Genomic DNA, 44,759 nt, shown 5'->3' with positions numbered 1-44,759 from the left:
GAGGAGTACCTGATCACCGACGGCACCGGCCTCGCCGACGCCGGCGCCCACGCCTACTCCGTCAATGCGAGCGAGACGTAAGGCGCAACCGCCGGCAGACCAGGCGGTGTTCCGGACGGGACCGGCCGGCCCCGTCCGGAACACGCCCTGCCAAGCCGACCTCCTGCCTCAACCGCCATCGAGGGAGACACACATGCTGAGCAAGCAGGAAGCCGCCGAAGCCGTACGTCAGGCCAAGGTGAAGACGGGTGTCACATGGGAGCAACTGGCCGAAGCCGTCGGCAAACCGCTCGCCTGGACCACGGCTGCGCTGCTCGGCCAGCACCCGATGGGCAAGGACGAGGCGGCCACAGCGGCGGCACTCCTCGAACTCGGCGACGACGCGGCCCTCGCCTTCCAGCTCCAGCCGACCCGGGGCGCCCTCGACGCGGCCGTCCCCGTCGACCCCACGATCTACCGGCTCTACGAGGTCGTCCAGGTCTACGGGCCGACCGTCAAGGAGCTGATCCACGAGCAGTGCGGCGACGGCATCATGAGCGCGATCAACTTCCGGCTCGACGTGCAGCGCGTCCCCGACCCCGCGGGCGACCGGGTCGTGATCACCCTCGACGGCAAATACCTTCCGTACCAGTGGGATTGAGCGCCTCCGGGGGATTGAGCGCCTCCGGTTCTACGGGGAGCTGCCCGGCCCGCGCTGCTCCGTCCTGGACCGGTCCGTCACGCCCACGCCCGCTTCGCGGAGGGCCAGCCATACCCGGTCACGGGTCAGGGGGAGCCGGGTGAAGCGGACGCCGGTCGCGTCCCGCAGCGCGTTCGCGAAGGCCGGGGCGACGGGATTGAACGGGCTCTCGCTCATCGATTTGGCGCCGAGCGGACCGATCGCGTCCGCCGTTTCCATGAAGTGGACCTCGGTGCGCGGGACATCGGCGTACTGGGGGAGCCGGTAGCGGCGGAACGCCGCCGTTTCCACCGCGCCGTGCGCATCGATGCGTACGTTCTCGAAGAGGGTCGCGCCCAGGCCCTGGGCGATGCCGCCCTCGATCTGGCCCCGGCACTGCATGGGGTTCATGACCGTGCCCGCGTCGGCGGCGTGCACGCTGCGCAGTATCCGGATCTCACCGGTGCCGGGGTCGACGGCGAGCCGGAACCACTGCGCGTTGAAGGCGACCGAGCGGGGAGTGCCGCCGAAGTGCCCGTCGGAGGCGAAGGAGACGCCGACGGCGCGGGCGGCGTCGTACATCTCCTTGAGGGGAAGCCGGCCGCCGGGATGGAGCACCGCTTCCTCGGTGAGCCGGCAGCCGGAGCGGTCGGTACGCAGATGGGCGGCGGCGAAGTCGAGGAGCAGGTCGGCCAGGGCGCGGGAGGCGCGCAGGGTGGCCTTGCCCGCGACCACGACGCCGGTGGAGGCGAAGGCGCCGGTGTCGTGCCGGACGATGTCGGTGTCGGACTGGCGGACGGTGATCCGGTCGACGGTGGTGCCGAGTTCGCCGGCCGCGATCTGCCGGTGGACGGTCGTCGTCCCGTTGCCGAACTCGGCGGTGCCGACGGCCAGATCGAAGGTGCCGTCGGGCAGCAGGGCGGCCTTGACGTCGGCGATGTGACCGCCGGGCGGACCGGTCGCGATCATCGCCAGTGCGGCGCCCTCGCCCACCAGCCAGCCGTCCGGGGCGGGTTCGCCCACCGCGTCCGCGGGCTGCGCCTCCGCGCGGCGGACGATGCCCAGGCACTGGTCGAGGCCGTAGCTGGCGATGTGCAGATCCTCTTCCTCGCCGTCGGCGGTGACCATCGGCTCATCCGGGCCGATGACGTTCCTCGCCTTGAACTCCAGGGAGTCCATGCCGAGTCGACGGGCGAGTTCGTCCAGGGCCGACTCGGTGGCGAACATGACCTGGCCGAGTCCGTAGCCGCGGAAGGCCCCGGCCGGGACGGTGTGGGTGTAGACGGAGAAGGCGTCGACCTTCTTGTGCGGGGCGCGGTACACCGCCATGGACTCGCCGACGCTGTGGAACATGACCGCCGGCCCGTGGTTGCCGTACGCGCCGGTGTCGGAGACGACCCGCAACTGGAGCGCGGTCAGCCTGCCGTCGAGGCGGGCGCCGGCCTTCACCCGGATCGTGAACGGATGCCGGGTGGTCGCCCCGTGGAACTGCTCCGCGCGCGTGTACTCCAGCTTCACCGGGCGGCGCAGCCGCAGGACCGCGAGGGCGACGACGTCCTCGACGAGCATCTCCTGCTTGCCGCCGAAACCGCCGCCGACCCGTCCCGCAACGACGCGTACCCGGTCGTGCGGAAGGTCGTACAGCGCGCACAGGGCACGGCGGGTCAGGAACGGGGTCTGGGTGCTGGAGCGGACGTGGAGGCGGTCGCCGTCCTCGAGCCAGGCCACCGCGCCGTGCGTCTCCAGACTGGCGTGCTGGACGCGCTGGGTGCGGTAGACGCCCTCGTACACCTCGTCGGCCTCGGCGAATCCCGCCTCGACGTCGCCGATCTCGCCGTGCGCCTCACCGACGACGTTGTCGTACGGGCGTGAGATCCGGGCCGTGGCCGCGTCCTTGTCGTGGACGACGGGCGCCCCCGGCCGCATCGCCTCCTCCGGGTCGAGAACGGCGGGCAGCACCTCGTAGGTCACCTCGACGCGGCGGCAGCCCTCCTCGGCGGCGGCTTCGCTGTCCGCGACGACGGCCGCGACCCGCTGTCCGATGTAGCGGACGGTGTCGTCCAGGACGCGGGTGTCGTCGGGGTCCTCCGTGGCGCGCTCGTGGCGGGCGGTGGAGAAGTGCCGCTCAGGCGCGTCGTGGTGGGTGAGGACCGCGTGCACGCCCGGAACGCGGAGAGCGGCGGAGGTGTCGACGGCGGTGATGCGGGCGTGGGCGTGCGGGGAGCGCAGCAACTTCATGTGCAGCAGGCCGGGGACGTCGATGTCGAAGGTGTAGCGGGCGGTGCCGGTCACGACCTGCGGCCCCGCGGGCGCGGGGAGGTTGCGGCCCACGGACTCGCCGGAGTCCGGCGCCTCGGCATGACGGACGCCGCGCACCGCGTCCTCGATCGCACGGTAGCCCGTACAGCGGCACAGGTTGCCCTTGAACGCACGGGGCAGATCCGCGAGTTGGCCGTCGTCGAGCGCCGCGGTCGTCATCATGAAGCCGGCTGTGCAGAAACCGCACTGGAAGCCCTGGGCGTCCAGGAACTTCCGTTGTACGGGGTGGAGTTCGCCGTCCGGCGTGGCCAGGCCCTCGACGGTGGTGACCGAGCGGCCGTCGGCGCGGAAGGCGGGATAGAGGCAACTGTGCACCGGTTCGCCGTCCACATGCACCGTGCACGCGCCGCAGTCCCCCGCGTCGCAGCCCTTCTTCACCCCGAACCAGCCGCGCTCCCGCAGATAGGTGCGCAGACACTGGCCCGGCCGCGGCTCCTCCTCGAAGGGCCGTCCGTTGACGTCGACCCTCATCGTGCCGTCCCTTCCAGTTCCTGCCGGATCTCCTCCGCGAACCGCAAGGTCATGTGACGGCGCCACTGCGGCAGTCCGTGGATGTCGTCGTACCACTCGTCATCGGCGACGGCCGCGTCGACGGCGGCGCGCAGGGCCCCGGCCGCGGGCGGCAGCGGGAACCACAGCCGGACCGGCCGGACCGTGGCGGCGGTGACGGTGACCGCGAAGGAACCGTCGACCGGGTCCCGTGTTCCGATGACCAGCGCCCCCGAGCGGCCCAGCCCGTACAGGGACGCCTGCCGGAACGCCGTACGACGGGCGAGCGCGCCGGACGGCAGTGTGACGGAGCGCAGCAACTCTCCCTCGGCCAGCACCTTTCGGCCCGCGCCGGTCACGAAGTCCGCGACGCGTACCCGGCGGCGTGCGCCGTCCTGGGCCAGCAGCAGGCACTCGCCGTCCAGGGACGCCGTGAGCGAGATCATCGGCCCCGCGGGGAGGGCGTTGCAGAGATTCCCGCCGACCGTGGCCATGTTCCAGATCTTGAACGAGGCGAGGAACGCCCGGCAGCACTGCTCGAACAGGGGCGCCGCCGCGGCCGTGAGCCCCTTCGCGAAGCGCGAGAGCTGAGCGACGGTACAGGTGGCGGCGATCTCCGTCGAGCCGTCGGCGAGGAGCCGCACCGGAGTCCAGCCGGTCCGGCTCAGATCCACCAACCGCCGCAGGTGCGGCTGCGGTTCGGAGAACAGGTACGTGCCGCCGCCCAGCCAGGCGTCGCCAGGCCGCCAGGGCGAGGGATGCCTGGCGTCACGTATCTCCAGCACCGTGTTCTGGTCCATGACAGTCAGTCAAGCAAGCTGGTCATGGCCAGGACGAGTGGCTCACACCACAGAAACGACGACCTTTTCCGGCACCCTGGTTGGAGGATCAGACAAGAGGAACACCGATCATTTCGCCTTGCACCTACGGTGTGGCCACTCGCACTCGCCTGGCACATGCAAGGTGCCGAGTATGCGCTCTCGCGGCCCCGCCGCGCCCCGCCCGCCGCCTCGCCCCTCACCGGGCGTGACCGGTGCGGCGTCGTGCCCGGCGTCGCACACGTATGGCCGCGAGCGCGGGGGCGGTGTTCCGCGAGGCCGAATGGACGAGGTGTGCGTGTGCCCCGCGGGCGCCCCGTCGCCGCGTACGCCGAGGACGTGGACCGCTCGCCCCCGCCGGGTCCGGGAGACCCCGGGGGGACTGGACATGCGGAGCACGGTCCTCGCTCATAGGGTCCGAGGCATCGGGTCACGGGCGGAGACACAGCCTCTGCCTGCCGGCCGTACCGCTACGGCGTCGGAGGTAGGACATCGTGAGAACCGCGAAGAAGCACTCATCGTTCTCGTCCAACGGAAGCTCGTCCAACGGAAGTCAGCCCTGGCTGCATCAACACGGGGTCGAGGTCCAGGAGTTCGGGAGCGTACGGAACTTCCCGGTGGGTCTCTCGTACGAGACCCGCATGTACTCGTGCGAGCGGCTCAACAGGATTTTGGCCAACATGCAGATCCTCTACAGCCACTACAAGAAGCACCACTGGCTGATGCGCGGAGCGACCTTCTACCAACTGCATCTGCTGCTGGACAAGCACGCCGGCGAGCAGGTGGAGCTGGTGGACAGCGTGGCGGAGCGGGTGCAGACGCTCGGCGGCGTCGCCGTCGGCGACCCCCGTCATGTCGCGGAGATCACGACCATTCCGCGTCCCCCCAACGGTGCCGAGGAAGTACCGGCGATGCTCTCCCGTCTGCTGGAGTCGCACGAGACGATCCTCACGGACTGCCACGACGCCGCCGCACGCACCGCGGACCTGGGCGACGACGGCACCAACGACCTGCTGGTCTCCGAGGTGATCCGCACCAACGAACTCCAAGCCTGGTTCGTGGCCGAGCACTTGGTGGACACACCTCTCGTACGGGCCTGAGCCCCGCGGCCGCCGTCACGGGGCCGGCGGAGCGGCGGCATCGGTCAGCGCGGCCGTCACCGCGGCGATCGCCGGGTCGCGCGCCGCCCCCGCCCGTACGGCCACGGATATCGTCCGCGTCAGCCGCAGACCGGCGACCTCGCACAGCCGTACATCGGTGGAGAGCGGTCCGGCGACGAGCCGGGGGATCAGGGAGACGCCCAGGCCCGCCTCGACCAGCGACAGGATGACGGTGTAGTCGTCGCTGGTGTAGTCGAGCCGGGGCTCGAACCCGGCCTGCTGGCAGGCGCGTTCGAGCACCGTCCGCAGGGCGTTGTCGCTGTGCGGCGCGATCCACGGCTTCTCGCGCAGATCCGCCAGCGCGAGCGGTGCGCCCTCCGGTGCCGGAGACTCGTCCGGCGGCAGCGCGGTCACCAGCGGTTCCCGAAGCAGCGTCCGCAGACGCACCCCGTCGTCGGGCAGCCGCGGCAGCAGGTTGTACTCGTAGACCAGCGCCACATCGCACGCGTGCTGGCGCAGACCGCGTACGGACTCCTCCGGTTCGCGCTCGTCCAGCAGTACGCGCAGATCCGGATGTGCCGCGCGGCAGGCGGCGATCGCCGGTGCGGCCAGCGCGACGGCGGCGCTGGGGAAGCTGCTGAGCCGCACCGTGCCGCGCACGGTGCTGGTGAGCGCGGAGACGTCGGCGCGCGCCCGTTCGAGCTCCGCCAGTACACGTTCGGTGGACGCGACCAGGACGCGGGCCGCCTCGGTGAGGATCACGCCCCGCCCCTCGCGTACCAGCAGCGCGGTGCCCACCTCCCGTTCCAGCAGCGACAGTTGCTGCGAGACCGCGGACGGGGTCAGGGAGCACGCCTCGGCCGTGGCGGCGATCGTGCCGTGTGAGGCCAGTTCCCTCAGCAGCCGCAGCCGCCGCACCTCGTAGACCATGTAGTCACGCTAACGGCCGGCATCGGAAATCGTCGCTGGTCGTGCGGGGGACGGGCCGCCCACACTGGCGCCATGACAGCCGACCTCCTGGCCCGTTCGGCCGGTGACTCCCCGCCCGGCGCCACCGGTGCCGAAGCGCCCGTGCCCCCGGTCCCCGCCGCCGAGTACGCGGAGCGCACGGCCGCCCTGCGCAGGGCCATGCGCCGCCGCGGTCTGACGGCCCTGGCGCTCACCAGCCCGGAGAACATCCACTATCTGCTGGGACTCGACCACCTCGGGCACTTCGCCTTCACGCTGCTCGTGCTTCCGCGCAGCGGTGCGCCGGTCCTCGTCGCGCGCAGCATGGAGCGGCACACGCTGCGCGAGCAGGTGCCGCACGCACGCCATGCGCCGTACGGGGACGGGCGCGACCCGGCGCGCGTCGTGGCCCGCGAGCTGCGGCGCGCCTGCCCCGACGGGGGAACGGTCGGCGTGGAAGAGCAGTCGATGGCCTTCCCGCCCGCCGTGCTCGCCCGGATCCGCAGCCTCCGTCCCGAACTGGAGTGGGCGGACTGCTCGGCGCTCCCCGCGCGGCTGCGCAGGGTCAAGTCGCCCGCGGAGACGGCTCTTGTACGGCGGGCAGCCGCGATCTCGGGCGTCGCGATGCGGGCCGCGCTGGCCGCCGCGGACGTCGGGGTCAGCGAACGCACCGTCGCCGCACAGGCCCAGCGCGCGATGACCGAGGCCGGAGGAGCACAGCCCGGCTTCGTACCGCTCATCCGCTCCACCCGCAGGCTGGGACAGGAACACGTCACGTGGGGCGACCACCGGATCGTTACGGGGGAGGGGCTGTTCGTCGAACTCTCCGGCTGCGTACGGCGATACCACGCGCCGATGAGCCGCACGCTCTACTGCGCCGAGCCGCCGCCGGGAGCGCGGGAGGCGGCCGAGGGCGCGTACGCCGGGCTCGCGGCCGCGCGTGAGGCGCTCGTTCCCGGTGCGCGGACCGGCGAGGTGTTCGCGGCATGGGCGGGCGCCGTCGCGGAGGTCACCGGGCGTCGGCCGCGCCGTCACCACTGCGGCTATCTCACCGGCGCCGGATTCCCGCCGAGCTGGGTGGGCGGCGGACCGGTGCTGGGGATCCGCGCCGGAGGCGGCACCCGCGTACGGCCCGGGATGGTCTTCCACCTCATGTCGTGGGTCGAACTGCCCACCGGATACGTCGTGTCGGACACCGCGCTCGTCGGCGCGAACGGATGCGAACTGCTCACCCGCGCACCGGACGCGTCCCCGTGCCCGCCGGTCAGCGGCGAGGCCGCGTACGAACTCCCGTAAGGCTGACGGCACTTCCGTACGACGGAGCACCAAACGCCGGTCGTGGCCGCGCAGTTCAGCACCGCGCCCGGTCCCTCCGCCCCGGTCGGTGCATCGACGTGGCGACGCACCGACATGTCGACGTGCCGACGCACCGAACCGCCCCGCCGCACAACCGCCCCACCGCCACTCCGCCAAGTCATCGAAGAGGAGGCCGTCTTGCGCATCACACGTGTACGCGCCACGCCCGTCGCCGTTCCCTACCGTACGGACGAGACCTGGGCGTTCGGGCGCCGCCGCGGGCTCGTCGCGCTGCTCGTCGAGGTCGACACCGACGAGGGGCTGACCGGGCTCGGCGAGGCGGCGGCCTACCCGTCGGCCGACGCCGTCCTCGGTGCCCTGCGCGCCATGGAACCCCTGGTCGTCGGATCGGACCCGCTGCGTATCGAGCAGCTCGTCCAGCGCATCGACGTCGTCGGCACCTACCACCACACCGGCTGCTCCAGCCCGGCGGCCGCCGCGCTGGAGACGGCCTGCTGGGACCTGCTGGGCAAGTCCTGCGGAACGCCGGTGGTGAATCTGCTCGGCGGGCGGTTCCGCGACCGCGTCGAGTTCTTCCACTACGTCGCCGCAGCCGGCCCCGACGAGGTGCGCGCGGAGGGCGCGCGTGCCGCCCGCGCCGGTGCGCGCACCTGCTATCTGAAGGTCGGCTCCGACGACCTGGACACCGATCTGGAACGGCTCGCGGCGCTGCGCGAGGGAGCCGGCCGGAAGATGGGCATCCGCGTCGACGCCAACGAAGCCTGGTCGGCGGGCGCGGCGGTACAGGCCGTCGCGGCGATGGAGGAGTTCGGACTGGAGCTGGTCGAGCAGCCGGTCTCGGGCCGCAATCTGCCGGAGATGGCGTACGTGCGCTCCCGCATCGGCACCCCGCTGCTGGCCAACGAGGCGTCCTGGACGCGCTCCGACCAGTTCGCGGTGCTGCGCGAGGGCGCCGCCGACGTCGTCTCCGCCGACCAGCAGATGGACGGCGGTCTGCTCAACCTCAAGCGCTCGGCGGGGCTGTGCGCAGCCGCCGGGGTGCCGGTGGTCAAGCACTCGCTCGGCGAGCTGGGAGTCGCCGTCGCGGCGGCGGTGCACGTCATCGCCTCCACCCCCAACTTCCGCTGCGCGAACCAGGGTTACGGCGCGCTGCTGACCGACGACATCGTCGAGGGGCGCTTCGCCGGGCCGCTGGAGAACTACACGGACGGCTGCCTCGAGGTCCCCCCGGAACCCGGGCTCGGTGTGCGGCTGGACGCCGAAAAGGTCGGCCGTTACGCCGAGTTGTACCGGGAGGAGGGCGCCGGGTTCGCCTTCCACGACCCGGCGGCGCTCAGCCGTGCCCCGGCACTCCCCAAGCGGTGAGGGCCGAGCGGGCCCCGCAGCCGTGGCGGCCCGTACATCCCCGTACGTACGGGCCGCCCGGCCGCCAACAGGCCCTCCGGAACGGCCGGTTCGCCGTCCGGTGCTCGGCCGCCGTTTCTCAGTCCGCCCCGGGAGCCTCCGTTCCGCCCGCCGCGTACCACTCCAGGATCTGTCCGCCCGTCCAGAAGACGACGTCCTCCCGTGCGCGCATGTGCTGAAGCGCCTCGGCGAAGTACCGGGCCCGGTGGGGGACGCCCATGATGTACGGGTGCACGACCAGGGCCATCACACGGGCGGACCCGGCGCCGTCGGCGTAGAGCTGCTCGAACTGGTCGACCGCCCGCTGGTAGTACTCACGCGCCGGATGGTGCTGGATGAGCATCATGGCGACGTCGTTGCACTCCTGTGTGTAAGGGATGTTGGTGATCGGGCCGTGCTCCGTGCGCAGTCGGACCGGCTGGTCGTCGAGCACCCAGTCGCAGACGTAGCGGTAGCCGGCCTGTACGAGCAGCTCCGGGGTCTGCCAGGTCTCGGTGAGGCCGGGGCCCAGCCAGCCGAGCGGGCGCCGGCCCCAGGCGTCGTCGACGGCCTTGGTCGTACGGTCGATGTCGAGAGCCTCGTCGGCGATCTTCTGCATGTTCTTCTGGGTGAAGCCGTGGCCGATCGGCTCCCAGTCGCGGGCGACCGCGGCCTCGGTGATCTCCGGATATGCCGTGATCGCACCGCCGTTGACGGCCAGGCACGCGGGCACGTCCGCGGCGTCGATCGCCTCCAGCAGCCGCCAGAACCCGACCCGGTTCCCGTACTCGTGCCAGGCCCAGTTGGGGATGTCGGGGACGGGCTGTCCGCCGGCGGGCGGGGTCAGCACCGTGCGCGGCATGGGCTCGGTGGCCGACCACTCCTCGACGTTGACGATGATCCACACCGCGAGACGGGCACCGCCGGGCAGCCGCATCGGCGGCCGGTGTGCGATGGAGCTGAAGTCGATGCGTTCGGTGGGCAGCATGGAGACTCCTCACACTACGGAGACGGTCAGGTCGTCGAGGCCGGTGATGTGCACCCGCACGGTGTCGCCGGGCTCAAGTGAGCCGACTCCGGCGGGAGTTCCGGTGTAGATCAGGTCGCCCGGTTCGAGCCGGTACTGCGTGGAGAGGTTGGCGACGATCTCGGGCACGTTCCAGATCATCTGTGTGAACCGGCACCGCTGCCGCAGCTCGCCGTTGACCCACACGGACAACTCACCGTCCGCCAGCAGCGAGCCGGGCACCTCGGCGACGGGCGTGACGGTCCCCAGCGGCGCGGACTGGTCGAAGGACTTGCCCGCCTCCCAGGGCCGTCCCGAGGACGCCGCCTCGCGTTGTCTGTCGCGCCGGGTGAGGTCAAGGCCGGCGGCGAACCCCGAGACATGGGCGAGGGCGGAGTCCACCGGGATGTTCTCGCCGGACACCCCTACGGCCGCGACCAGTTCGCCCTCGTACTGGAAGTCCTCGGTGGCCGCGGGATAGCGGACCGTGCCGCCGTCGGGCACGACGGCGTCCGTCGGCTTCTGGAAGAAGAAGGGCGCGTCCCGCTCGTCCCCCTCCTTCATCTCGCGGATGTGCTCGACGTAGTTGCGGCCGACGCAGTAGATGCGGCGCACCGGATGTCCGGCCGGGCCGCGGCGACCGCCCGCGGCGGACGCGACGGGCACAGGACCGGGAACGGGGCCGGTGTCGGTGACGGTGCTGGTGACGGGGCCGGAGTCGGCGGGCGGAGTCATGATCCGGTCTCCAGATGCTCGGTGACGGGGGCGGACGGCGGCACGGGACGGCTGAAGTCCTGCGGCCGCAACAGCAGGGTGAGCGCGGCACCGATCAGCGAGAGCGCACCGAGCTGGATCAGGCCCGCGGCCTGCCAGTTGGAGAGGGTGGCCAGCAGGCTGAAGAGATAGCCGGCGAATCCCGCCGGGACGTAGATGGCGGTGACGAACAGCCCGGCCGCGCGCCCGGCGTTGCGCAGATCCACGGACTTCACCAGACAGCCGGCCAGCGCGACGTAGCTGCCCGCGCTCGCGAACAGACCGAAGAGGAACGACCAGACGCTCTGCCACCACAGGGCGTCCGAGCCGACGAACAGCGCGACGGCCGCCAGCGCTCCCAGGATCTGGAAGCCCGCGACGGCGGTCCGCGGATTGATGCGGTCCACCAGGTGCCCGCCCACGATGGAGGCGAACGCGGCCAGTCCGGACAGTCCCACGACCAGGCCGGCCTGCCCCGAGCTGTAGCCGAGCTGCTCGCGCAGATAGCTGGCGTACATGCCGATGAAGCCGAAGTCGGCCAGGCCGAACAGGACGGTGACGGCGGCCAGCACCATCGGGTTCCTGCTCAACAGACGGCTGGCGCCGCCCACTTGGGTCACCTGCTCCCCGACCGGGGACGCCGCCTCGGTGAACCAGCGGCGTACGGCGACCACCACGACGACCGCGAGCACGAGTCCCAGGACCCCGAACGCGACCATGGGGGCACGCCACGTCCCGTACTGGGAGAGCAGATAGCCGCCGAGCGCCGGCCCGATCACCGACCCCGCGGCGAAGGCCATGTTGACGCTGCCGACGGCCGCTCCGCGGTGCCGCGCGAAGGCGCTGGCGGCGATCGCGATGATCGCGGTCAGTTGCAGGGCCTCGCCCACACCCGACAGCAGCCGCCAGACCAGCATGTCGGCGAACCCGGCCGAGACCACCGTGAGCAGGGTCGCCGCCGAGAAGAGCACGGTGCCCAGGACCACCACGTCCCGGCGCCGCATCCGCGCCACGAGCAGTCCGGCGGGGATTCCCGTGACGCCCATCCCGAGGGCGAACATCGTCGACTGGAGACCGGCTGCGCCCAGGCCGAAGCCGTACTCGGCGCGTACGTCCGGGAGCAGCACGGGGAAGACCATGCGGTCCATCGCGTTCACGGCGTAGGCGGCCAGCAGCACCCCGAACATCGCGACGCCCAGGCGGGCGCGTGCGCGGGCGGCGTTCTCCGCCGGTACGCCGGCGGCCGGCTGTGGTCTCTCTTCGGCCTGCGGCCGTTCCTCACCCGAGGACAGCATGGGCACTCATCTCGATCTTCAGTCCGGGACCGACGAGACGGTCCACGCCGATGTGCGTCCGGCACGGCCGATGGCCGCCGAAAAACTCCGTGTAGACCTCGTTGACCTCGTCCTGGGCGTCGAGGTCGGTGTTGTAGATCGTCACCTCGACGATGTCCTCGACGGCGCCGCCGGCCGCGTCGAGCGCGACGCGCAGGTTCTCCAGACAGGCGCGGGTCTGCTCGGCGATCCCCTCGGGGACGGCCAGCTCTTCGGGGTCGTGGGGGTGCTTGTGCACCAGGGGATATGCGGTGGCTCCCGACAGCCAGACGTGCGTTCCTCCGCGGGTCACGATCGCGGGGGTGAAGGGCATCTCGTCGGGATCTGCGCCTGCGGTGATCAATTCCATCGTGCTTCCGGCCTCCCGCAGAGTGATGCAAACGATTGCAGCGCAAGCTATGCCTCGGCATACGTCAAGTCAAGGGGTTCGCCGGTAAGGAAGTGCGCACCGTGATAGGAAGGACGGGCAATCGACTGCACGGGCCGTCGGGGGATTCTCCGCCGGAGGATTCGGCGTTCACGCCGTTCAGGACGTTCACGAGAGGACGCGGCATGGCGAACCTGACACTGCGCGACGTGGCACGCGCCGCCGGTGTCCATTCGGGCACGGTCTCCCGCGCGCTCAACCCCGCGACGCGGGACCGGGTCAGCCCCGAGACGGTACGCCGCATCGACAAGGCGGTACGGGAGCTGGGCTACACCCCGAATCCGATCGCCCGGAGCCTGCGGACCTCGAAGTCGCACACGGTCGGCGTGGTCATCCCCGACCTCACCAACCCGCTGTTCCCGCCGATGGTGCGCGGCATCGAGTCCGTCCTCGACGAGTACGGCTACAGCCCGCTCATAGTCAGCACCGACGACGACCCGGAACGCGAAGCCACCCATATCTCCGCGCTGCTGGCCCGCCAGGTCGACGGACTCATCGTCGGCACGGCCCGCCTCGGCGATACGACCTTCGACGAACTGGCCGCCCGCGGCACCCGGATCGCGCTGATCAACCGGCGGGCGGCGGACAGCGGACTGGACTCGGTGACCGCCGACGACGACACCGGGATGTCCCTGCTCATCCACCACCTGGCGACCCTCGGGCACCGCCGGCTGCTGTGCCTCGCGGGACCGCGCAACACCTCGACCGCCGTCGCCCGCCTCCGCGGATTCCACTCCGCCGTACGGGCCGAGGGGCTGGACGACGACGCCCAGCTCGTCGTGGAGTGCGCGTCCTGGACGGCGGCGGAGGGCGCCGCCCGGTTCGCCGAGGCGCTCGACGGCGGAACGCCGTTCACGGCCGTCGTCGCCGCCACCGACCTTGTGGCGATGGGCTGTTACGACGTCATGGCCGAGCGCGGCCTGTCCTGTCCGGACGACATGAGCATCGCCGGGTTCAACGACATGCCCTTCGTGAACCGGCTCGCTCCGCCGCTGACCACCGTCGCCGTCCCGCAGTACGAGATCGGCCGGGAAGGGGCGCAGATGCTCATGGCCGCCCTGGGACAGCAGGAGCATATGCCGCGTACGGTCCTGCTGCCCGTGACGCTGACCGTCCGGGGCTCGACCGGGGCGCCGGGCGGGCACCGCGAGCGCTGAGCGGGCGTCATGTCCGGTGCGGCGTACGGCATGACGGCACGTGCGTGACGCGGCAGTTCATCGCGACTCATCGCGACGTACGCAACGCCTCCGCGATCTCCTCGTCGGCCACGGCGATGACGGCGTCGGCCCGCGTGTACCAGACCTCCCGCCGGGCCGGGCTCAGGGACGCCCAGGGGTGGCGTTCGGCGCTGAATCCCAACGTGGCGTACAGCGCGGTCGCATAGCGCTCGCGGCGGTCGTCATCGGCGGCGTCGGGGCCGGTCTCGCTGTCGGCGGTCACTGGTCCTCCTCGTACGGGCGGGCAACGGGCAGGCTACGGGCAACGCACCGGGGGAGGCACCGAGGAGCACGGCCGGTACCGCCGTCACGGCGGACGTCCCCGGCCGCCCGCACACGAAGCGCGTACGGCTCAACGGCGCCACCTGCGCTCATAGTTGATCACTATCCGTGCATAGAAGACCTCCCTTTGACGGCCGCCCCGCATCCCCGCGACGGTGAGATGGCGCACCCCTCTCTCCGCCTGGGAATTCGGAGGTTCGTCCCCATGTACTCAGTGACCGACCCGGCCACCGGAGAACTGATCGAGGAGATCCCGAACGCGACCGACGACGACGTCCTCGCGGCGGTCGGGCGCGTGGACCGCGCCTACACCTCCTGGCGGCGCCGGCCGGTCGCCGAACGCGCCGCCATCGCCCTGCGGGCCGCGGAGCTGTTCGCCGAGCGTGCCGACGAACTCGCCGCGATCATGACGCTGGAGATGGGCAAGCGGATCAACGAGGGGCGCGGAGAGGTCGGCATCGTCCGCGACATCTTCGAGTACTACGGCACCCACGGCCCGGAGTTGCTGGCGGACGAACCGCTGACCCTCAAGACCGGCGAGGCGGCCGTCGCCAAGGAGCCCATCGGGGCGCTGCTCGGCATCATGCCGTGGAACTTCCCCTGCTACCAGGTCGCCCGGTTCGTGGCGCCCAACCTCGTGCTCGGCAACACGATCCTGCTCAAGCACGCCTCCATCTGTCCCCGGTCGGCACTGGCCATCGAGCGGATCCTGCACGAGGCCGGGGTGCCCGAGGACGCGTACGTCAACGTCTTCGCCTCCAGCAGGCAGGTCCCGTGGATGCTCGCGGACCCGCGCATCAAGGGGGTGTCGCTGACCGGCAGCGAGCAGGCGGGCATCTCCGTGGCGGCCGAGGCGGGACGCAACCTCAAGCGCGCCGTCCTCGAACTGGGCGGCTCCGACCCGCTGATCGTGCTGGACACCGACGACATGGACGAGACCGTGAAGGCCACGGCCACCGCCCGGATGCGCAACTGCGGACAGTCCTGCAACGCCCCGAAGCGGATGATCGTGATGGGCGACATCTACGAGGACTTCGTCGAGGGGATCACCAAGCGCGTCGCCGACTACTACCAGCCGGGCGACCCGGCGGATCCCGCGACCAAGCTGCCCCCGCTCGCCTCCGTCGCCGCCGCCGACGAGGTGGCCGCCCAGGTACGGACGGCCGTCGACCAGGGCGCGACGCTGCGCACCGGCGGCAACCGGAACGGTCCCGGCGCCTACCTCGAAGCGACCGTACTGACCGATGTCACACCGGAGATGGACGCCTACTACGAGGAGATCTTCGGCCCCGTCGTGCTGGTCTTCCGGGCGGAGACCGAGGAGGAGGCGATCGAGATCGCCAACGACTCGCCCTTCGGCCTGGGCGCCGCCGTCTTCGGGACCGACCCCGCGCGCAACCGCAGGGTCGCCGACCGGATCGAGGCGGGCATGGTCTACCTCAACAAGTCCGGTGGCTCCGTGGCGGATCTGCCGTTCGGCGGCATCAAGCGCTCCGGCATGGGCCGCGAACTCGGCGCGCTCGGCATCGAGGAGTTCATGAACAAGAAGTCGATCCGGCTGTAGGCGTCACGGGCGGGGTGCCGTCCGCCGACGTACCACCGCCAGAGGGCCAAGTGCCCTGCGTACGGGGTCAGTTCGCCCCGGCACCGGCGCGGCGGCTGAGGGCCGTCGCGGCCCTGGAGGCGTTGGGGCGGCGCAGCCGGTCCGAGATCCATGTGCTCGTACGGACGAGGGCGGTCAGGTCGACTCCGGTGTCGTAGCCGAGTCCGTGGAGCATCCACACCAGGTCCTCGGTGGCGAGGTTGCCGGTGGCCGACGCGGCGTACGGGCAGCCGCCCAGCCCGCCCACCGAGCTGTCGAACTCCGCGACGCCCGCCTGAAGCGCCGCGTGCACATTGGCGAGCGCCTGTCCGTAGGTGTCGTGGAAGTGCCCGGCCAGCGACGAGGGTTCCACGCCCGCCGCGCCCAGGGCGTCGATCAGCCCCCGGACATGGCCCGGAGTGCCGGTCCCGATGGTGTCGCCGAGTGAGACGCGGCCGCAGCCGTGGTCCAGCAGCCAGGTCACGGTCTCGACGACGCGGGCGAAGGGCACCTCGCCCTCCCAGGGGTCGCCGAAGCACATGGAGACATAGCCGCGTACGGCGACGCCCGTCCTGCCCGCTTCGGCGAGCACGGGCGCGAGTTGAGCGAGCACGTCCCGCGCGCCGCGGTTGAGGTTGTTGCGGGCGAACGTCTCGGTGGCGCTGGCGAACACGGCGATCTCCCGGGCTCCGGCGGCCACGGCCCGTTCCAGTCCGCGCAGATTGGGCACCAGCACCGGGTAGCGGATGCCGGCGGCCGGGTCGAGCCGCGCGAACACCTCGGCGGCGTCCGCGAGTTGGGGGATCCACTTCGGGGAGACGAAAGCGGTGGCCTCGATCACGGTGAGTCCCGCGGCACCCAGCCGCCCGATCAGCGCGGCCTTGGTCGCGGCGTCGAGGATCCCCTGCTCGGCCTGGAGGCCGTCCCTGGGCCCGACTTCGTAGACCGTGACCGAGAAGGGCAGACCGCGCTCGGGTACGACGGCGGGCAGGGCGTCCATGGCGCTCCTCATCTCGGATCCAGCCTCAGTGCCCGGTCTCGTCCGTCGCGGTGCGGCGCGAGGGGAAGTCCGGACGGCGGCGCACGGCGAAGGCCGCCAGACCCTCGCGGGCGTCGGGTGAGGCGAACGCCCGCTGCCCGTACAGGGCTTCGCTGTGGAACGCCTCCTCCGGCGGCAGACCGCCCAGCCGCAGCACGGCCTCCTTGACGGTGGCGACGGCCGTCCCGCTCAGCGCCGCGAGGCGTCCGCCCCACTCCACCGCCGTGGGCAGCACGTCCTCCGCGGGCACCACCGCGTTCAACAGGCCGTATTCCAGGGCCTCCTGAGCGGTGAGGCGTTCGGCGAGCAGCATCAGCCGCATCGCCCACGCGTACGGGATCTGACGGGTCAGCCGGACGAGCGTGCCACCCGCCGGTACGAGTCCGACGCCCGGCTCGGGAAGCTGGAACTCGGCCTGCTCGGCGGCGATCCGCAGATCCGTGGAGAGCATGATCTCGAAACCCCCGCCTAGACAGAGGCCGTTGACGGCGCTGATCACGGGCTTGAAGAGGTCGGTGTGCTTCTGGTGGGCGCCGTCCCAGCGGGAGATGTCGAACCGCCCCTCCGCCAGGGCCGGGATGGACTCCTGAAGATCCGCTCCCACGCAGAAGGCGCGGTCGCCGCTGCCGGTGAGCACGGCCGCGGCGATCGCGTCGTCGTCGCGGACCTCGGCGAAGGCCGCCGCCAACTCGTCGTACATGGCGAGCGTCAGGGCGTTGAGCTTGTCGGGACGGTCGAACCGTACGACGGCCACGGGCCCTTCGTGTTCCAGGGTGATGCCGCTCATTCACACCACTCCGGACGCGCGCAGGGCGGTGATCTCGTCGTCGGACAGTCCGGCCAGACCCCGCAGCAGCACGTCGGTGTGCTCGCCGGCCCGTGGCGCGAGGCCCCGCGGCCGTGCGGGCGTGACGTCGAGGTGTATCGGCTGCCCGAACATCTCCAGCCGGCCGAAGTCCGGGTACTCGACGTCGACGATCATGTCGCGCTCCTTGATGTGCGGGTCGCTCACGACCTCGCCGATGTCCTTGATCGCGGTCAACGGGATCGTGTCGCCGGCCAGTTCCTCCAGTTCGGCCCGCGTACGGTCGGCCATCCACCGGTGCAGCAGCGGCCGGACGCGGCGTTCGTAGACGTCCGGGTCGAAGCGCTTGGCCATCGTGTCGGTCTCGGGGTCGTCGGCGAGGCCGGGCTCGCCGAACAGGGCGCAGGTCAGGCGCCAGAACTTGTCGGTGTAGCCGCCGAAGAAGACATAGCCGTCCTTGCAGGGATACAGCTCGTAGGGCCGCACGAAGGGGTGGGCGTTGCCGAGCGGTCCGGCCGTCTTTCCGTCCACGGTGTAGGAGACGACGGCGTTCTCGGTGAGGGACAGCACGGAGTCCTGCTGGGCGACGTCGACGAGCTGGCCCTCGCCGGTGTGTTCGGCGTGCCGGAGCGCGGCCAGGGTCCCGATCACCGCGTACATGGTGGCGGCCAGATCGCCGATGATCGTGCCGACCCGCGCCGGCGGCCGGTCCGGGTAGCCGTTCATCGACCACAGTCCGCCCGCGGCCTGCGCGCTGTTGTCGAACGCGGGACGCCGCCGGTAGGGCCCGGTCTGCCCGAAGCCGGAGATCGCCGTGTAGACGAGCCGCGGGTTGGCCTTGCGCAACTCCGCGTGCCCCAGGCCGAGTCTGTCCATCGTGCCCGGTCGGAAGTTCTCCACGAGCACGTCCGCACGCGCGGCGAGCCGCTTGAGCACGTCCTTCCCCTCGGGCGCGGCCAGATCGAGGGTGAGTCCGAGCTTGTTGCGGTTGTACTGGGCGAAGAAGGCGCTGAACCGCTCGCCGTCGGACGCCTCCAGGAACGGCGGGAAGTCCCGTGCGTAGTCGGGCTCCGAGGGCCGCTCGACCTTGACGACGGTCGCGCCCAGGTCGGCCAGGATCATCGAGCAGAACGGTCCCGCCACGACGCGTGTGATGTCGAGGACGACCACTCCGGCGAGCGGGCCCCGCGGGGCGCCTTCGTCGGGTGCGGACTCGGGGAGTGCGGTCATGGCGTGGCGTCCTCCCCTCCGCGCGGTGCGACCCGGATGCGGGTCTCCAGCAGGGTGCCGCAGGCCGGGCTGATCAACTCCTCCAGGAGGACGGCCGGTTCGCTCTCCCGTGGCCGTACCCGGACGCCGAGGCCGGCGAGGCGCTCCGCGGCGGCGCCGGTACGGGTGAGTACGTCCGCCCGCCAGTCCTCGCCGGTGCTCAGCCGGGCGCCGCTCGCCGGGCAGTACCAGCCGTCGCCGTCGCGGCGGGGTGCGGAGCTGTCCGGGGCGGCGTCCGGTGCTACGGGGTGTGCGGGCGGCGGTCCGCCGAGGCGTTCCGCGCGTATCTCCGTACGCCGGCGCAGCGTCGCCTCCGCGTCGGCACCGCCGGCCCCGTCGCCGTCGCCGTTCAGCACCACTCCGTAGACGTGCGCGGCGACCTCCGCGGTGACGTAGCCGTCGGCCACGTCCCGTGCGACCAGTTCCGGATCGCGCAGCAGCGGGTCCCCGTAGCCGCCGCCTCCGGCGACCCACTGCACGAACACGTCGTCCGAACCGACCGTCACATCCTGCTGGTTGATCTCCAGCAGCTCCCGTCGGGCCGCCGTCAGCGTGGCGTCGGTCGGCACGGTCCCGCGGGCGAACAGTTCGGCGGCGTCGGTGCCGCGCCATACGGCGTGCCCGCTGCCGCCGCCGGGGTAACCGCCGCCGAAGCCGTCGGCGACCACCTGCGCGGTCGGCGCGAAGACGGTCTGGGTGACCTCCGGGGCGCCGTAGAGCCGCCATGCGAACTCGTGGCCCTGGCCGCCGCGATGGGCGCCGTGGCCCGCGCTGGCGGTGTTCAGCCGCTTCCACAGATAGAGCACCGGGTAGAGCATCTCGTTCATCTCGACGTCCGGCAGGGCGTTGTTGACCTGGGTCATCATGCCGCCGCAGTCCAGGCCGTCGGCGACGGGCTGCGCGCCGGTGCCCATGCCGCCGCCGTCCATGTTGAACAGCACGAAGTACTCGCCGTCGTCGCGGGTGCCCGCGGAGATGCCCCCGGTCCAGGAGTCGGCCCACACGCCCTGCGAGCGTGCGCGGATGACCGCGTCGCGGCTGGCACGCGCCGCCTCGTTGAGCAGCTTGGTCACCAGCCGGCTGACCCGGGCGCCGGTGGTGAGATGCCCGTTGCTGATGGGCGCGGGCGGTACGGGGTTGACGAGGGAGCCGCTCTCGGCGATCACGTCGCAGGCCGCCATCACGCCCTCGTTGAACGGCACGTCCCACGCCAGAATGGGCACCAGCGCGCTGGCCACGCTGCCCACGAGCGTGCCGTAGCTGAGGTTCACGAAGCCGTCGGTCTGCGGGCTGGACCCGGTGAAGTCCAGCGTGATCTGCTCGCCGGCCTTCGTCATCGTGCAGTGCACGCGGTACAGCTCGTTGACGTGCCCGTTGTGCTCCGTCCACTCGTCCGCCTCGTAGACGCCGTCGGCGAGGAGGGCGATCCGCTCGCGGACCACGCGTTCCGCGATCTCGAAGTTGACCCTCGTGTAGTCGCGGAAGGCGTCGAGGCCGAACTCCTCGACGGTGGCGCACAGCCGGCGGATGCCCGTGTTGTTGCTCGCCACCAGGCTGCGCACGTCGTTCCAGAACAGCGTGGGGACTCGGACGTTGTTCAGCAGGACGCGCCGCACCCACTCCACGGGCCGGCCCCGCTCGAAGACCTTCACGCCCGGGGGCAGCCGCAGCGCCTCGCTGAAGCAGTCGTACGCGCCCGGGGCGAAGCCTCCCGGCGTCATGCCGCCGACGTCCACGAGATGTGCCTGCGACTGGGCCCAGCCGAGGAGTTCGTCGCCGTGGAAGACCGGCGAGATGACGTTGGTGTCCGGCGGGTGCGCCGAGCCGGCGGTGTGCGGGTCGTTGCAGATGAACGCGTCCCCGGGGTGCAGCGGTTCGCCCTCGATCTCCGCGACGAGGTTCTGCACCGCGACGCTTCCGGAGCCGATGTGGAACTGGACGAAGTCCGAGTAGGAGTAGATCTTCCCCACGGGGTCGAACAGCGCCGTGTTGAAGTCGCCGGACTCGGTGATCACCGGTGACCCGGAGGACCGGATCATCGCGCTGCCCATCTCCTCGACGATCGAGTCCAGGCGCATCCGGATCACTTCGAGGGTGACCGCGTCATAGCCTTCCGGAACGTAGGTGGAGTTCGTGCTCATCGGTGTCTCCGCTCGGGGAACGGGCGGACCCGCGATCCGGGACCGCATCGGCTCACGCACCGTTCAGACGGATCGCGAAGTGGCCTCCGTCGGCCAGCTCCACGACCGCACCGTCCGGTACGTACACGGTGGTGTCGGGCTCTTCCAGCAGACAGGGACCCTGGGCCCGGCCCAGGGCGCCGAATCCGCGGTGCACCTCGACGGTGCGGCGCCGCCCGGTGACGGGGTCGACGCACTCCCGGGAGCCGGCGGCGTACTGCTCGCCGTCGCCCGGGTCGCCGGTGATCTGCTGTGCGTCGGTACGGCCGATCGCCTTGACGCGGGAGTTGACCAGCAGGACCTCGGCCTCGGTCCAGGCGGTGCCGCTGCCGAACTCCGCCTCGTAGTCCTCGATGAAGCGCTGCCGCAGCAGGTCCTTGTCCTCCTCGCCGAAGCTCTTGCCGGGCAGCCGCGTGGTGACCTCGAAGATCTGGCCCATGAACTTCATGTCCGCCTCGCGGTACAGCTCGCGCCGCTCCTCCGGGATGCCCTCGGACGCGAACCACTCCTGGGCGCGGGCCTGGAGGGCCGAGAACTCCTTCTCCAGATCCGCGGCGGGCTCCCCGAACGTCCACGGCGTGGTCTGCACGGCGGAGAAGACCGAGTCGGCGTGCATCAGGCCGTACGCGGAGAAGACGGCCGCGTTGCGCGGGACGACGACCTCGCCGACGCCGATCTCCGCGGCGATGGCCGCCGCGAACAGCCCGCACGCGCCGCCGAACCCCACGAGGGTGAACTCCCGTGGATCATGGCCCCTGTTGACGGTGATCTTCCGTACGGCGTTCGCCATCTGCGACACGGCGAGCCGGTAGACGCCGTGCGCGGCGGCGTCCGCCGACAGGCCCAGCGGCTCGGCGAGATGCCGCCGTACCGCGTCCCGCGCCGCGTCCTCGTACAGATCCACGGTGCCGCCCAGGTAGTAGCCGGGGTTGAGCAGGCCCATCACCAGGGCGGCGTCGGTGACGGCGGGACGCTCGCCGCCCTTGCCGTAGCAGGCCGGCCCCGGCACCGAACCGGCGCTCTGCGGGCCGACGCGCATCACGCCGCGGCCGTCGATCCAGGCCAGGCTGCCGCCGCCCGCCCCGATCGTCTCGATGTCCACGGCGGTCAGGCTCGTCGGCAGACCGCCGATCTCGGCCCGCGGCAGCACGCGGAACTCGTCGTCGACGATCGCCGCCGCGTCCAGGCTCGTACCGCCCATGTCGGCGGTGAGCACCCGGTGCCGCCCCAGGCGCTGACCGAGCAGCCGCGCACCCGTCACACCGCCCACGGGGCCGGAGTTGAACATCGCGATGGGCGCCTTGCCGGTCTCCTCCGCGGAGAGGAAGCCGCCGTGCACCTGCATGATCTGCACCCGCGTACGCAGGCCCCGTCCGGCCAGCTCCGCGGCGAGATGGCCGAAGTGCTGCGCCACGATCGGCTTGACGGCGGCGTCCAGGGTCGTGGTGACCATCCGCTCGTACTCGCGGTAGACCGGCGTCAGCGAACTCGACAGCGTGTACGGCAGATCCGGGTGGTGCGTCTCCAGATACTTGCCGATCTCCTGCTCGTGCTGGGGGTTGCGGAAGGACCACAGCAGACACACCGCGAGCGACTCCGCCCCCTCGGCGAGGACCTTCTCGACGGCGCCGGCCAGGGCCTGCGGGTCCAGCGGCAGCAGGATCTCGCCGTGCGCGTCGATGCGTTCGGGCACCTCGACGATGCGGCTGCGGCGGACGATCTCCGGCGGCGGAGCCATCTTGTGCGGGTCGCGTTCGTCGTCGCGCGCCGAGCGTGCGATGCGCAGCGTGTCCCGGAAGCCCTGCGTGGTCAGCAGGCCGACGGCCGAGTACTTCTGCTCGTCGACGGCGTTGGTGACGATGGTGTTGCCCAGCACGAAGCGGTCGATCTGCGGGTAGAAGCCGCCGTCGGGCGTGCCGAGCCGCTCCTCCAGCACGGCGAGCGCGTCGAGGATGCCCGTCGTGACGTCCGGGGTGGAGAAGGCCTTGCCGCGCAGGGCGCGCCCGTCGTGCACGGCGACGGCGTCGGTGAACGTGCCCCCCACGTCGATGCCCACGTGAAGTGTCATGGTCCGCGTCTCCTTTGACGTGTGGTGCGGTGGTTCCGTGGCGCCGGTGCGGCCCGTGCGGCCCGTGCCGTTCAGGCGTGCTGTGCGCGGAGTTCGGCGAGTACGTGCGCGGCGTGGTCGGCTCGTACCGCTCCGTCGCCGATCAGGCGCTCGACCACGCCGGGGATCTCCTCGGGGGTGGCGCCGGCGGCGACCGCGACGTTGCGGGCGTGCAGCGACATGTGGCCGCGCTGGATCCCCTCGGTCGCCAGGGCCCGCAGCGCGGCGAGGTTCTGGGCCAGGCCGACCGCCGTGACGGTCTCGGCCAGTTCGCGTGCGGTGGTCACGCCGAGCAGCCGTACGGCCGCCGCTGCCGCCGGGTGCACCTTCGTCGCGCCGCCTACCAGGCCCACGGGCATGGGGAGTTCGAGCGTGCCGACGAGGTCGCCGTCCCCGTCGGCCTCGAAGTGCGAGAGGGCCGTGTACCGTCCGTCGGCGCCGACCGCGTGGGAGTGCGCGCCCGCCTCGACGGCCCGGGTGTCGTTGCCCGTCGCCAGCACGACGGCCGTGATCCCGTTCATGATCCCCTTGTTGTGCGTGGCCGCACGGTAGGGGTCGGCCTCGGCCAGCGCGGCCGCGTGCACGATGTCGCGGACGACGCCGGCGCCGCCCAGCGTGCCGGCGGGGAAGACCGCCCGTGCCCGCGCCAGCCTCAGATCGGCCTTGTTGGTGAGGATGCGCAGCAGCGTCCGGCCGCCCGCGATGCGTCCGACGCGGTCCGCGACCGCCTCCGCCATGGTGTTGACCGCGTTGGCGCCCATGGCGTCGCGGACGTCCACGGCCAGATGCACCACGATGTAGCGGCCGGGACGGGCGTCGACCACGCGCACGGTGAGTTCGCGCACCCCGCCCCCGAGGGAGACGAGCGTCGGGTCCTGGTCGTCGGCGAGGCGGACCAGTTCGCCGGCGGCCTCCAGCAGCCGCAGCCGGGCGCCGTCCGGGTCCGCCACGTCGAGCACCTGGACCTGGGCCTGCATGACCGGCTCCGAGCTGCACGTGTGGAAGCCGCCCCGTTCGCGGGCGATGCGGGCGGCGTTGCTGGCCGCCGCGACGACGGAGGGCTCCTCGGTGGCCATCGGGACCAGTACGTCCGTGCCGTTGACGGTGAAGCCGGTGGCCACCCCGACGGGCACCCCGAGCAGCCCGATCACGTTCTCGATCATGTGGTCGGCCTGCTCGACGCTGAGCCCGCCGGAGGCCAGCACGTCGAGGGACGCGAGCGGGACACCGGTGTGCTCGGCGAGCAACGCCCGCCGGCCCGCCGGGGATTCGTCCCGGAATCCGCGGATCCTGCTCTGTGTGGCCACGCATACCTCCCGGCGTCGTCCCGGGCGCGTTCCCGGGGCTGTGCGGCGTCTGCGGCGGCGCGGAGGGGGAGTGTCCCGGCGACCGCCGTCGTCGTCCGTCGTCGTCCGTCGTCTTCGGACGGCAGTAACGCTAGGGAGCGGCCGACGGGGACGACACGGTTGATTCACACATACTTCGCGGCCCCGGCGCGTGTGATCCGCGTCGCACCGTGCGCGGAACCCTCAGCTCAGAGCGCTGCGGCGGATCACGCCGTACGGAGCGCACCCGCTCTCCCGGGGCGTGCCCACCCGGGCCGCGCCCGCCCGCGACGGTGCTCATCCCGGGCTCGTCCCGGCTCATCCCGCCGTCACACGCCGCGAGAGCGCATGCAGCCGGGCGGCCACCGAGACCCGGAACAGCGGCTCCGGAGCGCGCCATTCGGCGCCGAGCAGCACGCTGACGCGCTCCAGCCGCTGTGTGACGGTGTTGATGTGGACGTGCAGGGCGCGGGCCGTGCGGCTCGGGCTCGCGTAGGAGTCGGCGAACGCGTGCAACGTCTCGAAGAGCTGCGTCCCGTGCTTCTCGTCCCAGCGCAGCACCGGACCGAGCGTCGACTCGATGAAGCCGGCCAACTCCGCGCCGCCGGTGCCGAACATCGCCATGTACGGCTCGTAGTGCTGCGCGTCCACGGTCCCGTCCGCCGTGTCCAGGCTCTTCAGCAGTCGTACGCAGCGCTGCGCGGAGTCGAAGCACCGTCCCAGCGCCTCCGGCGAGGAGCGGGCAGGGGGACCGGCGACGGCCAGCACCGGTTCCTGCTGGACGCCGCGCACCGCGTGCCACGCCTCCTGCGCGGCCGTCATCGGGTCCCGGCAGGGGCTGAGGAGGGCGAGCACGCCGTCGCGTTCGCCGACCAGACCGCCGGGGACCGCGCGCCGCAGCGCCTCCGAGGCGGATCTGCGCCGCTCGGCGGCGACGCTCACGGCGACCACCGACCGCAGCTCCTCCAGGCGCACTTCGCGGGCCCGTGCCCGCAGCAGCAACTCCCGCCGGCGCGAGGCGTCGCCGCGCAGTATGTCCGAGACCAGCTCACCGCGGACGCGGTCCTCCGCCGCGGCGACCGCCTCCTGCTTTACGGCCACCAGCGCGATGATCTGCGCCGCGCGCTCGATGGTGCGCTGGTCGACCTCGCGCAGTTCGAGGTCGCCGTATCCGACGAGCACCGCGCCCAGCAGGGTCTCCGCGGCCACCACCGCGACCGCGACCTCCGGCAGCGGTGCGCCGCCCTCGACGAAGACGCACCGCCCGGACCGCCGCCCGGCCTCGACCGCGTCCCGTACGGCGGCGAGCAGCGTGCCGTCCGGCGCGGAGTAGTGCACGCCGCCGCTGCCCGGTTCCCTTGCCACGGGCGTGAGTTCGCCGTCGAGGATCGTCACGGGCCGGCCCAGCGACGTACCCAGCGTCCCGGCCACCTCGCCGGCGCTGCCGCCCCGCAGCACGACGGCCGTCAGATCCTCGTGGACGGCGCTGGCGCGTTCCATCGCCGTGACATGGCCCTCCAGTACGCAGGTGGCCCGCTCGGCCTCCTGCGCCGCGACGTTCGCCTGCTCCAGCAGCCGCGCGGTCTGCAGCACCACCGCCGCGTGGTCGGCGAACGCGCTCAGCAGCGCGATCTCCTCGGGCACGAACTCGTGCTCGCTGCGGTCGGCCGCGAACAGCACGCCCAGGACGCGGTCTCCCGCCACGAGGGGCACCCCGAGCAGGGCGACCAGCCCCTCCGCCGCCACGGCCGCGTCGATCCCGGCCTCGTGCGGGATCGAACGGTTGGCCTGGTAGACCGACGTCCACTGCGCGCTGCGGGTGCGTACGACCTTGCTGGCGAGGCCCATGCCGGGCGGTACGCGCAGCGCGCGGAACGACTCGGCCACCGTGCCCAGCGTCGAGCGCACCCGCAACTCGTCGCTGTCCTCGTGGAGTTCGGAGAGATAGGTGACGTCGGTGCCCATCAGGTCGTGGGCGCGTTCGACGAGGCGGTGCAGCAGCGCGTCGGTGTCGCGCAGCTCCGCGAGCTCCCGCGCGCTGGAGAACAGGGCCGAGAGCTCCTGGCCGCGGCGGCGCCAACGCGTCAGCACCGAGCGGAGGTTGCGGACCCGGTTCGCCAGATCGGCGGCCTCCTCCGGCGGCAGCCGGGCCTTCAGCTCCTCGTACGCGGTGGCGGCTGCGTCCTCGTCCTCGGCGACCGCGGCGTCCAGCAGCGCCGCCACCCGCGCCACCGGCAGGGCCGCGCCCTGGTCGTCGTCGTTCCTGGTCACGGCCACAGGATGCCTTTCGTCCGGCGGCGGGAGAAGAGCGGTGCACGCGGTCGTGCACGCGGTCGTGTACGTGGTCGCGCACGTGCCGGGGTACGGCATGGCCGGGAGCGGAGGGCGGCGGGAATGCTAAACTCTGCTAACTATTTTCAGGGATGCGTTCCAACGGGCCGTGTCGAGGGGGATTCCATGTCGCAGCCCACCCCGCCCCGGCGGACGCCGAAGTTCCGGCAGCGGTCCGCGAAGATGGCCGAGCTCGTGGCCCGGCAGATCGTCGAGGACATCGTCGACAGGCAGCTCCCGCCGGGCGCCAGTCTGCCCAGCGAGGCGCCGATGCTGGAGATGTACGGCGTCGCGCGCGGCACGCTGCGTGAGGCGCTGCGCATCCTGGAGAACAACGGCCTGGTCCGGGTGCGGCCCGGCCGGGGCGGCGGACCCGTCGTCGGCGCCGCCGACCCGTACAACTTCGGCCGCACGCTGACGCTTTTCCTCCAGATGGGACGCACCCGCTTCTGGGAGCTCGTCGAGGCCCGCGTGATCATGGAGCCGATGATGGCGAGGCTGGCGGCCGAGCGGCGCGACAAGGACCGCCTCGCCGAACTGGCCAAGGCGATGGAGGCCCACAAGGGACTCGGCACGGACGACCAGGCCGCCTATCTCTCCGTCGTGCAGGACTTCCACGGCGTCGTGGCCGGGATGTCGGGCAACGGCGTGCTCGACCTCTTCGGGCGGGCCCTGAAGGAGGTCTACACCGAGCGCGTCATCGCCGCGGAGCGTCCGCCCGCCCGCTGGGCCGAGGTGCGCCGCGAGCACGAGGCCGTGGCCCAGGCCATCTTCGACGGGAACGGCGCGGACGCCGAGGAGCTGATGCGGGCGCACATGCGCGAACTCGCCGCCGGGTTCGAGCGCAACTACGCGGCGTTGCACGCGGAGATCATCGGCTGGTGAACCGCCCCCGGACTCAGGGCAGTTGAGGCGCCCGCGGCGCGCACCGCGTCAATTGCCCGCGGGCTGGCTGTACTTGACGGTGGCGCCCCCGTCCACCACGAGCGTCTGCCCCGTGATGAACGCCGCCAGGTCGGAGGCGAGGAAGACCGCGGCGTGTGCGACGTCCTCCGGTTCGGCGATCCGGCCCAGCGGGATCGCGGCGCGGTAGACCCCGGCCAGCTCCCCTTCCGCCAGATGCCGGCGGCGCGGTGTCCGCGTGGCGCCGGGAGCCACCGTGTTGACCCGTACCCCCTGGGGCGCGGCCTCGATGGCCAGGCTTCTGGCGAGCGAGACGAGGGCGGCCTTGGCGGCTCCGTACGCGGCGCGCTGCGGCGAGGAGCCGAGGGCGTTGATGGAGGAGATGAACACGATGCTGCCGCGCCCCTGCGCGCTCATCGTGCCGAGGACTTCGCGGGTGACGAGGAACTGCTGATCGAGGTTGATCTGCAGCACGTCTCTCCAGACCTCGTCCGGCATGGTGGCGACGGGCCCCGGCGGGCCGCCGTGCCCCACGACGCTGATGGCCGCGTCGAGCCGGCCGAGCGTGCCGGCGATCTCGGCGACCACGCGCCGCACTTGCTCGGGGCGGCGCAGATCGCAGGTGAACGGGGTCGCCGTACCGGGGCACTCCTCGACCGCTTCGGCCGCCGCGGCGGCACGGGCCGGGTCGATGTCGACGCACGCCACGTCGGCTCCGAGCCCGGCCAGTACGCGTACGCACGCCAGCCCGATCCCGGGGCCGACCCCGAAGACCACGGCACCCGCGCCGGACAGTCCCGGGGCCCAACCTGCCGTCGGCGCCGCCGCGTTTGTGGGTTCGCTCATGCTGCCTCTCCAGCGTCCGTCGGGAAGGGGGGAGTTCGGGGCGAGGGGCCTCACGGGCCCCTGCGGGACGGGCCGTTCAGGAGCGGCCCTCCGCCGCTGCCGCGCCCGCGGTCTTCCCGGGGCGGTCGCTGTAGAGCACGCCCGCCTTGGAGATGTGCTCGCGCGGTATCTCCTCGATGACCACGGTCACCGTCTCCGGTTCCACGGAGAGGGCGTCGACGACGCCGGTGGTGATCGCGCGTACCAGGTGGCGCTTCTGCTCCAGGGACCGGCCTTCGATCGCCTGCACGATGATCCTCGGCATATGTGCTGCTCCGTTGTCTCTCGGCGGTGCGGTGCGGTGTACGGGTTCGGGTACGGGCGCGGGAGGCGGCCCGCATCGGGGACAGGACCCGGGTCAGGACAGGGCGCTGGCCAGGACCGTCTCGACGGGGTGGGTGTCGTTGTCGACGCGCCAGGCGGTGTCCTCGTCCTGCCAACTGCGGCCGATGGGCGCGACGGCGGGCAGCACCTCACGTGCGAACAGGCAGAGGCTGTCCCGGACTTCGTTGCTGGTCATCTCGCCGGCCTGGTTCATGAGGATGAGGTTGCCGACGCCGGTCCGCTCGTAGAGCCGCTGGATCTGCCGGGTCACCGTGTCCGGGGTGCCGACGAGCATGATCCCCTCGTCGACCAGCCGCTCGAAGCTGTACTTGCGGACCTCGCCGAGCTTGCCGCGCAGCGACGCCACGGCCGCCGCGGTCGAGGAGTACCCGGGCGGATTGGCCGCTCCGAGCCGCAACTTGCCCTGCTTGAGATACCAGAGCAGCTTCCTGCCCGACTCGCGTGCCTGCTCCTCGGTGGGTGCGACATGGCAGAACGCCAGATAGGCGAAGTTGTCCGGGGAGGGCTCCGGAAGACCGGCCTCCACCGCCGTCTGCCGGTACAGCCGGAAGGACTTGGCGGTGTCCTCGTACGTCCCCAGCAGATTGCACAGCGTGTAGCCGTGCCGGGCCGTCCACTCCACGAGCCGCCGCGTGGTGCCGCTGACCCAGATCGGCGGGTGCGGCTGCTGGTAGGGCCGCGGCCACACGCTCACATACCGGTAGTGGTAGAAACGCCCCTCCCAGGAGAAGAGATCCCGCCTGGTCCACGCCTCCTTGATGAGGTCGTGGGCCTCGAAGAACATCTCCATGTTGTGTACGGGGTTCTGGTTGGACGGGTAGGTCTCGCCCTGAACCCCGCGTACGAAGCCGCAGTTGATGCGCCCCGCGCTGATCGCGTCGAGATAGGCGACCTCTTCGGCGACGCGTACGGGGCTCTCCCGGTGGGGGAGCGGCGTACCCAGTACCAGGACCCGCCCGTGCCGGGTGCGGGCGAGCACCGAGGCGGCGCTGAGCGTCGCGGAGACGTGCAGCGTGGAGGCCGACTGGTGGTGCTCGTTGACCATCAGGTCGAGGCCGAGCTCGTCGGCGAGTTCGTACTCGTCGAGGTAGCGCTGATACAGCTCGTAGCCGCGCACCGGGTCGTAATGGCGGTTGGGTATGAAGTACTTCAGGCCGCGGTGCTCCGCCTCGGCCTCCGGCGGGACGTACGGATACGGCATCTCGCTGAAGTGGAAACACTTCACCGCTCTTCTCCTGTCTTCAGGTGTTCCGAGACGAAGGCCGCCACGGTCTCGGCGAAGGCCCCGGGCGTCTCCAGGTACGGGTAGTGGCCGCTGCCGGGGATCTCCGCGTAGCGCGCCGAGGGGATGAGGTCCGCGAGGGCTCTGCTGTGTCCGGGGGCGACCATCCGGTCCCTGTCTCCGGCGACGACGAGCGTCGGCATGGTCAGCACATGCAGCCAGCGGCGCAGCCGCGGATCGTGGAGGAAGGGCTTCCAGACGAAGCGGGAGAGCGCGGCGCGCTCCGCGAACGCCTCTTCGTACTCCCGGTCGTCGAGACCGGCGGGGAAGCCCGGCATGCGCAGACCGTGACAGGCCGACGGGTCGGCCCAGCCCAACTCCACGGTCTCCGCCGGGTCGAGGAGGAGGATGTCCGCGAACTCCCGGTCGGTGGGCCCGAAGAGCTTCACCCCGTACGGCGCGACGAGGGTGAGCGAGGCGAACCGGTGGCGGGCGCGCACGGCCATCTCCAGGGCGATCCAGCCCCCGAAGCCCGCCCCGGCGAGGTGCAGGGGGCGCGGGTCGGGGGTGTGGCCGTGGGGAGCGCTGCCGTTGGCGCGTCCGCCGTTGCTGTTGCTGTTGCTGTTGCTGTTGTCGGCGGCAGCGGCGCGGCCGTCCTCGGCGTCCAGCCGCAGCAGATGGTGCTGTGCCAGATCGGCCACGGAGTCCCACTCCAGGGCCTCGCCCTCCAGCGGGGCGCCGAACCCGGGGTGCCGCGGCAGATCCAGGTCGAGGCCGAGCGTCCGCGACAACTGCTGGATCCCCGGCGCGGGTTGGGCGGTCACGTCCGCGTCGTGCAGGAACAGCAGACGTTCGCCGGTGGTGGTCACGTCGGTCATGTCCGTCCTTCCCAGCGGCGGATTCGGCACAGCCGAACTGCCGTACATGATAAACATGATGCTGTTTAGCGGCAAGAGCTCCGCCCCTGCGCGAACTTCTGTGAACCCCCGTGGACTCCCGCGATCTGCTGCGCTCTCCTGTGAGCTGCGAACGATGAGCTGCGAGGGGCCGGTTGGGGCGATCAGTTGAGACGGTCGGTTGAGGTCGGGGCCTGGACGGTCGCGGCCTGGACGGCCGGGGCGGCCGTCGCTAGCGGAGCGGTCCCGGTGCGGCACGGTGTCCGCCGTACCCGACGGGCTGGAGCGGTCCGAGCGCGTCCCGGAAGGCGCCGTCGATGTCCTCGACCTCCCACCGGTCCGCCTCGGTCATCTCCCCGATGTCCGGGTGCGTCATCAGTCCCAGACCGCGGCGTGCCCGTCGTACGACCTGTCCCGTGACGCCCTCGGACCGGTCGCTGAGCAGGAAGGTCACCACGGCGGCCACCTCCTCGGGGGCGGCGTGGCCGTCGTACGGCGGGAGCTTCATGTCGGTGACGGCGAGCGGTGAGACGGCGTTGACGCGGATCCCGAGCGGCAGCAGATCCAGCGCCCAGCCGTAGGTGAGCGAGGCGACGGCTCCCTTGGTGGCGCCGTAGACGGCGGTCTCCGGATGTCCCAGATGCGTCCCCGACGTCACGTTGACGATCGACCCGGTGCCGCCCTGCGCGCGCATGCGCGCGATCGCCGCCAGTCCGCAGTGCACCGTTCCCAGGACGTTGACCTCGACCACGGCGCGGATACGGGCCGGATCCTCCGCCCAGGGCTGCGCCTGGTGGAAGATCCCCGCGTTGTTGACGAGCCCGTCCACGGACCCGAATTCGTCCGCGCACCGGTCGACGATCCGTGTCGCCGCGTCCGCGTCCGCCACCGAGCCCGCCGCGCTCACGGCGCTGCCGCCGTCCTCGCGGATGCGGGCGGCGACGCTCTCGGCGGCCGCCTCGTCGACGTCGTTGACGACGACGGACGCACCGGATGCGGCGGCGTGCAGGGCGTAGGCACGTCCCAGCCCCCGGCCGGCGCCGGTCACGACCACGGAACGTCCGCTGAGGACCCCCATGTTCACCGACTCCCTTCCTGTTCCGTCCCTGTCCGCGGCCGGCTAGACCTCGAACGCGTTGTTGACGAAGGCGATGATCTGGTAGTAGCCGGCGGTGACGACCAGTTCGAAGACGCCCGCCGTCGACCACAGGGATTCGACCTCGCGGAACGTGCTCTCCGCGACCCGGTTCTCCCGCAGCAGCCCCGTGACGAAGCCGTACACCGCCCGCGCCTCCGGACCGGAGAGCACGGGCGTCTCCGTGTGCAGGCTGCGGATGGTCTCCTCCGGTACGCCCGAGGAGCGCGCGAGTTCCTCGTGGGCGCGCCACTCCACGGGGCAGTCGGTGTGGACGGCGACCGTGAGGATCGCCAACTCCCGGGCCCACAGCGGCAGTTCGGACCGGTAGCGCACGGCCACACCGAGCCGTTCCAGGGCCGTACCGACCCCCGGGCTGAGCAGCATCGCGCGGTACGGGCCGCTGAGCACGCCCTCCTCGTCCGCGACGGGGAAGAACGACGCGTGCTGCTGCCGGGGTCCGCCGACGATGGTGCGGTAGAGCGTGTCCTGGTCCGGGGTCAACTCCTCGGGCGTCAGGCGGGGGAGACGTACGGAAGGGCTCACGGGCCCTGAACTGCCGTTCCCTGCCTGCCGCTTCGCCTCGTCCGCCGAACCCGACGTGCCGTCCCCGGTGTTGCTCGCCGTGCCGTTCGCCGTGCCGCCCGTCATGGGACGGCGGGAGCGCCGGCCCGGTCCGCCTCGGAGAGGAACGCACCGAGCAACTCGGCGGTGGCCTCGGGCTGTTCGACGTTGGGCGCGTGCCGGGCGTCGCCGAGGCGGCGTACGGAGACCGTGGGGGAGAGCCCCTCGAAGTGCTCCGTCCAGCCCGGTTCGAGCAGGGTGTCCCGGTCGCCGCCGACGATCAGCAGCGGTACGGGGCAGTCGCGCAGCGGCTCCGGCCACGGCGCCTCGGCCGGCTTCGCGGACGAGGCGGACGCCGCTGCCGGGGCGGCCGGTTCGGGCGGCGCCGGGTGCTTCAGCCGTCCGGCCAGAATGGCCTCAACATGGCCCGGCTTGCGGGTGTTGGCGTAGCGGGCCCGTGCGTTCTCGTCGAAGCCCGGGCGGTCCTCGTCCATCATCAGCGACAGCAGCCGCCGTACGTCCTCTTCGGTGCCGTCGAACCGGCCGAGGTCTTCGAGGGCCTGCCGGGTGCGCCACGGTCCGCCGCTGCCCGAGATGCTCACACCGCTGCGCGCGGGCAGGGCGCTCGGCGTCGATGCGAGCGCCCGCAGGACCAGCGAGCCGCCGAAGGAATGGCCCACGAAGTGCGCCCCATCCGGTGCCGCCACGCCCACCGCTGCGCAGAAGGCGGCGAGATGAGCGGTGCGGTAGGCGTAGGGCGAGCGGTCCAGATAGACGACCTTGTCGGTGCCGCCGAAGCCGAGCAGATCGGGGGCGAGGACGCGGTACCGCTCGGCGAGGCGCGGAATCACTCCGGCCCAGGTGGTCCAGGCGTCGGAGCCGAAGGAACCGTCGTGGACGAGGACCACCGTGGACTCCGGGGCGTCCGGGGCCAGTTCCCAGTAGTGCGTGACGTAGCCGTGGGCGTCCACGGTGAGCGACTGAGGTGACGTCATCGTTCCTTCCTTGTACGGCTTGTACGAGTACGGCTTGTGCGGCTTGTACGGGTGGCGAGCCGGACGCGGTGCGGGACCGCCGGCGGCGGGTACGGGCAGGGAACGTCCCGACTCGGTGCCGTGGACGGGCCGTTCACTCCGCGTGCCACGGGGCGAGACGGTTGCCCAGACGGGTGATCGCGGCGGAGACCAGCCAGCCGGTGAGGCCCACGATCGCCAGGCCGACGAACATCACGGGCACGTCGAGCACCTGCCAGGAGTTCCAGATCAGATAGCCGATGCCGCCGTCCCCGGAGACGAACTCCGTGGAGACGAGGATGATCAGCGCCTGTCCGAAGCCGAGACGTACGCCGTCGACGATGGACGGGATCGCGGCCGGGACCGTGATGCTGCGGAGCCGGACGAGACGCGGGATCTCGAACGCGGTGGCCACGTCCCCGTACACGGGGTTGGTGTAGAGCACCCCGGACGAGGTGTTGATGCACACGATGAAGAACACCCCGAGCGCGATCAGCGCGATCATGCTGACGTTGCCCACCCCGAAGAAAATGATCATCAACGGGAAGAGCGCCAGCTTCGGCAGCGGATAGATGCCGTTGACGACCGAGCTGAGGGCGTAGCGCGTCACCGGGTGCAGACCCGTGGCGAGCCCCACGACCAGTCCGGCCACGGCACCGATCAGAAAGCCGACGGCCAGACGCATCCCCGACTGGCCGAGAGCGTCGAGGAGTTCGCCCCGCATCTGCGCGTCGAACGCGAACTTCAGCGAGTCGTGCAGGATCGCCGTCGGCGGCGGGAAGAACCGCTCGTCGAGCACGCCGACCCGGGTCGCCAGCTCCCACAGGCCCAGCAGCACCAGCGGTGTGAGCACCGCCCACGCCTGACGCCGGTGCCGGGTGCGGGTCCGGTCGCGGCGCAGCCGCTCGACCTGGACGGAGACGTCGGTGTGCGCGGTGGGCGCGGGGGCGCTGCGCACCGGTGCCGTCGTCATCGCGCCACCTCCGCCTTCTCGGCCGCGGGGCCGCCGCCCGGGAGCGAACCGGACGCCGACGCGGACGCCGACGCCGGCGAGGATGCCGACGCGGACATCCCGACCTCTCCCGCGATGGACTCCCACAGGTCGACGACGAGATCGCCGAAGACGCTCTCGCGCCGCATGTCCGTGACGCTCCGGCCGAGCGCGGGCACGTCCCGGACCTTGCGTATCCGGCCGGGCCTCGCCGAGAGCACGACCACACGGTCGGCGACGGTGACGGCCTCCTCGATGTCGTGCGTCACGTACACCACCGTCGAGCGGGTCTGCTGCCAGATGTTGAGGACCTCCTGCTGCATGATCAGGCGGGTCTGGGCGTCCAGCGCGGCCAGCGGCTCGTCCATGAGGAGCAGATGCGGACGCGTCGCCAGGGCGCGGGCGATGGCGACCCGCTGCCGCATGCCGCCGGACAGCTCGTGCGGATACGCCTGCGTGAACCCCGCCAGCCCGACGAGGTCGAGGACTTCGGCGACCCGGGCGTCCGCCTCCGTACGCTCCAGCCGCAGCCGGCACAGGCCGAGCCGGACGTTCTGCCCGACGGTCTGCCACGGCAGCGTGGAGTCGGACTGGAAGACGGTCGCGCTGGTGAGCCGGCCGGCGCGGTGGGCCTCGCCGCCCGGGGCGGGTCCGGCGGCGCCGGCCTTTCCGTCGACGTTCCAGTCGACCCGCCCGTCGTAGACGTCGTCCAGCCCGGCGAGAATCCGCAGCAGCGAACTCTTTCCGCACCCGCTGGGTCCGATGACCGCCACCACCTCGCCGCGCTGCACGTCGAGATCGACGGAGTCCAGCGCCTGCACGGCGGTTCCCTTGCGGCTGAGGAAGATCTTCGTCAGTCCTTGAATGCGGACGGCGGTCTCATCCGGTGGTTCCATTGCGTCCTCCTTGACGCCGGGGCGTGAGCTTCTGGGCTGTTCGTCACGGGGCCCGGTATGCGCCGAGTTTCTTGTCGGCGGCTTTCGCGAACGACGGGTCGATCAGCTTCTTCACATCGACCGTCTTCTTGAGCGTCCCCTGCTTCACATAGAACTTCTGGAGTTCGTCGAGATAGTCGGCGTCGAGCCGCTGTTCGGGATCGAGCGCACAGGGGCGGGTCTTCTCGATGAGGCTGAGAGGCATTTTCGACTCTTTCGCGATCACCTGAAGGACCTTGCGCTTGTTCTTGCCGTGGAAGAGCGCGTCGTTGTACGCCCGCACTCCCTGCATATAGGCGGTCATGAACGCCTGGGCGGTGTCGCGGTGTTCGAGGAACTGCTTTCCGTACATCAGACCCGTGAGGACTTCTCCGTCGCGGGGTGTGCCCTCGGTGAGGTCCGAGGCGGGCTTGACGATCCCCGCCTCGATGCCCTGTGTGAAGAAGGGCTCCAGCATCACGGCCGCGTCGGCCGAGCCGCCGCGCAGCGCCCCGATCTGGTCCGGGGAGAGGATGGGCACGATGTCGAAGTCCTTGAGGGACATCCCGTGCCGGCGCAGCAGATTGTCCAGCATGTAGACCTGGATGGACAGCTTGCTGTGTACGGCGATCTTCTTTCCGCGCAGCGCCTTCAGGGTCTTGTCGAGACTGGAGCGCTTGTACTCGGATTTCACCGCGAGTCGGGTGGAGGAGACGCCGGGCCTGATGCTCTGCTTGTCGCCGACGACGCGCAGATCCAGATTCCGGTCGACGCCCTGGAAGACCCCGGGAGCGAGCGAGGCGCCGGCGACTTCGAGGTGTCCGGTCGCCAGCGCGTTGGTGATGGCGGGGGCGTCCTTGAGCCTGGTGTACTCCACCTTGATCCCGGCCTTGCGGAAGTAGCCGAGATGATCGGCGAGGAAGATGCCGGCGTCCGCCGTGACCTTCTCCGAACCGATGCGGACCGTGGTGAGTTTTCCAGGTTCCTTGTCGAGGGAGCCGCTCGCGGAATTACCGCAGCCGGCCAGCAGCGCGCCCGCGACGGAAAGGGCTATGCAGCGCCACAGAGCTCTTTTCATGGGAAGTCCTTCGTCGAGCCGGTGGAGGTGGATCGAAGGGATGGGGTTCGTGAACTGCCGGCGGTTTCCGCGGCGTTCGGTGGGACGCGATGTCCGGACGCTCACTGCGTCGACGTCGTCCACGTCTGCGTTCTGACGCCTGTGTTCTCACGTCTGCGTCGAGGGCTGCGTTGTACGAGTGCGGTGTGCGGCCGCGTATGTGCGGCGGCGATGTACTGCCGCGTGTGACGGCTGAGTTCGTGGCTTCGCTAGGGCTGCGTCTGTGGCTGTGTGTCCGGGGGCGTCTCGGGGTGGGAGGCCGGCCCGGCTACGGCGGGGACGGGCGGCTCGTGCGGTGCGGCCGTCCCGGTGGCGGAGTGGAACGTCCCGTAGCTCCCGCCCAGATACAGCAGCGGTTCCGCATCGGCCTGGAACCGGGCGTGCACCACGGTCCCGCAGAGGATCCAGTGGTCGCCGCCACGGTGCACGTCCGCCGTCCGGCATTCCAGTACGGCCGAGGTCCCGGCCGCAAGGGTCGGCACCGGCGTACGTCCCGGGACGATCACCGACGCCAGTTCGCCCAGGTCCTGGTCCCGCGAGGAGAAGGCGTGCGCCCAGGCGGCCCGGTCGGCCGCGAGGAAGTTGACGCTGAACCGCCCGGTCTCCCGGACGGTGGCGGTCATCCCCGTCTTGTCGTCGACGGCGACGAGCAGCATGGGCGGCCGTCCCGACAGCGAGACCGCCGACGTACAGGTGATGCCGCGTGTGCCGCCCCCTCCCGTACGGGCCAGCAGCACGGCGACGGGGGAGGCGACCTGCCGGAAGGCGTTCCGGAAGAGGGTGTGTTCCACGGCCCGGTCGTCGTCCCGTGCCGGGACCCGGGGGATCCGGGGGCCGCCGGGGACGCGGTCGCGCAGCGCTTCGCCGTCAGTCATCGCTCTCCTCCGTGCTGTCCGTCCTGGTCAGCCGCCAACCGCACACGCCCGGGCGGCCGGTGAGCCACGGAAGGACGTCGCTGCCGCCGATCACCAGCGCGGTGCTGGCCCACTCGGCGCACGCCCCCGTGGAGGCGATGACCGTCGCCTGTGTGATGTCGGAGCGGGACGGTCTGCCCGTCCGCGGATCGATCAGATGGTGCAGCCCGTCGCCCCAGCGCCGCTTCGCGACACCGCTCGTGGCGACCGCGCCGTCCCGGACCACGACGGTGCCGTCGCCGCCGGGCAGTGCGACCGGCCACCCTTCCCCCGTGGGTCCCGGTCCCCGGCAGGAGACGTCGCCGCCCAGCGAGGCCGCCGCGTCGGGGCCGAGCCAGGTGACCACGTCGTCCGCCCACAGCCCCTTGGCGAGCGCACCCGCGTCCAGGGCGTGCCCGGGGAGCAACCGCGCCTCGCGGCCGCGGAGTTCGAGCACGGACGTCAGCGGCGGTACGGGGCGCTGCCGCGCGGGCCGCTCGCCCCAGTCCTCACCGGCCGCGGGCGGCCAGGAGCGTACGTAGCCGGAGGCGAGCAGGCTCGGCAGCACCGCGATGTTGACCAGGCCGTCGCTGACGACGGCCGCGTTCAGGGCGACCCGCAGCACGCGGTGCATCTCCTCGGAGACCGTGCACCAGCGTCCGCCGCTCGCGTTGAGCCGCGAGAGTTCGCTGTCCGCGGTGAAGCGGGAGAAGCGGCGGTCCAGTTCGCGGAGGCGCTCCTCCACGGCGTGGAACGGGACGTGGGGACGGCCGGTGCACGCGAAGGCGACCTCGCAGCCGAAGACGGTGCAACTGTGCCGGGCCACGCCGCGGCTGTCGTCGCGGGGTGCCGTCCGGGGCGGCCGGGAGTCCGCGAGCACGGGCTTCCGGAGAGTCGGGGGAGTCATCCGCACCAGCTCCTCTTCCGGTGAGCGTGAGAGTTCCGGTGAGCGTGAGAGCGGCGTTTAACATCCCATTCATGATACGAGTTTTCAAGACCGCGTCACCGATGTTTCCAACCGGCTCTCCCCGGACGACATCTGCGAGGCCGCCCGCCGCCTGGCCGCCACCGAGCCGCCGCCGGGCCGGCCATCGCGTCGCCGGCGGTCAACTGCCGTACGTACTAAGGGGATTCGAGCGCCGAGGCCGCCGCGTTGCGTACATGGGCGCACCACAGGTCGCTCGCGAGGGAGGCGTCACGGGACTCGATCGCCCGGACCACCTCCTCGATCTCCGCGATGCTCTGCGCCGCACGCCCCGGACGGGACAGGGAGAGCGAGCGCAGCCGCGCCAACCGCCCCTGGAGCAGGCCCGCTTGGGATTCGAGTGCGGCGTTGCCCGCGCCCGCGTAGAGCACCTCGTAGAACTCCTCTTTCGCCTGGAGCATCGCCGAGGTGTCCTCGGAGCGGTGTGCCGCGGCCAGTTCGCCGAGCCGCTCCTTGAGCGTCGCGACCTGCTCGTCCGAGGCGCGTTCCGCGAACAGGCGGACGGCGAAGCACTCCAGGGCCTCGCGCAGTTCGTAGACGTCCCGTGCCTGTGCCTGTGTGAGGACGGCGACGACGGGCCCCTTGTGCGGAGGGATCTCCAGGAAGCCCTCGGCCTCGAGTTGGCGGCACGCCTCGCGCACCGTGTTGCGGGCGACGTCCAGCCGCTCGCACAACTCCCGTTCCACGAGCCGCTGTCCGGGAGCGAGAACGCCGCTGACGATCTCCGCCCGCAGGGCCTCGACCACCTGCGCCCTCACCGGCGCCACCACGCGCGCGACCTTCACCTGACCTCCTCCTGCCGGGACGAGCGGAAGCGTATCCGACCCCGTCTACCCAACCGACCCATTGACCAATTGTATTACGATCCATACTCTCCAGGGACGGGAACGCTCACCGCGGAGCCCACCGGTGCGCAGCGCCCAGAGCGCGCACAGCGCACAGGCTGCGCGCGGAGGCGCCCGCCGCACGCGTCACAGAAGGGCAGGTCATGTCTCACGCCACGTCCGCCGGCGCGGACTCGCCGGCCGAGCCTCGCCGCTACGGCCTGTTCATCGACAACAAGCAGACCGAGCCGGACTCCGGCGCCCGTGTGGAGGTGACCGACCCCGCCACGGGCGCCGTCTGGGCCAGCGTCCCCGACGCCTCCGAGACGGACGTCGACCGTGCCGTCACCAGTGCGCGCCGCGCCTTCGAGGACGGCGACTGGCCCCGCTACCGGGCCGCCGACCGCGCACGCTTCCTGATCCGCTTCGGCGAGGCCGTCGCCGACCACGCCGACGAACTCGCACGGCTCCAGGTCGACGAGAACGGCAAGCTGCTGCGGGAGATGGCCGGCCAGGCCAAGCTGATGCCGGAGTACTTCAACTACTACGCGGGACTGGCCCAGTTGCCGACCGGCACCACCAACCCGCTGCACGTCACCGACATGCTCAACTACACGGTGCGCGAGCCCCTGGGCGTGGTCGGCGCGATCACACCGTGGAACTCGCCGCTGCTGCTGCTGGCCTGGAAGCTCGGCCCGGCGCTCGCCGCGGGCAACACGCTCGTCGCGAAGCCCTCCGAGGTCACCCCGGTCTCCACACTCCGCTTCGCCGAACTCGCCGCCGAATGCGGGTTGCCGCCCGGTGTGTTCAACGTCGTGACGGGCCTGGGCACCCCCTCCGGTACGGCGCTCACGGGCCACCCGGACATCGACAAGATCGCCTTCACCGGGTCGACCGCCACCGGGCAGGCCATCGCCCGGCAGGCGGGTGCGACGCTCACCCGTGTCTCCCTCGAACTGGGCGGCAAGTCCCCGAACATCGTCTTCGACGACGCGGACCTCACCAGTGCCGTGAACGGACTCGTCGCCGGGATCTTCGGCGCCAGCGGGCAGACCTGCATGGCCGGCTCCCGCATCCTCGTCCAGGAGAGCGTGTACGAGGAGGTCACCGCCGAACTCGCCGCGCGCGCCGAGGCGGTGCGGGTCGGCGACCCGCACGACGAGCGGAGCGAGATGGGCACCATCGCCTCGCGCGCGCAGTACGAGAAGGTGCTGCGCTACATCGACGTCGCCGCCGCGGACGGCGCCCGGCTCGCCGCCGGCGGCTCGCCCGCCACCGTCGAGGGCCTGCCCGACGGCCTGTTCGTCCGGCCCACGGTCTTCGCGGACGTCACCAACGACATGCGCATCGCCCAGGAGGAGGTCTTCGGCCCCATCGCGGCCGTCCTCCCCTTCCGGGACGAGGCGGAGGCCGTACGGATCGCCAACGACTCCCCGTTCGGCCTGGCCGCGGGCGTGTGGACCGGCAACGTGCAGCGCGCCCACCGGATGGCCGCCCGGCTGCGGGCCGGCACCGTCTGGGTCAACAACTACCGCAAGACCTCCTACGCGACGCCCTTCGGCGGGTTCAAGCAGAGCGGCCTCGGACGCGAGAACGGGGCGGACGCGCTGCGCGAGTACACCGAGGAGAAGAGCGTCTGGGTCGACACCGGGCAGGGCGTGAAGGACCCCTTCAACCCCCGTGCCTGAACCCGTCCGTCCGTTCAACGGTGAACACGAGGAGCAGGGGACGCTCATGAGTGAAACGGCCAACCGGCCGCAGCCGCCGGCCACTTCGGCGCCGCGGCGGCGACCCGTCGTCGTCATCGGCTCCGGGATCGCGGGACTCTCGGCGGCCGTCTCCGCGGCCGAGGCCCTGGCAGACACGCAGGGTCCGCAGGGCACGCAGCGCTCGNGGGCGGGGGAGGCGGGAGAGGCCCGCGTCGTCGTGGTCGAGCGTGCCGAGCCGCACGAGGCGGGCGGCAACACCCGCTGGACGTCGGCCTATCTGCGCCTCGACGACGTCTACGAACCCGGCGACTCCTTCGTCGAGGACATCCTCGCCTTCTCCGACGGCCGCACCCCCGCCGCGTACGTGGAGACGCTGCTCGACCTGCTGCCCGAGACCATGGAGTGGATCCAGGAGCACGGCGTGCGCTTCCGCCGGCTCCCCACGTACTTCATCAACAGCAGCCGGCGCCGCCTCCAGCCCGTCGGCGGCGGCGAGGCGCTGCTGGCCGCGCTGCGCCCGGCGGCCGAACGCCTCGGCGTGCGCTTCCGGTACGGAACGACCGCGCACCGCCTGGTCCGTGACGACGCGGGCAGGGTCAGCGGCGTGGTCGTCGCCGGCCCCGACGGCGAGGAGACCCTTCCCGCGGACAGCGTGATCATCGCCTCCGGCGGCTTCGAGGGCGACACGGACGCGCTCTCCGAGGCCCTCGGCAAGGACGCCTCCGGACTGCGCCCGATCGCCCCCGGCGTGCTGTTCAACAAGGGCGAGGGCATCCGCATGGCGCTCGACGCGGGCGCCAGGGCGGGCGGCCAGTGGGACAGCTTCCACGCCGAGCCCGTCGACCCCCGCAGCCCCGATCCGGAGGCCCTGGTCATGGTCTTTCCGTACGGGATCCTGGTGAACGAGCGGGGCGAGCGCTTCGTGGACGAGGGCCGCGGCACCGTGGACGAGACGTACGAGTCCACGGCCCGCGCGATCTGGCAGCAGCCCGGCGGCACCGCGTACTTCCTCACCGACCGCAGCTTCGAGTCCGTCACTGCCCGCGACCGCGGACTGCTGACCACCGCCAAGCCCGTGGTCGCCGACAGCCTGGAGGAGCTGGGACGCCGACTGGGTCTGCCCGCCGAGAAGCTGGCGGAGACCGTGGCCACCTTCAACTCCTCCGTACGGCAGGGCGGTTTCGACTGGCGGCAGCCGGACGGCAAGGGGACCGAGGGGCTCGACCCGCCGAAGAGCAACTGGGCCGTGCCGCTGGCCGATCCGCCGTTCCTGGCCTATCCGATCGTCTGCGCCGTCGTCTTCACCTTCGGCGGGCTGGAGACGACGGAGCAGGCCGAGGTGGTGGACGGGACGGGGGCGCCCATCCCCGGGCTGTACGCGGCGGGGGAGTGCACGGGCATCTACCACGGCAAGTACCCGGGCGGCACGTCCGTGCTGCGCGGCATGATCTTCGGCCGGATCGCGGGGCGCCACGCGGCGCGTGCGCTGTCGCGTTCCTGAACGGCGTCGACTGCCGCCGTACGCGGGGCCGTCGTCCGGGACGGCCGGCTTCCCGGCCGCGCGGTCAGACGCCGTGACGGAGCAGCAGCAGCTCGCCCAACTCGCGTGCCCGGGCCGCCGCGTGGGCGTCCCCTTCGGAGGCCGCCATGATCGCGCCCTTCATCAGCAGATGCCACTGGTGCGCGAAGTCCTCGCTGTCGGCGACGCCGGCCTCGGCCGCCACCGAGGCGAGGAAGGCGCGGATGGTGGCCAGGTGGGCGATGGCCGCCCGGCGCGCGGGACTGTCGGCGTCGTCGATCTCGACCAGGGTGTTGAGGAAGGAGCATCCTTCGAAGTCGTCGCGGGAGAACCACTCACCGAAGAGATCGAACACGGCGAGCAGCCGCTCACGTGCCGTCGCCGCCCGGCGCCCGGTCTCCGCGCGCAGCCAGTCCTCGGTCCACAACTGCTCCCGCCGCCGCAGGAAGTCCAGGATCAGGTCCTCCTTGGAGGGGAAGTTGCGGTACAGCGTCATCTTGGCCGTCCCCGCGTGCGCGATGACCGTGTCGACGCCGACCTTCTGGACTCCGCGGCGGCTGAACAGCTCGTAGGCGGCACGTCCTATGCGTTCCCTGCCCGCACGCGGCTGCCGCGGCTCCTGGTCCTGCGCCATATCCACCGCCTCACCGGTCAGCGGGATGCTACACGTCTCCGCACCCGTCGCCGCAGGCGAGGGACGTGCCGCGGACCGGTACGGGGATATGCGGCGTTGACCGGAGTGCACCCGGACATTAGCTTGAGCGCGAGAGAGACAGGTCTGTCTCGGCGGGCCCGGCGCCATGGTCGTGTGCTTCTCCAAGTCCCTTCCGGCACACGCCCATTGGTCCGCTCTGCAGCGAACTGACGGCGGCACCGAAGGAGACGTTGGCATGAGCGCTTATGACCCGAGGACGGCGACGGGCATCCCCACAGAGCCGGTCGGTTCACTGCCGCGACCGCAGAGGTTGCAGCGGGCGTACGCGGAGTACGACGCCGGTGCGATCGGCAAGGACGAACTGGAGGTCGAGCAGGAGACCGCCGTCCGCGACAGCCTGGAGCGGGGAGCGGAAACCGGGGCTCCGATCATCTCGGACGGGGAGCAGCGCTCGTCGAGCTTCGCGACCTACCCGCTGACCGACACCCTGGCCGGCACGGGCCTGGCGGAATGTCTGTCGGCCGACGGCGGACAGTACTTCGCCATCTTCTCCGACGGCCACGGGCGGCAGTTGCCCCGCCTGAAGCACGGCCCCTTCCGCTACAAGAACTACGCCGCGCAGAGTCTGCGCAAGTCGGTGCCGAGCAGCAGGCTGCCGCTCAAGCAGGCGGTCATCGCGCCGTCGATGCTGTCCCTGCTGTATCCGCTCGACGAGGAGGTTCCCGGTTACTCGCGCGAGGAGTTCGAGGCGGACCTCGTCGACGAGTGCGAGAAGGACATCCGCGAGGCGTTCGCCGCGGGTGCCGCCCGGGTGTCGCTGGACTTCACCGAGGGCCGGCTCGCCACGCGCAACGATCCGCGGAATCCGTGGACCGCGGCGAACCTGCTGGCGCACTTCATCGAGATCAACAACCGCGTGCTGGCGCGCTTCACCGCGGAAGAGCGCTCCCGCATCGGAATCCACACCTGCCCGGGAGGAGACCGGGACGCGGTGCACAGTGCGGATGTCCCGTACAACAACCTGTTGCCGGAGATGTTCCGGATGAACGCGGGCTACTTCCTGATCCAGCTCGCCAGCGAACGGGACAAGGACCCGGTGTACGAGTCGATCGGACGCCATCTGCGCGGCGATGCCGACGGTGTGGCGCAGACCGCCTACATCGGCGTGATCAACCCGCTGACGCCGCGGGTGGAGAGCGCCGAGGAAGTGTGCGAAGCCCTCGTGCGCGCCTCGGAGTTCATACCGAAGGAACAGCTCGGCGCCACGGACGACTGCGGATTCTCGCCCTTCAGCCTCGACGAGAAACCCAACCACGGCTCACCGGACTTCGCGCGTGACGTCGCGTTCCAGAAGATCGCCAGCCGGGTCGCGGGAGCGCGGATGGCCGCGGAGAAGCTGAACATCCCCGTTCCCTGACCCGTCCCGGTCCTGGCTGATCGCCGGCTGGTCGCCGGCTGACGGAACCGGCTCCGCCCTCCCGGAGACCTTCCGGGAGGGCG

39 protein-coding genes are annotated in these 44,759 nt (G+C 71.6%); 10 read left to right on the top strand and 29 right to left on the bottom strand.

Translation table 11 applies throughout. The features are described 5' to 3' along the window. Window positions 1-193 precede the first annotated feature (193 nt). On the top strand, window positions 194-640 hold the full coding sequence (gene cynS, locus AN218_RS16130; RefSeq protein ID WP_070017581.1) for a cyanase: 447 nt from the start codon (window positions 194-196) through the stop codon (window positions 638-640). A 30-nt stretch (window positions 641-670) separates the two neighbouring features. On the opposite strand, the gene AN218_RS16125 is transcribed toward cynS, so the two are convergent. Both AN218_RS16125 and AN218_RS16120 read right to left on the bottom strand, forming a co-directional pair. After that, window positions 671-3,448, bottom strand: a complete 2,778-nt coding sequence (locus AN218_RS16125) for a molybdopterin-dependent oxidoreductase (protein ID WP_070017580.1) — start codon at window positions 3,446-3,448, stop codon at window positions 671-673. Next, window positions 3,445-4,266 carry an FAD binding domain-containing protein gene (locus AN218_RS16120; protein WP_070017579.1) on the bottom strand — a complete coding sequence of 274 codons (822 nt, stop codon included), beginning with the start codon at window positions 4,264-4,266 and terminating at the stop codon, window positions 3,445-3,447. The genes AN218_RS16125 and AN218_RS16120 overlap by 4 nt, the downstream gene beginning before the upstream one ends. Window positions 4,267-4,778: 512 nt before the next feature. Here AN218_RS16120 and AN218_RS16115 point away from each other — a divergent pair. Further along, complete coding sequence (locus tag AN218_RS16115) at window positions 4,779-5,384, top strand: Dps family protein (protein ID WP_070017578.1); 606 nt, start codon at window positions 4,779-4,781, stop codon at window positions 5,382-5,384. A 15-nt stretch (window positions 5,385-5,399) separates the two neighbouring features. On the opposite strand, the gene AN218_RS16110 is transcribed toward AN218_RS16115, so the two are convergent. After that, on the bottom strand, window positions 5,400-6,314 hold the full coding sequence (locus tag AN218_RS16110) for a LysR family transcriptional regulator (protein ID WP_070017577.1): 915 nt from the start codon (window positions 6,312-6,314) through the stop codon (window positions 5,400-5,402). A gap of 72 nt (window positions 6,315-6,386) precedes the next feature. Here AN218_RS16110 and AN218_RS16105 point away from each other — a divergent pair, with 72 nt between their 5' ends. Both AN218_RS16105 and AN218_RS16100 read left to right on the top strand, forming a co-directional pair. Beyond that, the gene (locus AN218_RS16105) at window positions 6,387-7,628 is read left to right on the top strand and encodes a M24 family metallopeptidase (RefSeq protein ID WP_079132226.1); all 1,242 of its coding nucleotides are present in this window, start codon (window positions 6,387-6,389) and stop codon (window positions 7,626-7,628) included. Between the two features lie 198 nt (window positions 7,629-7,826). Continuing rightward, entirely contained in the window at window positions 7,827-9,014 is a 1,188-nt protein-coding gene (locus AN218_RS16100) for a mandelate racemase/muconate lactonizing enzyme family protein (RefSeq protein ID WP_070017576.1), read from the top strand. A 118-nt stretch (window positions 9,015-9,132) separates the two neighbouring features. On the opposite strand, the gene AN218_RS16095 is transcribed toward AN218_RS16100, so the two are convergent. From AN218_RS16095 to AN218_RS16080, 4 genes are read right to left on the bottom strand one after another with little or no spacing between them, the layout of a single operon-like run. Further along, window positions 9,133-10,020 (bottom strand): polysaccharide deacetylase family protein, encoded by an 888-nt coding sequence (locus AN218_RS16095; protein WP_070017575.1) that lies wholly within the window; start codon window positions 10,018-10,020, stop codon window positions 9,133-9,135. Between the two features lie 9 nt (window positions 10,021-10,029). After that, the gene (locus AN218_RS16090) at window positions 10,030-10,773 is read right to left on the bottom strand and encodes a fumarylacetoacetate hydrolase family protein (RefSeq protein WP_079132225.1); all 744 of its coding nucleotides are present in this window, start codon (window positions 10,771-10,773) and stop codon (window positions 10,030-10,032) included. After that, complete coding sequence (locus AN218_RS16085; protein WP_070017574.1) at window positions 10,770-12,086, bottom strand: MFS transporter; 1,317 nt, start codon at window positions 12,084-12,086, stop codon at window positions 10,770-10,772. Before AN218_RS16085 ends, AN218_RS16090 begins: the two co-directional genes overlap by 4 nt. Beyond that, entirely contained in the window at window positions 12,070-12,474 is a 405-nt protein-coding gene (locus AN218_RS16080) for a RidA family protein (RefSeq protein WP_070017573.1), read from the bottom strand. Before AN218_RS16080 ends, AN218_RS16085 begins: the two co-directional genes overlap by 17 nt. Window positions 12,475-12,677: 203 nt before the next feature. Between AN218_RS16080 and AN218_RS16075 the strand changes: the two genes are divergently transcribed. Continuing rightward, window positions 12,678-13,709 (top strand): LacI family DNA-binding transcriptional regulator, encoded by a 1,032-nt coding sequence (locus AN218_RS16075; RefSeq protein ID WP_070017572.1) that lies wholly within the window; start codon window positions 12,678-12,680, stop codon window positions 13,707-13,709. Window positions 13,710-13,776: 67 nt separating this feature from the next. On the opposite strand, the gene AN218_RS16070 is transcribed toward AN218_RS16075, so the two are convergent. Then, on the bottom strand, window positions 13,777-13,992 hold the full coding sequence (locus AN218_RS16070) for a hypothetical protein (RefSeq protein WP_070017571.1): 216 nt from the start codon (window positions 13,990-13,992) through the stop codon (window positions 13,777-13,779). A 264-nt stretch (window positions 13,993-14,256) separates the two neighbouring features. On the opposite strand from AN218_RS16070, the gene AN218_RS16065 reads away from it, so the two are divergent. Continuing rightward, window positions 14,257-15,615 carry an NAD-dependent succinate-semialdehyde dehydrogenase gene (locus AN218_RS16065; protein ID WP_070017570.1) on the top strand — a complete coding sequence of 453 codons (1,359 nt, stop codon included), beginning with the start codon at window positions 14,257-14,259 and terminating at the stop codon, window positions 15,613-15,615. Between the two features lie 67 nt (window positions 15,616-15,682). Here the strand turns inward: AN218_RS16065 and AN218_RS16060 are convergent, their stop codons facing one another. From AN218_RS16060 to AN218_RS16030, 7 genes are all read right to left on the bottom strand, one after another. Continuing rightward, window positions 15,683-16,633 carry a hydroxymethylglutaryl-CoA lyase gene (locus tag AN218_RS16060; protein WP_070017569.1) on the bottom strand — a complete coding sequence of 317 codons (951 nt, stop codon included), beginning with the start codon at window positions 16,631-16,633 and terminating at the stop codon, window positions 15,683-15,685. A gap of 25 nt (window positions 16,634-16,658) precedes the next feature. Beyond that, window positions 16,659-17,459 (bottom strand): enoyl-CoA hydratase/isomerase family protein, encoded by an 801-nt coding sequence (locus tag AN218_RS16055; RefSeq protein WP_070017568.1) that lies wholly within the window; start codon window positions 17,457-17,459, stop codon window positions 16,659-16,661. Next, on the bottom strand, window positions 17,460-18,707 hold the full coding sequence (locus tag AN218_RS16050) for a CaiB/BaiF CoA transferase family protein (RefSeq protein WP_070017567.1): 1,248 nt from the start codon (window positions 18,705-18,707) through the stop codon (window positions 17,460-17,462). Further along, window positions 18,704-20,887 carry a hydantoinase B/oxoprolinase family protein gene (locus tag AN218_RS16045; RefSeq protein ID WP_070017566.1) on the bottom strand — a complete coding sequence of 728 codons (2,184 nt, stop codon included), beginning with the start codon at window positions 20,885-20,887 and terminating at the stop codon, window positions 18,704-18,706. The genes AN218_RS16050 and AN218_RS16045 overlap by 4 nt, the downstream gene beginning before the upstream one ends. A 52-nt stretch (window positions 20,888-20,939) precedes the next feature. Next, the gene (locus tag AN218_RS16040; protein WP_070017565.1) at window positions 20,940-22,994 is read right to left on the bottom strand and encodes a hydantoinase/oxoprolinase family protein; all 2,055 of its coding nucleotides are present in this window, start codon (window positions 22,992-22,994) and stop codon (window positions 20,940-20,942) included. A 71-nt stretch (window positions 22,995-23,065) separates the two neighbouring features. After that, window positions 23,066-24,340, bottom strand: a complete 1,275-nt coding sequence (locus tag AN218_RS16035; protein ID WP_070017564.1) for a hydroxymethylglutaryl-CoA reductase, degradative — start codon at window positions 24,338-24,340, stop codon at window positions 23,066-23,068. A 336-nt stretch (window positions 24,341-24,676) separates the two neighbouring features. Beyond that, a complete protein-coding gene (locus AN218_RS16030; RefSeq protein ID WP_070017585.1) occupies window positions 24,677-26,629 on the bottom strand; it encodes a GAF domain-containing protein in 1,953 nt (650 codons plus the stop codon). Between the two features lie 186 nt (window positions 26,630-26,815). Between AN218_RS16030 and AN218_RS16025 the strand changes: the two genes are divergently transcribed. After that, window positions 26,816-27,574, top strand: a complete 759-nt coding sequence (locus AN218_RS16025; RefSeq protein WP_070017563.1) for a FadR/GntR family transcriptional regulator — start codon at window positions 26,816-26,818, stop codon at window positions 27,572-27,574. Between the two features lie 48 nt (window positions 27,575-27,622). On the opposite strand, the gene AN218_RS16020 is transcribed toward AN218_RS16025, so the two are convergent. The 13 genes from AN218_RS16020 to AN218_RS15960 all read right to left on the bottom strand — a co-directional run bounded on the left by AN218_RS16020 (window position 27,623) and on the right by AN218_RS15960 (window position 39,337). Beyond that, a complete protein-coding gene (locus tag AN218_RS16020; protein WP_070017562.1) occupies window positions 27,623-28,438 on the bottom strand; it encodes an SDR family NAD(P)-dependent oxidoreductase in 816 nt (271 codons plus the stop codon). A gap of 76 nt (window positions 28,439-28,514) precedes the next feature. Beyond that, a complete protein-coding gene (locus AN218_RS16015) occupies window positions 28,515-28,742 on the bottom strand; it encodes a tautomerase family protein (protein ID WP_070017561.1) in 228 nt (75 codons plus the stop codon). A 93-nt stretch (window positions 28,743-28,835) separates the two neighbouring features. Next, the gene (locus AN218_RS16010; protein ID WP_070017560.1) at window positions 28,836-30,047 is read right to left on the bottom strand and encodes an LLM class flavin-dependent oxidoreductase; all 1,212 of its coding nucleotides are present in this window, start codon (window positions 30,045-30,047) and stop codon (window positions 28,836-28,838) included. Next, window positions 30,044-30,922, bottom strand: coding sequence for an alpha/beta fold hydrolase (locus tag AN218_RS16005; RefSeq protein ID WP_070017559.1), 879 nt, complete (start codon window positions 30,920-30,922; stop codon window positions 30,044-30,046). The genes AN218_RS16010 and AN218_RS16005 overlap by 4 nt, the downstream gene beginning before the upstream one ends. 250 nt (window positions 30,923-31,172) lie before the next feature. Further along, a complete protein-coding gene (locus AN218_RS16000) occupies window positions 31,173-32,018 on the bottom strand; it encodes an SDR family NAD(P)-dependent oxidoreductase (RefSeq protein WP_107421473.1) in 846 nt (281 codons plus the stop codon). Between the two features lie 42 nt (window positions 32,019-32,060). Further along, complete coding sequence (locus tag AN218_RS15995; protein ID WP_079132222.1) at window positions 32,061-32,726, bottom strand: carboxymuconolactone decarboxylase family protein; 666 nt, start codon at window positions 32,724-32,726, stop codon at window positions 32,061-32,063. Continuing rightward, window positions 32,723-33,634, bottom strand: a complete 912-nt coding sequence (locus tag AN218_RS15990; RefSeq protein WP_070017557.1) for an alpha/beta fold hydrolase — start codon at window positions 33,632-33,634, stop codon at window positions 32,723-32,725. Before AN218_RS15990 ends, AN218_RS15995 begins: the two co-directional genes overlap by 4 nt. 133 nt (window positions 33,635-33,767) lie before the next feature. After that, the gene (locus tag AN218_RS15985; protein ID WP_079132221.1) at window positions 33,768-34,625 is read right to left on the bottom strand and encodes an ABC transporter permease; all 858 of its coding nucleotides are present in this window, start codon (window positions 34,623-34,625) and stop codon (window positions 33,768-33,770) included. After that, complete coding sequence (locus tag AN218_RS15980; RefSeq protein ID WP_070017556.1) at window positions 34,622-35,539, bottom strand: ABC transporter ATP-binding protein; 918 nt, start codon at window positions 35,537-35,539, stop codon at window positions 34,622-34,624. The genes AN218_RS15985 and AN218_RS15980 overlap by 4 nt, the downstream gene beginning before the upstream one ends. 43 nt (window positions 35,540-35,582) lie before the next feature. Continuing rightward, the gene (locus AN218_RS15975) at window positions 35,583-36,635 is read right to left on the bottom strand and encodes an ABC transporter substrate-binding protein (RefSeq protein ID WP_141747594.1); all 1,053 of its coding nucleotides are present in this window, start codon (window positions 36,633-36,635) and stop codon (window positions 35,583-35,585) included. 248 nt (window positions 36,636-36,883) lie between these two features. Continuing rightward, the gene (locus AN218_RS15970) at window positions 36,884-37,549 is read right to left on the bottom strand and encodes a flavin reductase family protein (protein WP_070017554.1); all 666 of its coding nucleotides are present in this window, start codon (window positions 37,547-37,549) and stop codon (window positions 36,884-36,886) included. Further along, the gene (locus AN218_RS15965) at window positions 37,542-38,474 is read right to left on the bottom strand and encodes an FAD:protein FMN transferase (protein WP_070017553.1); all 933 of its coding nucleotides are present in this window, start codon (window positions 38,472-38,474) and stop codon (window positions 37,542-37,544) included. Before AN218_RS15965 ends, AN218_RS15970 begins: the two co-directional genes overlap by 8 nt. Window positions 38,475-38,689: 215 nt before the next feature. Continuing rightward, window positions 38,690-39,337, bottom strand: coding sequence for a GntR family transcriptional regulator (locus AN218_RS15960; RefSeq protein ID WP_070017552.1), 648 nt, complete (start codon window positions 39,335-39,337; stop codon window positions 38,690-38,692). 203 nt (window positions 39,338-39,540) lie between these two features. Here AN218_RS15960 and AN218_RS15955 point away from each other — a divergent pair, with 203 nt between their 5' ends. Both AN218_RS15955 and AN218_RS15950 read left to right on the top strand, forming a co-directional pair. After that, complete coding sequence (locus AN218_RS15955) at window positions 39,541-41,064, top strand: aldehyde dehydrogenase (RefSeq protein ID WP_070017551.1); 1,524 nt, start codon at window positions 39,541-39,543, stop codon at window positions 41,062-41,064. A 46-nt stretch (window positions 41,065-41,110) separates the two neighbouring features. Next, window positions 41,111-42,586 (top strand): FAD-dependent oxidoreductase, encoded by a 1,476-nt coding sequence (locus AN218_RS15950; protein WP_070017582.1) that lies wholly within the window; start codon window positions 41,111-41,113, stop codon window positions 42,584-42,586. A gap of 64 nt (window positions 42,587-42,650) precedes the next feature. Here AN218_RS15950 and AN218_RS15945 read toward each other — a convergent pair whose 3' ends face one another. Next, window positions 42,651-43,238, bottom strand: a complete 588-nt coding sequence (locus AN218_RS15945) for a TetR/AcrR family transcriptional regulator (protein ID WP_070017550.1) — start codon at window positions 43,236-43,238, stop codon at window positions 42,651-42,653. Window positions 43,239-43,494: 256 nt separating this feature from the next. On the opposite strand from AN218_RS15945, the gene AN218_RS15940 reads away from it, so the two are divergent. Next, a complete protein-coding gene (locus AN218_RS15940; protein ID WP_070017549.1) occupies window positions 43,495-44,676 on the top strand; it encodes a uroporphyrinogen decarboxylase/cobalamine-independent methonine synthase family protein in 1,182 nt (393 codons plus the stop codon). Window positions 44,677-44,759: the final 83 nt, after the last annotated feature.

The sequence above is a fragment of the Streptomyces nanshensis genome, from assembly GCF_001751255.1.
Taxonomy (GTDB): Bacteria; Actinomycetota; Actinomycetes; order Streptomycetales; family Streptomycetaceae; genus Streptomyces; species Streptomyces nanshensis_A.
Note: the sequence above shows the minus strand (reverse complement) of the source record. Positions and strands in the feature narration are given on the sequence as shown.

Bases quoted from the DNA above. Each gene is read 5' to 3' on its own strand.
- AN218_RS16050 (WP_070017567.1), bottom strand. From the start codon at position 18,707: ATGACCGCACTCCCCGAGTCCGCACCCGACGAAGGCGCCCCGCGGGGC.
- AN218_RS15995 (WP_079132222.1), bottom strand. From the start codon at position 32,726: ATGACGGGCGGCACGGCGAACGGCACGGCGAGCAACACCGGGGACGGC.
- AN218_RS16025 (WP_070017563.1), top strand. From the start codon at position 26,816: ATGTCGCAGCCCACCCCGCCCCGGCGGACGCCGAAGTTCCGGCAGCGG.
- AN218_RS16065 (WP_070017570.1), top strand. From the start codon at position 14,257: ATGTACTCAGTGACCGACCCGGCCACCGGAGAACTGATCGAGGAGATC.
- AN218_RS16000 (WP_107421473.1), bottom strand. From the start codon at position 32,018: ATGGGGGTCCTCAGCGGACGTTCCGTGGTCGTGACCGGCGCCGGCCGG.
- AN218_RS16055 (WP_070017568.1), bottom strand. From the start codon at position 17,459: ATGAGCGGCATCACCCTGGAACACGAAGGGCCCGTGGCCGTCGTACGG.
- AN218_RS16085 (WP_070017574.1), bottom strand. From the start codon at position 12,086: ATGCTGTCCTCGGGTGAGGAACGGCCGCAGGCCGAAGAGAGACCACAG.
- AN218_RS15980 (WP_070017556.1), bottom strand. From the start codon at position 35,539: ATGGAACCACCGGATGAGACCGCCGTCCGCATTCAAGGACTGACGAAG.
- AN218_RS15940 (WP_070017549.1), top strand. From the start codon at position 43,495: ATGAGCGCTTATGACCCGAGGACGGCGACGGGCATCCCCACAGAGCCG.
- AN218_RS16015 (WP_070017561.1), bottom strand. From the start codon at position 28,742: ATGCCGAGGATCATCGTGCAGGCGATCGAAGGCCGGTCCCTGGAGCAG.
- AN218_RS16075 (WP_070017572.1), top strand. From the start codon at position 12,678: ATGGCGAACCTGACACTGCGCGACGTGGCACGCGCCGCCGGTGTCCAT.
- AN218_RS16045 (WP_070017566.1), bottom strand. From the start codon at position 20,887: ATGAGCACGAACTCCACCTACGTTCCGGAAGGCTATGACGCGGTCACC.
- AN218_RS16020 (WP_070017562.1), bottom strand. From the start codon at position 28,438: ATGAGCGAACCCACAAACGCGGCGGCGCCGACGGCAGGTTGGGCCCCG.
- AN218_RS15990 (WP_070017557.1), bottom strand. From the start codon at position 33,634: ATGACGTCACCTCAGTCGCTCACCGTGGACGCCCACGGCTACGTCACG.
- AN218_RS15985 (WP_079132221.1), bottom strand. From the start codon at position 34,625: ATGACGACGGCACCGGTGCGCAGCGCCCCCGCGCCCACCGCGCACACC.
- AN218_RS16005 (WP_070017559.1), bottom strand. From the start codon at position 30,922: ATGACCGACGTGACCACCACCGGCGAACGTCTGCTGTTCCTGCACGAC.
- AN218_RS16060 (WP_070017569.1), bottom strand. From the start codon at position 16,633: ATGGACGCCCTGCCCGCCGTCGTACCCGAGCGCGGTCTGCCCTTCTCG.
- AN218_RS16040 (WP_070017565.1), bottom strand. From the start codon at position 22,994: ATGACACTTCACGTGGGCATCGACGTGGGGGGCACGTTCACCGACGCC.
- AN218_RS16090 (WP_079132225.1), bottom strand. From the start codon at position 10,773: ATGACTCCGCCCGCCGACTCCGGCCCCGTCACCAGCACCGTCACCGAC.
- AN218_RS15945 (WP_070017550.1), bottom strand. From the start codon at position 43,238: ATGGCGCAGGACCAGGAGCCGCGGCAGCCGCGTGCGGGCAGGGAACGC.
- AN218_RS15975 (WP_141747594.1), bottom strand. From the start codon at position 36,635: ATGAAAAGAGCTCTGTGGCGCTGCATAGCCCTTTCCGTCGCGGGCGCG.
- AN218_RS16110 (WP_070017577.1), bottom strand. From the start codon at position 6,314: ATGGTCTACGAGGTGCGGCGGCTGCGGCTGCTGAGGGAACTGGCCTCA.
- AN218_RS15955 (WP_070017551.1), top strand. From the start codon at position 39,541: ATGTCTCACGCCACGTCCGCCGGCGCGGACTCGCCGGCCGAGCCTCGC.
- AN218_RS15965 (WP_070017553.1), bottom strand. From the start codon at position 38,474: ATGACTCCCCCGACTCTCCGGAAGCCCGTGCTCGCGGACTCCCGGCCG.
- AN218_RS16095 (WP_070017575.1), bottom strand. From the start codon at position 10,020: ATGCTGCCCACCGAACGCATCGACTTCAGCTCCATCGCACACCGGCCG.
- AN218_RS16125 (WP_070017580.1), bottom strand. From the start codon at position 3,448: ATGAGGGTCGACGTCAACGGACGGCCCTTCGAGGAGGAGCCGCGGCCG.
- AN218_RS16120 (WP_070017579.1), bottom strand. From the start codon at position 4,266: ATGGACCAGAACACGGTGCTGGAGATACGTGACGCCAGGCATCCCTCG.
- AN218_RS16105 (WP_079132226.1), top strand. From the start codon at position 6,387: ATGACAGCCGACCTCCTGGCCCGTTCGGCCGGTGACTCCCCGCCCGGC.
- AN218_RS15970 (WP_070017554.1), bottom strand. From the start codon at position 37,549: ATGACTGACGGCGAAGCGCTGCGCGACCGCGTCCCCGGCGGCCCCCGG.
- cynS (WP_070017581.1), top strand. From the start codon at position 194: ATGCTGAGCAAGCAGGAAGCCGCCGAAGCCGTACGTCAGGCCAAGGTG.
- AN218_RS16080 (WP_070017573.1), bottom strand. From the start codon at position 12,474: ATGGAATTGATCACCGCAGGCGCAGATCCCGACGAGATGCCCTTCACC.